General features: G+C 60.8%; 49 protein-coding genes, 3 tRNA genes and 1 pseudogene (1 of these 53 running past the window's edge). 36 read left to right on the top strand and 17 right to left on the bottom strand.

Annotated features, from left to right (window positions below; translation table 11 throughout):
- From hisH to NR126_RS21775, 3 genes are all read right to left on the bottom strand, one after another.
- Positions 1-506, bottom strand: partial view of an imidazole glycerol phosphate synthase subunit HisH gene (gene hisH / locus NR126_RS21785; RefSeq protein WP_027617354.1) — the 5' portion only. Its footprint begins 133 nt before the window's first position; only the first 506 of its 639 coding nucleotides appear in the window; its start codon is at positions 504-506; its stop codon lies beyond the left edge, outside the window.
- Positions 506-1,099 carry an imidazoleglycerol-phosphate dehydratase HisB gene (gene hisB / locus NR126_RS21780; RefSeq protein WP_027617353.1) on the bottom strand — a complete coding sequence of 198 codons (594 nt, stop codon included), beginning with the start codon at positions 1,097-1,099 and terminating at the stop codon, positions 506-508. Before hisB ends, hisH begins: the two co-directional genes overlap by 1 nt.
- A 275-nt stretch (positions 1,100-1,374) precedes the next feature.
- Entirely contained in the window at positions 1,375-3,036 is a 1,662-nt protein-coding gene (locus tag NR126_RS21775; protein ID WP_105754078.1) for an OFA family MFS transporter, read from the bottom strand.
- A 274-nt stretch (positions 3,037-3,310) separates the two neighbouring features.
- On the opposite strand from NR126_RS21775, the gene NR126_RS21770 reads away from it, so the two are divergent.
- The 6 genes from NR126_RS21770 to NR126_RS21745 all read left to right on the top strand — a co-directional run bounded on the left by NR126_RS21770 (position 3,311) and on the right by NR126_RS21745 (position 7,695).
- Positions 3,311-3,709: an acetyl-CoA sensor PanZ family protein gene (locus NR126_RS21770; RefSeq protein ID WP_105754079.1), complete on the top strand. Its 399-nt coding sequence runs from the start codon at positions 3,311-3,313 to the stop codon at positions 3,707-3,709.
- Positions 3,710-3,793: 84 nt separating this feature from the next.
- A complete protein-coding gene (locus NR126_RS21765) occupies positions 3,794-6,031 on the top strand; it encodes an AsmA family protein (RefSeq protein WP_256831308.1) in 2,238 nt (745 codons plus the stop codon).
- On the top strand, positions 6,028-7,095 hold the full coding sequence (gene mutY / locus NR126_RS21760) for an A/G-specific adenine glycosylase (RefSeq protein ID WP_256831306.1): 1,068 nt from the start codon (positions 6,028-6,030) through the stop codon (positions 7,093-7,095). Before NR126_RS21765 ends, mutY begins: the two co-directional genes overlap by 4 nt.
- Complete coding sequence (locus NR126_RS21755; protein WP_027617348.1) at positions 7,092-7,364, top strand: oxidative damage protection protein; 273 nt, start codon at positions 7,092-7,094, stop codon at positions 7,362-7,364. The genes mutY and NR126_RS21755 overlap by 4 nt, the downstream gene beginning before the upstream one ends.
- A 103-nt stretch (positions 7,365-7,467) precedes the next feature.
- Positions 7,468-7,543 (top strand) — tRNA-Phe (locus tag NR126_RS21750).
- Positions 7,544-7,619: 76 nt separating this feature from the next.
- Positions 7,620-7,695 (top strand) — tRNA-Phe (locus tag NR126_RS21745).
- 77 nt (positions 7,696-7,772) lie between these two features.
- Here the strand turns inward: NR126_RS21745 and NR126_RS21740 are convergent.
- Positions 7,773-8,222: a carboxypeptidase regulatory-like domain-containing protein gene (locus NR126_RS21740; RefSeq protein WP_256831299.1), complete on the bottom strand. Its 450-nt coding sequence runs from the start codon at positions 8,220-8,222 to the stop codon at positions 7,773-7,775.
- A 173-nt stretch (positions 8,223-8,395) separates the two neighbouring features.
- Between NR126_RS21740 and NR126_RS21735 the strand changes: the two genes are divergently transcribed.
- The 13 genes and pseudogenes from NR126_RS21735 (at position 8,396) to NR126_RS21675 (ending at position 19,616) form a co-directional block, all read left to right on the top strand.
- Positions 8,396-9,376: an alpha/beta fold hydrolase gene (locus NR126_RS21735; protein WP_256831298.1), complete on the top strand. Its 981-nt coding sequence runs from the start codon at positions 8,396-8,398 to the stop codon at positions 9,374-9,376.
- Between the two features lie 36 nt (positions 9,377-9,412).
- Positions 9,413-9,829 (top strand): hypothetical protein, encoded by a 417-nt coding sequence (locus NR126_RS21730; RefSeq protein WP_027617345.1) that lies wholly within the window; start codon positions 9,413-9,415, stop codon positions 9,827-9,829.
- Between the two features lie 6 nt (positions 9,830-9,835).
- The gene (locus NR126_RS21725) at positions 9,836-10,288 is read left to right on the top strand and encodes a hypothetical protein (protein WP_027617344.1); all 453 of its coding nucleotides are present in this window, start codon (positions 9,836-9,838) and stop codon (positions 10,286-10,288) included.
- A 395-nt stretch (positions 10,289-10,683) separates the two neighbouring features.
- A complete protein-coding gene (locus NR126_RS21720; protein ID WP_027617343.1) occupies positions 10,684-11,457 on the top strand; it encodes an ABC transporter ATP-binding protein in 774 nt (257 codons plus the stop codon).
- A gap of 13 nt (positions 11,458-11,470) precedes the next feature.
- A complete protein-coding gene (locus tag NR126_RS21715) occupies positions 11,471-12,226 on the top strand; it encodes an ABC transporter substrate-binding protein (protein ID WP_256831291.1) in 756 nt (251 codons plus the stop codon).
- 77 nt (positions 12,227-12,303) lie between these two features.
- Positions 12,304-12,999 carry an ABC transporter permease gene (locus tag NR126_RS21710; protein ID WP_105754084.1) on the top strand — a complete coding sequence of 232 codons (696 nt, stop codon included), beginning with the start codon at positions 12,304-12,306 and terminating at the stop codon, positions 12,997-12,999.
- Positions 12,996-13,685, top strand: coding sequence for an ABC transporter permease (locus NR126_RS21705; protein WP_027617340.1), 690 nt, complete (start codon positions 12,996-12,998; stop codon positions 13,683-13,685). Before NR126_RS21710 ends, NR126_RS21705 begins: the two co-directional genes overlap by 4 nt.
- Positions 13,666-14,895: a methyltransferase gene (locus tag NR126_RS21700; protein WP_256831276.1), complete on the top strand. Its 1,230-nt coding sequence runs from the start codon at positions 13,666-13,668 to the stop codon at positions 14,893-14,895. The genes NR126_RS21705 and NR126_RS21700 overlap by 20 nt, the downstream gene beginning before the upstream one ends.
- Before the next feature lie 328 nt (positions 14,896-15,223).
- On the top strand, positions 15,224-16,045 hold the full coding sequence (locus tag NR126_RS21695; RefSeq protein ID WP_027617338.1) for an FkbM family methyltransferase: 822 nt from the start codon (positions 15,224-15,226) through the stop codon (positions 16,043-16,045).
- A gap of 78 nt (positions 16,046-16,123) precedes the next feature.
- A tRNA-Thr gene (locus tag NR126_RS21690) sits at positions 16,124-16,199 on the top strand.
- A gap of 164 nt (positions 16,200-16,363) precedes the next feature.
- Positions 16,364-17,692 (top strand): integrase arm-type DNA-binding domain-containing protein, encoded by a 1,329-nt coding sequence (locus tag NR126_RS21685; protein WP_256831268.1) that lies wholly within the window; start codon positions 16,364-16,366, stop codon positions 17,690-17,692.
- Between the two features lie 900 nt (positions 17,693-18,592).
- Positions 18,593-18,693: pseudogene (locus NR126_RS21680) on the top strand (integrase); the annotation flags it as partial.
- 269 nt (positions 18,694-18,962) lie between these two features.
- Positions 18,963-19,616, top strand: a complete 654-nt coding sequence (locus NR126_RS21675) for an RES family NAD+ phosphorylase (RefSeq protein WP_256831262.1) — start codon at positions 18,963-18,965, stop codon at positions 19,614-19,616.
- A 35-nt stretch (positions 19,617-19,651) separates the two neighbouring features.
- Here the strand turns inward: NR126_RS21675 and NR126_RS21670 are convergent, their stop codons facing one another.
- Entirely contained in the window at positions 19,652-20,260 is a 609-nt protein-coding gene (locus NR126_RS21670; protein WP_256831258.1) for a helix-turn-helix domain-containing protein, read from the bottom strand.
- A 217-nt stretch (positions 20,261-20,477) separates the two neighbouring features.
- Between NR126_RS21670 and NR126_RS21665 the strand changes: the two genes are divergently transcribed.
- Entirely contained in the window at positions 20,478-21,281 is an 804-nt protein-coding gene (locus tag NR126_RS21665) for an N-acetyltransferase (RefSeq protein ID WP_256831256.1), read from the top strand.
- A gap of 641 nt (positions 21,282-21,922) precedes the next feature.
- Here NR126_RS21665 and NR126_RS21660 read toward each other — a convergent pair.
- Positions 21,923-22,831 (bottom strand): DMT family transporter, encoded by a 909-nt coding sequence (locus tag NR126_RS21660; protein WP_256831254.1) that lies wholly within the window; start codon positions 22,829-22,831, stop codon positions 21,923-21,925.
- Between the two features lie 100 nt (positions 22,832-22,931).
- Here NR126_RS21660 and NR126_RS21655 point away from each other — a divergent pair, with 100 nt between their 5' ends.
- From NR126_RS21655 to NR126_RS21625, 7 genes are all read left to right on the top strand, one after another.
- Positions 22,932-23,801 carry a LysR family transcriptional regulator gene (locus tag NR126_RS21655; protein WP_105754092.1) on the top strand — a complete coding sequence of 290 codons (870 nt, stop codon included), beginning with the start codon at positions 22,932-22,934 and terminating at the stop codon, positions 23,799-23,801.
- Positions 23,802-23,916: 115 nt separating this feature from the next.
- Entirely contained in the window at positions 23,917-24,417 is a 501-nt protein-coding gene (locus NR126_RS21650; protein WP_105754093.1) for a sigma-70 family RNA polymerase sigma factor, read from the top strand.
- A complete protein-coding gene (locus NR126_RS21645; RefSeq protein ID WP_256831248.1) occupies positions 24,417-25,364 on the top strand; it encodes a FecR domain-containing protein in 948 nt (315 codons plus the stop codon). Before NR126_RS21650 ends, NR126_RS21645 begins: the two co-directional genes overlap by 1 nt.
- Positions 25,365-25,475: 111 nt before the next feature.
- On the top strand, positions 25,476-27,887 hold the full coding sequence (locus tag NR126_RS21640; RefSeq protein ID WP_256831245.1) for a TonB-dependent siderophore receptor: 2,412 nt from the start codon (positions 25,476-25,478) through the stop codon (positions 27,885-27,887).
- A gap of 450 nt (positions 27,888-28,337) precedes the next feature.
- Entirely contained in the window at positions 28,338-29,855 is a 1,518-nt protein-coding gene (locus tag NR126_RS21635) for an OmpA family protein (protein WP_051550483.1), read from the top strand.
- 19 nt (positions 29,856-29,874) lie between these two features.
- Positions 29,875-31,713 carry a hypothetical protein gene (locus tag NR126_RS21630; protein WP_256831244.1) on the top strand — a complete coding sequence of 613 codons (1,839 nt, stop codon included), beginning with the start codon at positions 29,875-29,877 and terminating at the stop codon, positions 31,711-31,713.
- Positions 31,713-32,546, top strand: coding sequence for a hypothetical protein (locus NR126_RS21625; protein ID WP_027617292.1), 834 nt, complete (start codon positions 31,713-31,715; stop codon positions 32,544-32,546). Before NR126_RS21630 ends, NR126_RS21625 begins: the two co-directional genes overlap by 1 nt.
- Before the next feature lie 259 nt (positions 32,547-32,805).
- Here NR126_RS21625 and NR126_RS21620 read toward each other — a convergent pair whose 3' ends face one another.
- A complete protein-coding gene (locus tag NR126_RS21620; RefSeq protein WP_027617291.1) occupies positions 32,806-34,092 on the bottom strand; it encodes an OprD family porin in 1,287 nt (428 codons plus the stop codon).
- Positions 34,093-34,330: 238 nt separating this feature from the next.
- Entirely contained in the window at positions 34,331-35,032 is a 702-nt protein-coding gene (locus NR126_RS21615) for a DsbA family protein (protein ID WP_256831243.1), read from the bottom strand.
- Between the two features lie 224 nt (positions 35,033-35,256).
- Here NR126_RS21615 and NR126_RS21610 point away from each other — a divergent pair, with 224 nt between their 5' ends.
- Positions 35,257-37,350 (top strand): TonB-dependent siderophore receptor, encoded by a 2,094-nt coding sequence (locus tag NR126_RS21610; protein WP_256831242.1) that lies wholly within the window; start codon positions 35,257-35,259, stop codon positions 37,348-37,350.
- A 54-nt stretch (positions 37,351-37,404) separates the two neighbouring features.
- Here NR126_RS21610 and NR126_RS21605 read toward each other — a convergent pair whose 3' ends face one another.
- The 4 genes from NR126_RS21605 to NR126_RS21590 all read right to left on the bottom strand — a co-directional run bounded on the left by NR126_RS21605 (position 37,405) and on the right by NR126_RS21590 (position 42,955).
- Entirely contained in the window at positions 37,405-37,605 is a 201-nt protein-coding gene (locus NR126_RS21605; protein WP_027617288.1) for a hypothetical protein, read from the bottom strand.
- A gap of 238 nt (positions 37,606-37,843) precedes the next feature.
- Positions 37,844-38,950: an agmatine deiminase gene (gene aguA / locus NR126_RS21600; RefSeq protein ID WP_256831240.1), complete on the bottom strand. Its 1,107-nt coding sequence runs from the start codon at positions 38,948-38,950 to the stop codon at positions 37,844-37,846.
- Between the two features lie 5 nt (positions 38,951-38,955).
- Positions 38,956-39,834: an N-carbamoylputrescine amidase gene (gene aguB / locus NR126_RS21595; RefSeq protein WP_027617286.1), complete on the bottom strand. Its 879-nt coding sequence runs from the start codon at positions 39,832-39,834 to the stop codon at positions 38,956-38,958.
- A gap of 208 nt (positions 39,835-40,042) precedes the next feature.
- Positions 40,043-42,955, bottom strand: a complete 2,913-nt coding sequence (locus NR126_RS21590; protein WP_256831230.1) for an aminotransferase — start codon at positions 42,953-42,955, stop codon at positions 40,043-40,045.
- A gap of 219 nt (positions 42,956-43,174) precedes the next feature.
- Here NR126_RS21590 and NR126_RS21585 point away from each other — a divergent pair, with 219 nt between their 5' ends.
- From NR126_RS21585 to NR126_RS21575, 3 genes are read left to right on the top strand one after another with little or no spacing between them, the layout of a single operon-like run.
- Complete coding sequence (locus tag NR126_RS21585) at positions 43,175-44,983, top strand: ATP-binding protein (RefSeq protein ID WP_256831454.1); 1,809 nt, start codon at positions 43,175-43,177, stop codon at positions 44,981-44,983.
- Positions 44,980-46,371 carry a sigma-54 dependent transcriptional regulator gene (locus NR126_RS21580; RefSeq protein WP_027617283.1) on the top strand — a complete coding sequence of 464 codons (1,392 nt, stop codon included), beginning with the start codon at positions 44,980-44,982 and terminating at the stop codon, positions 46,369-46,371. Before NR126_RS21585 ends, NR126_RS21580 begins: the two co-directional genes overlap by 4 nt.
- 35 nt (positions 46,372-46,406) lie before the next feature.
- A complete protein-coding gene (locus tag NR126_RS21575; RefSeq protein WP_105754102.1) occupies positions 46,407-46,862 on the top strand; it encodes a YiiD C-terminal domain-containing protein in 456 nt (151 codons plus the stop codon).
- A 220-nt stretch (positions 46,863-47,082) separates the two neighbouring features.
- Here NR126_RS21575 and cysQ read toward each other — a convergent pair whose 3' ends face one another.
- Positions 47,083-47,910, bottom strand: a complete 828-nt coding sequence (cysQ, locus tag NR126_RS21570) for a 3'(2'),5'-bisphosphate nucleotidase CysQ (protein ID WP_256831227.1) — start codon at positions 47,908-47,910, stop codon at positions 47,083-47,085.
- Positions 47,907-48,473: an ADP compounds hydrolase NudE gene (gene nudE / locus NR126_RS21565; RefSeq protein WP_027617280.1), complete on the bottom strand. Its 567-nt coding sequence runs from the start codon at positions 48,471-48,473 to the stop codon at positions 47,907-47,909. The genes cysQ and nudE overlap by 4 nt, the downstream gene beginning before the upstream one ends.
- Before the next feature lie 88 nt (positions 48,474-48,561).
- Here nudE and yrfG point away from each other — a divergent pair, with 88 nt between their 5' ends.
- Positions 48,562-49,224 carry a GMP/IMP nucleotidase gene (gene yrfG / locus NR126_RS21560; protein ID WP_256831222.1) on the top strand — a complete coding sequence of 221 codons (663 nt, stop codon included), beginning with the start codon at positions 48,562-48,564 and terminating at the stop codon, positions 49,222-49,224.
- Between the two features lie 51 nt (positions 49,225-49,275).
- Here the strand turns inward: yrfG and lysM are convergent, their stop codons facing one another.
- A complete protein-coding gene (lysM, locus tag NR126_RS21555) occupies positions 49,276-49,716 on the bottom strand; it encodes a peptidoglycan-binding protein LysM (RefSeq protein WP_027617278.1) in 441 nt (146 codons plus the stop codon).
- Positions 49,717-49,852: 136 nt separating this feature from the next.
- Between lysM and NR126_RS21550 the strand changes: the two genes are divergently transcribed.
- The 4 genes from NR126_RS21550 (at position 49,853) to NR126_RS21535 (ending at position 54,716) form a co-directional block, all read left to right on the top strand.
- Positions 49,853-50,740, top strand: coding sequence for a LysR family transcriptional regulator (locus NR126_RS21550; protein WP_027617277.1), 888 nt, complete (start codon positions 49,853-49,855; stop codon positions 50,738-50,740).
- Between the two features lie 97 nt (positions 50,741-50,837).
- Positions 50,838-51,677: a formate dehydrogenase accessory sulfurtransferase FdhD gene (fdhD, locus tag NR126_RS21545; RefSeq protein WP_105754105.1), complete on the top strand. Its 840-nt coding sequence runs from the start codon at positions 50,838-50,840 to the stop codon at positions 51,675-51,677.
- Positions 51,674-54,022: an FdhF/YdeP family oxidoreductase gene (locus NR126_RS21540; protein WP_256831219.1), complete on the top strand. Its 2,349-nt coding sequence runs from the start codon at positions 51,674-51,676 to the stop codon at positions 54,020-54,022. The genes fdhD and NR126_RS21540 overlap by 4 nt, the downstream gene beginning before the upstream one ends.
- A 199-nt stretch (positions 54,023-54,221) precedes the next feature.
- Positions 54,222-54,716, top strand: coding sequence for a glycine zipper domain-containing protein (locus NR126_RS21535; RefSeq protein WP_105754106.1), 495 nt, complete (start codon positions 54,222-54,224; stop codon positions 54,714-54,716).
- Between the two features lie 53 nt (positions 54,717-54,769).
- On the opposite strand, the gene NR126_RS21530 is transcribed toward NR126_RS21535, so the two are convergent.
- Positions 54,770-55,198 carry a thioesterase family protein gene (locus NR126_RS21530; protein ID WP_027617273.1) on the bottom strand — a complete coding sequence of 143 codons (429 nt, stop codon included), beginning with the start codon at positions 55,196-55,198 and terminating at the stop codon, positions 54,770-54,772.
- 87 nt (positions 55,199-55,285) lie between these two features.
- Positions 55,286-57,235 (bottom strand): ATP-dependent DNA helicase RecQ, encoded by a 1,950-nt coding sequence (locus tag NR126_RS21525; protein WP_256831217.1) that lies wholly within the window; start codon positions 57,233-57,235, stop codon positions 55,286-55,288.
- Between the last annotated feature and the right edge of the window lie 301 nt (positions 57,236-57,536).

The raw sequence follows: 57,536 nt of genomic DNA, 5'->3' as shown, positions 1-57,536 counted from the left end.
CCGCCACCCACCACCTGGCGCGGATTACCGGCGGCGATGTAGTAGCTGTGCACGAAGTAAAAGCGCGCCAGGTCAGGAATGTTGTGCCACAGCGGGTGATCCACCGTCTGCTGCACTTCGTTCCAGCCCATGTGCGGGACTTTCAGGTGTTCACCGTCTTCGTGCAGGTCTTTGCCGAAAAACTTCACCTGACCCGGGAACAGGCCGATGCAGTCAACTCCGTCGTTCTCTTCACTGTGATCGAGCAAGGCTTGCATGCCCACACAGATGCCGAGGAACGGACGATCCTGGCTGACTTCACGGACCAGCGAGTCGAAGCCCAGGCGACGAATCTCAGCCATGCAGTCGCGAATCGCGCCGACACCGGGGAAGACCACCCGGTCGGCTTCGCGAATCACGCTGGCATCGCTGGTAATCAGCACCTTGCCGGCACCGACGTGTTCCAACGCCTTGGCCACCGAGTGCAGGTTACCCATGCCGTAATCGATTACCGCAACGGTCTGCATTACAGGACGCCCTTGGTCGAGGGCATTTGCCCGGCCATGCGGTCATCCAGCTCGACGGCCATGCGCAGGGCGCGGCCGAAAGCCTTGAACACGGTTTCGATCTGGTGGTGGGTGTTGTGCCCACGCAGATTGTCGATGTGCAGGGTGACGTTAGCGTGGTTGACGAAGCCCTGGAAGAACTCCTGGAACAAGTCCACGTCGAAGCCACCAACGGTCGCGCGAGTGTAGGGAACGTGCATCTGCAGGCCTGGCCGGCCGGAGAAGTCGATCACCACGCGTGACAGCGCTTCGTCGAGCGGCACATAGGCGTGGCCATAACGACGGATGCCTTTCTTGTCGCCAATGGCTTTGCTGAAGGCTTGGCCCAGGGTGATACCGACGTCTTCCACGGTGTGGTGATCGTCGATATGCAGGTCGCCCTTGCTCTCGATATCCAGGTCGATCAGCCCGTGACGGGCGATCTGGTCCAGCATGTGCTCAAGAAAAGGTACACCGATATCAAATCGGGCCTTTCCGGTGCCATCCAGGTTGATCGAGGCTTTGATCTGGGTTTCCAGAGTGTCGCGCTCGACGGAGGCAATACGTTCGGCCATCACCAGCTCCGCAAAATCATTGGGCGAAAAAGGCAGCCAGTATAGGCGTGCGGGCGGGAAACAGAAACATGCGAGGTGAGATGGCTGACGGATAGAAGCCCGTATTTGCGGGGATAGACATGTCCATACAAGACATGTCGGCCATGTTTTCAAACCACTGCACAAAACTACTGTGGGAGCGAGCCTGCTCGCGAAGGGGACCTCACATTCAACATCGCCGTCGATTGTCAGACCGCCTTCGCGAGCAGGCTCGCTCCTACACAAGGGAAGCGGTGTTAGTGGAACAACACTGCCGTCTTCTGCAACGTCACCCAGATCCCCCACGCCAGCGGAATCCCCACCGCCAGCCAGGCCGCCACCGCCAACGGCACGCTGCCCGAAGAGGCTTTCCACTCCAGCACGGTGCTGCTGTTGGCGCCCTTGTCGTGGCCCAGCGCCTGTTCGGCGGCGAGTTCGGCGTCGGTCATGAAGTACTTGTCGGCCACCGGCCGCACCAGCAGATTGCACAGGAACCCGAGCACCAGCAGGCCGGCGAGGATGTACAGAGTGATGTCATAGGCCGCCGCACGCTCAACGCCGATGCTCAACTGATACTCACGCAGGTAGTTCACCAGCACCGGGCCGAGTACACCGGCTGCGGCCCAGGCGGTAAGCAAACGACCGTGAATGGCACCGACCATTTGCGTACCGAACAGGTCGGCGAGGTAGGCCGGCACGGTGGCAAAACCGCCGCCGTACATCGAGAGGATGATGCAGAACGCCGCGACAAACAGTGAAACGTTACCCAGGTGCCCGAGATTCGGGATCAACGCATAGAGGGCAAAACCCAGGGCGAAGAACACGAAGTAGGTATTTTTTCGTCCCAGGTAGTCGGAAAACGACGCCCAGAAGAAGCGCCCGCCGATGTTGAACAGGCTCAGCAAGCCTGTGAAGCCCGCCGCGATCGCCGCAATCGACGCCAATTGTCCGGCATCCAGCGCACCGAAAGGCAAGTCATTGCCCAGCAGCTTGCCGCCGAACACCTCTTGCAGCAGCGGCGAAGCCATGCCGAGGATGCCGATACCGGCCGAAACGTTCAGGCACAACACCAGCCAGACCAGGCGGAACTGCGGGGTTTTCCATGCGACGTTCACGTGGACATGGCGATGAGTGATCATCGCGTTCGCGGTTTTTTTCTCCGGCGGCGTCCAGCCTTCAGGCTTCCAGCCGGTCGGCGGAACACGGTAGGACATCGCACCGCCAATCATGAACACCAGGTAGATCGCCGCCATTACCAGGAAGCTCTGCCAGACGCCGACACCGCTTGGCGAAGCAAAATGGCTCATCAAGGCAGCCGCCAACGGCGCGCCGACCATGGCCCCACCACCGAACCCCATGATCGCCATGCCGGTGGCCATGCCGCGCTTGTCCGGAAACCATTTGATCAAGGTCGAGACCGGGGAAATGTAGCCCAGGCCTAGGCCAATCCCGCCGATGACGCCGGAGCCGAGCCACATCAGCCAGATCTGGTGGGTATAGATACCCAGCGCGGAAATCAGCAGGCCGCCGCACCAGCACAGCGCCGACACCACACCCGCCTTGCGCGGTCCGGCGTGCTCCAGCCAGCCGCCCCAGATGGCTGCCGAGCAACCGAGGAAGATGAAGAACAGCGTGTAGATCCAGCCGAGCATCGAGATCGGCCAGTCGCACTGCGATGAGAAAACTTGCGCGATAAAGCTCATGTCCGGCGCGCACGCAATCGGCGCGGTCACGCCCAACGCCTTGGACAGCGGCAACCAGAAGACCGAGAAGCCATAGGCCATGCCGATGCACAGGTGGATGGCCAATGCGGCCGGTGGAACCAGCCAGCGGTTGAAACCGGGCTTGGCGATGATGCGCTCCTTGGACAGGAACGCCGGTTCGGCGGCACTATTGCCGGCCACGGTGCTCGTGCTCATTTGTGTTTCCCCCAATTATTAGTATGGTTCGCCGGATTGACCTCGTTCCCGGCCTTGTTGCACACCAGGCATGACCGTTTTTTCGAATGAAGCAACTCTCTGCGCGACAACAGGTCGCAGCGATACCGACGAACGGCCGCAGGGTAGCATTTGCCCGACCTGGAAAAACCTGACCGATCAGGCCTTTTTTCAGGTGATTTGCGTCGATCACCCGGCAAAAAACCGTTTTAACCCTGGAGCGAACAGTCAGGATCGCTCTCTGCAAGGAATTCCCATGCCCATCGTTGTCGAATCGCTGCACAGCCCCAGCTATCAGGATCAGCAGGATCTGCAGAAAATTTATCAGGACGCCCCGCAGTGGCTGTTCGCGCCCTACGCCGATGAACGTCAACTGATTGAAGATAGCTTGTCTGACGGCAGCCTGATCGCCGGGCGCTTCAACGACCGCCTGCTGGGCGCCGCGCGACTGGACCGCCAGGCGCCCGTGTGGCAGTTGTCGCATCTGTGCGTACGCAAAGTGACCCGACGCCGTGGGGTGGCCGAGCGCCTGATCTGCGAGGCCCGCAACATGGCCGAGCGCGCTGGCGCGACCTTGCATCTGCTGGCCCCTGGCGGCCACCTGGAGGCGCAGGCCCTGGCCGCCAAGCTCAAGTTGCCGCTGGACCTGCTGTAAATGTGATCGCTGACCAGTCGTCAGTTTCGGGGCGCTATACTCCCCGGCTAAATTTCGAATTCGACTCTCTACAAGGACTCGCCCATGAAAGCGTTCGGCAAAATCCTGGGTCTGGTACTTCTCGGGCTATTGCTGGTCATTGTGGCCCTGGGCTTTGCCCTGACCCACTTGTTCGACCCCAATGACTACAAAGACGAGATTCGCCAGATTGCCCGCGACAAGGCCCACATCGAGCTGACGCTCAATGGCGATATCGGCTGGAGCCTGTTCCCCTGGCTCGGTCTTGAACTGCACGAAGCCAGTGTCGCGACCCTGGCCAACCCCACTGCGCCCTTCGCCGACCTGCAAATGCTCGGCCTGTCGGTACGCGTATTGCCGCTGCTGCGCCGTGAAGTGCAGATGAGCGACGTGCGCGTCGAAGGCCTGAACCTGCGCCTGAATCGCGACAAAGATGGCCACGGCAACTGGGAAGACATCGGCAAAGCCGCTCCCGTAGCGAACAGCACCGGTACGCCCGCGAGCACCCCTGCACCAACCAGCGAGACCCCCGCCAGCACGGAAAAACCCGCGCAGCCGATGCGCCTCGACATCGACAGCCTGACCGTCAACAACGCTCGCGTGGAATACACCGACGAGCGCACCGGCAAGCAATTCAGCGCCGAAAGCATCCAGTTGAGCACCGGCCCGGTGCACGACTCGACCAATATCGACGTCAAGCTCACCGCCTTCCTCTCCAGCAACCAGCCGGCCCTGCGCGTACGCAGTGAACTGAACGGCGAGTTGCGTTTCGAGCGCGCCCTGCAGCGCTACAAATTCGAAGACATGAAACTCACCGGCGAACTGACCGGCGAGCCACTCGAAGGCAAGGCCGTGACCTTCTCCGCCCAAGGGCAAGTTGCCGTGGATAAAGTGGCGAACGTCGCTGAATGGACTGGCATCAAGCTGTCGATCAACCAGTTGCGCGCCCTCGGCGAGCTAAAGGCCAACGACCTCGACAAGACCCCGCAAATCAGCGGCGCGTTGTCGATTGCCCAGTTCGACCTGGCGAAATTCGTCGACAGCATCGGGCAGAAACTGCCGGCCATGGGCGAAGGCAGCCTGAGCAAAGTCGAACTGGTCAGCCGCATCGCTGCGACCCCAACCAGTGTGGCGCTGGACAATATCAACCTGAAGCTCGACGACAGCACCTTCAGCGGCCGCATCGCCGTCGAAGACTTCGCCAAGCAAGCGCTGCGCGTGCAGCTCAAGGGCGACACCTTCAATGCTGATCGCTACCTGCCACCGAAATCCGCCGAGGCCAACAGCGCTGCCGTGGCCCGCCAGGCGGAAGTCAGCAGCACCGAGGCCGACGCCATGGCCGGCGCTGGCAGCACCCCGCTGCCGAATGCGCCGACCAAAGGCGCCTGGAGCACCGACAAGCTGATCCCCACCGAGCGCCTGAGCAAGCTCGACCTGGATGCCGAGCTGACCTTCGGCCAACTGACCCTGGACAAACTGCCGATCCAGAACGCCGCGCTCAAGGCCACGGGTCAGGGCGGCCTGCTGACTCTGCAGAACCTCAGTGGAGAGCTGTACAACGGCACGTTCAACGCCAAGGGCACCCTCGACGTGCGTCAGACGGTGCCGGCGCTGAGCATGCAGACCGCGATCAGCCGGGTACCCGCGGAAAAAATCCTCGAAAGCCAGGGCAAGAATCCACCGGTCAAAGGGCTGGTAACGCTCAACAGCAACCTGACCGCCAACGGCAATAGCCAGAAAACCCTGATCGACAGCCTCAACGGCAACGCCAGCTTCGTGATCAACAACGGCGTGCTGCTCAACGCCAATCTTGAACAACAGTTGTGCAAAGGCATCGCCACCCTCAATCGCAAAACCCTGAGCGGCGAACCGCGCGGCAAGGACACGCCGTTCCAGGAGCTCAAGGGCAACCTGACCTTGCGTAACGGCGTGGCCAGTAACCCGGACCTGAAAGTGCGTATTCCCGGCATGACCGTCAACGGCAATGGCGACCTCGATCTGCGCGTGCTAGGCATGGATTACCGCGTCGGCATCATCGTCGAAGGCGACCAGCGCGAGATGCCTGATCCGGCCTGCCAGGTCGGTGATAAATTCGTCGGCATCGAATGGCCACTGCGCTGCCGTGGCCCGCTGGAGCTTGGCGCCAAAGCCTGCCGCCTGGACAACGAACGCCTCGGCCAGGTCGCCGCCAAAATGGCGGGCGACAAGCTTAACGATAAGCTCAGCGAGAAAATCGACGAGAAGCTTGGTGACAAGGTCAGCCCAGAACTCAAAGACGCACTCAAGGGGCTGTTCAAACGATGAGAGCCGAGCAATTTTCCACGGCGGTGCTTGATTGGTACGACCGCCACGGCCGCCATGATTTACCTTGGCAGCAGGGCATCACGCCCTACCGGGTGTGGGTCTCGGAGATCATGTTGCAGCAGACCCAGGTCAGCACCGTGCTGAACTACTTCGACCGTTTCATGGCCTCGCTGCCCACGGTCGAGGCTCTGGCGGCGGCGCCGGAAGATGAGGTGCTGCACCTGTGGACCGGGCTGGGATACTACACCCGCGCCCGCAACCTGCAGAAGACTGCAAAAATCGTGGTCGCCGAGTACGGTGGCGAGTTTCCCCGCGATGTGGAAAAACTCACCGAGCTGCCGGGCATCGGCCTGTCTACCGCCGGCGCCATCGCCAGCCTGAGCATGGGCCTGCGCGCACCGATCCTCGACGGCAACGTCAAACGGGTGCTGGCGCGCTACACCGCACAGGAGGGCTACCCGGGCGAGCCGAAGGTCGCCAAACAGCTATGGGCCACGGCAGAGCGCTTTACTCCCCAAGACCGCGTCAACGCCTACACCCAGGCGATGATGGACATGGGCGCAACCCTCTGCACCCGCAGCAAACCCAGTTGCCTGCTGTGCCCGCTGAAAAAGGGCTGTGAGGCGCACCTGCTGGGCCTGGAAACCCGCTACCCGATTCCCAAACCGCGCAAGACTGTGCCGCAAAAGCGCACCCTCATGCCGTTGCTGGCCAACCGCGACGGCGCCATTCTGCTTTACCGGCGCCCGTCCACCGGTCTCTGGGGCGGCCTATGGAGCCTGCCGGAACTGGACGACCTCGGCGACCTCGAGCACTTGGCCCTGCAACATTCGCTGCAACTGGGCAGGCAAACCGAACTGCCGAACCTGGTCCACACCTTCAGCCATTTCCAGTTGGCTATCGAACCCTGGCTGGTTCAGGTCCACGAGGCCGGCCAGCACGTGGCCGAGGCCGACTGGCTCTGGTATAACCTCGCCACCCCGCCGCGCCTGGGCCTCGCCGCCCCGGTGAAGAAACTGCTGAAGCGCGCGGCCGACGTATTGAACGCAGGAGAGTCGTCATGACCCGCACCATCATGTGCCGCAAGTACCAAGAAGAACTGCCGGGCCTGGAGCGCGCTCCCTTCCCGGGCGCCAAAGGCCAGGACATTTTCGATCACGTCTCGCAGAAAGCTTGGGCCGACTGGCAGAAACACCAGACCCTGCTGATCAACGAGAAGCGTTTGAACATGATGAACGCTGAAGACCGCAAATACCTGCAGGGCGAGATGGACAAGTTCTTCTCGGGCGAAGATTACGCCAAGGCCGAAGGCTACGTTCCACCAGTGGAATAACCCCGCAAAATCGGGGGTCGGATCGTAAGCGACGGAATAAATTAAAATTTTTCTGAAAACCCGCTTGACGACCCCCTGAAAAAGCCGTTTAATGCGCCCCGTTGCCCAGATAGCTCAGTCGGTAGAGCAGGGGATTGAAAATCCCCGTGTCGGCGGTTCGATTCCGTCTCTGGGCACCACTTATTCATTTCAGGTGGTGTCAAAATCACCCGAAAGCTACAAAAAGCCCGCCTAGCGCGGGTTTTTTGTTATCTCGCCCAGATAGCTCAGTCGGTAGAGCAGGGGATTGAAAATCCCCGTGTCGGCGGTTCGATTCCGTCTCTGGGCACCAATACAAAAACCCTGAATCGCAAGATTCAGGGTTTTTTTATGCTTGCAGGAAAGCCAGGAAGCCTTCCACCCTCCCCGTCATTGCGCGTCGTTCCAGTGGAACACCAGGTTTCGCGCCGCTCCATTACCAATATCCGCCACGTCATGCCGCACTTCGCCATTGCGCGTAGCAACCACCGAGTACTTGCCCGCCGGCAATCGCACGTAGACCAGCGGTCCGACGTTATCCAGATTCAACACGGTCTGCCCTGACGCCTTTTCCACCGATACATCCACGTCAGAGGTGTACTGGTTTTGCGCACCCACGGCGAATGTCATGTGCAAGTTGTAGCCCTGGCTTTGCTGGATGCTGCGCGATTCGTCCTCGCCGATCCCACCCGTCAGGTAGGTGATGCCGTTTTGCTGCTCTGGTTGCGCCCGCACCCCGGCGCTGTCAATTGCCTCATAACTGACGGCCTGCACTATCAGAGGAAATATCAGCAAGCCGAGCGCAGCAACAGGCACGATGAATGAATGGACGTGTTTCATGATGACAACTCCCGGGCTCATCAGAACCCATTCGTAACCTACTTTGGAGGTCATCGAGCCAGACGACGTTTCAGATTGATTGGCACTTGAGCCCACTGCAAAACGCACTAGCCGATTGTTGATCACCGATTGCCGGACTATGGTTGGCAGCTAGCCGCCGAGGTTCGAAGCCGATGAATGTGCAGGACGCCCCTACTCCGACTCCCTCCCAGATGGCCTTGCCGCTGACCGCCGCCGCCCTGCGCGCCGAGCCGTTCCAGGAATGCGCCGCCGATGGCTTCCCCCTTGGCGGCTTCACCTGGCGCCAGGGCGCTACGACCACCTCCCGCGCCGTGGTGATCATCAATGCCGCCACCTCGGTGCGCTGCCGGCATTACTCGCGCTTCGCCGACTACCTGTTCGCCAACGGCTTCGACGTCATCACCTACGACTACCGGGGCATCGGCGAGTCACGTCCGGCATCGATGAAGACCTTGCAGGCAAGCTGGTCGGATTGGGGCGCGCTGGACTTCGAGGCCATGCTCATGCGCGCCCAGCGTGAGTTTCCCGGCCAGCCGATCGATGTCGTTGGCCATAGCTTTGGCGGCTGCGCGGCGGGGCTGGCAAATTCCGGACACCTGATTCGCCGCCTGGTAACGGTCGGCGCGCAGTTCGCCTACTGGCGCGACTACACACCCGCCCAGCGCTGGCAGATGCTCGGCAAGTGGCATGTGCTGATGCCGCTGGTCACCCTGGTGTGCGGCTACTTCCCCGGTAAGCGCCTGGGCTGGTTGGAGGACACACCGGCCGGCGTGGTTCGCGACTGGGCCTTTTCCACCGCCCGCTACGAGCAGCGCCCCAGCGGCCGTCGACTGGCCACCAAGGGCGCAAGCCTGCCGTTCTCCGGGGTAACCGCAAACACCCTGGCCATCAGCCTCAGCGACGATCCCTACGGCACCGTGCCGGCTATCGAACGCCTGCTGGGTTACTTCAGCGGCAGCTCGAACACCCACTTGCGAATCGCCCCACAGGACATCGGCGAACAACAAGTCGGACATTTCGGCTTTTTTCGCAGCCCATACCAAGCCACACTATGGCCCATTGCATTGTCCTGGCTGCAACACGGCGAGCTGGCCCCCGATCACCCCGGACGGCGAGTACCGCGCAGTCGCTAGACCTGTACCCTCTCGACGAAATACGGAACGACGCCCATGGCATCCGCGAACAAGCAGCAAAAACGCGCCTCCCGCGCCAAAGCCAAGGCCAAGCAAAACCGCACCCAGCGCGCAGCGCCGCAAGTGGAGCTGGACCCGAACGATGACCGCATCGACTTCGAGTCAGTCGACCTGACCGAGCTGTTCAAAAAGATGATCGACGCCGAAAAAACCAGCCAGCAGGCCATGTGCCAAGCCTTCCTCGAAGACCCGCTGCTGGAGCTGGTGTTCGAGCAGGAAGGCGAAGAAGGCGCGATGGACTTCATCCTCGCGGCCCTGATCGAATATCGCCAATGGTCCACCGAGACCGACGAAGCCGGCGCCCTGGCGTGGATCGAATCCCCGGCATTCCAGGCCGACTACGTGGCGGCCTCCGACGCTATCGCGGCCAACTCTCAACACACAGCGAACTGACATTACATGGCATCCCCGAACAAGCAGCAAAAACGCGCCAAACGCGCCAAGGCCAAAGCCAAGCAAATCCGCATGGTCGGCCGCAAGCCGCTGGCGCTGGACGACGACACCGGCCACCTGGCCGAACCGATCCCCGAATACACCTTGGCCATGTTCAGCAAGATGCATGCAGCCGAAGCCACCAGCCGCGACGAAATGCTGTTGATCCTGCTGAACGACCTCAGCGGCATCATCAATGAACGTCCAGAATTGCTGGACCTGGAAAATGCAGAGAACGAATCGATGGCTGCCACCCACCTGGCTGCCGACATGTTGATCGACTACCGCATGTGGGCCGACGGCATGGACCGCGAGACCGCCCAGGCCTGGTTGACCGAGCCACAATTCATCAGCGATTTCGGCAAAGCCCTGGACAGCTACCGTGCGTCCCTGGAAGCGCCAGAAGACAAGGCTGAATAACCAGGTCAGCAGTGATGATCGACCCGTGGCCTGGCCGCCACGGGCCGGCAAATTATTTCAAGGCATGACGCAGTTATCGCCCCGCCGCACCAAAATCCTCGTGCACAATAATTGTGCAGATCTAGACCGAATGTCCGCTCAAGCCTTCCAACCCCCGGCCAAAGCTGGCACCATCGCGCCTTTTTTTACGCTCCCCCCACGCACACATGGCATCAGGCAGATGCTCGGTTGTTGATGGCGCGACAGTCTGCTGCGTCGATGCGACACCTGCTCACCACATCCCGTGTACGCCCCGTGGGGCTGTTGGCCGCCATTCCATCGCTATGCTAGCTTGGCGCCTCGCCAGGAAGGCTGCCCAACAGCACAAGCACCAATGAACACAATGAGGACCGCACATGGCCGAGGCCACGCCCGCGCTTGAAATCCGCAACCTGCACAAACGCTACGGACAGCTCGAGGTGCTCAAGGGTGTCTCGCTGACCGCACGCGACGGCGATGTGATCTCGATCCTGGGTTCCTCCGGCTCCGGCAAATCGACGTTCCTGCGTTGCATCAACCTGCTGGAAAACCCCAACCAGGGGCAGATCCTGGTGGCCGGCGAAGAGCTCAAGCTCAAGGCCGCGAAAAACGGCGAACTGGTGGCCGCCGATGGCAAACAGATCAATCGCCTGCGCAGCGAAATCGGTTTTGTGTTTCAAAATTTCAATTTGTGGCCGCACATGAGCGTGCTCGATAACATCATCGAGGCGCCGCGCCGGGTGCTGGGGCAGAGCAAGGCCGAGGCCACCGAAGTCGCCGAAGCCCTGCTGGCCAAGGTTGGCATCAGCGACAAGCGCCATGCCTATCCCGCACAACTGTCCGGCGGTCAGCAGCAACGCGCAGCCATTGCCCGCACCCTGGCGATGCAGCCGAAAGTGATTCTGTTCGACGAGCCGACTTCCGCACTTGACCCGGAAATGGTTCAGGAAGTACTTAATGTGATCCGCGCCCTGGCCGAAGAAGGCCGCACCATGCTGCTGGTCACCCATGAAATGGGCTTTGCCCGCCAGGTTTCCAGTGAAGTGGTGTTCCTGCACCAGGGCCTGGTCGAAGAGCAAGGATCGCCACAGCAGGTGTTTGAAAACCCGCTTTCGGCGCGCTGCAAACAATTCATGTCCAGCAACCGCTAACGGAGCTACCCGCATGCAGACCTACAAGAAATTCATCCTGGCCGCGGCCGCCACTCTGGTGTTCTCGGCCAACGCCATGGCCGCGGAAAAACTGCGGATGGGTATCGAGGCGGCCTACCCGCCATTCAACAACAAGGATGCCAGCGGCCAGGTCGTCGGCTTCGACAAAGACATCGGCGACGCCCTGTGCGCCAAGATGAAGGTCGAGTGCGAAGTCGTCACGTCCGACTGGGACGGCATCATCCCGGCCCTCAACGCCAAGAAGTTCGACTTCCTGGTGTCCTCGCTGTCGATCACCGACGAACGCAAGCAGGCGGTTGATTTCACCGACCCCTACTACTCGAACAAACTGCAATTCATCGCGCCGAAAAACGTCGATTTCAAGACCGACAAGGACTCCCTCAAGGGCAAGGCCATCGGCACCCAGCGCGCCACCCTGGCTGGCACCTGGCTGGAAGACACCTACGGTGACGAGATCAAGGTCAGCCTGTACGACACCCAGGAAAACGCCTACCTGGACCTGACTTCCGGTCGCGTTGACGCGATCCTGGCCGACAAGTACGCCAACTACGACTGGCTGAAAAGCGACGCTGGCAAGAACTACGAGTTCAAGGGCGACCCTGTAATGGAAAGCGACAAGATCGGCATCGCCGTGCGCAAGGGTGACAACGATCTGCGTAACAAGCTCAACAGCGCGCTGAAAGAAATCGTCGCTGATGGCACCTACAAGAAGATCAACGACAAGTACTTCCCGTTCAGCATCTACTGATCCTGACGTGCCTGACCGGCGCAGCCCCTGGCTGCGCCGGTCTTTTGCAAAGCCTGCTGCAACCTGAATAGACCTCCATGATTATCGATCTCCAAGGATTCGGCCCGGCGCTCGCCGCTGGCGCGCTGATGACCGTCAAACTGGCTCTCACGGCACTCTGCCTGGGGCTGGTGCTCGGCCTGCTCGGCGCCTTGGCCAAGACTTCTCCGTACAAGTCACTGCAGTGGCTTGGCGGCACCTACTCGACCCTGGTTCGCGGCATTCCCGAACTGCTGTGGGTCCTGCTGATCTACTTCGGCACCGTCAACCTGATGCGCGCCATCGGCGAGTTCTTCGGCACCCCCGACCTGGCCCTCAACGCCTTCGCCGCCGGCGTCATCGCCCTCGGCCTGTGCTTCGGCGCCTATGCCACGGAAGTGTTCCGTGGGGCGATCCTGGCCATCCCCAAAGGCCACCGCGAAGCCGGTGTGGCCCTCGGCCTGTCGAAATGGCGAATCTTCACCAAGCTGATCTTGCCGCAGATGTGGCGCATCGCCCTGCCGGGGCTGGGCAACCTGTTCATGATCCTGATGAAGGACACTGCACTGGTGTCGGTCATCGGTCTTGAAGAAATCATGCGCCACGCGCAGAACGGCGTGACCATGACCAAGCAGCCCTTCACCTTCTACATGGTCGCCGCCTTCATGTACCTGGGCCTGACCGTCATTGCCATGACCGGCATGCACCTGCTGGAAAAACGCGCCGCTCGCGGCTTCGCCCGGAGCACCCAATGAACTGGGAAGTGATCATCAAGTGGCTGCCGAAACTGGCCCAGGGCGCCACCCTGACCCTGGAGCTGGTGGCCATCGCCGTCATCCTCGGCCTGCTGCTGGCCATTCCGCTGGGCATCGCCCGCTCGTCCAAGCTCTGGTACGTGCGCGCCCTGCCCTACGCCTACATCTTTTTCTTCCGCGGCACGCCGCTGCTGGTGCAGTTGTTCCTGGTCTACTACGGCCTGGCGCAGTTCGATGCAGTGCGCAACAGCGCGATGTGGCCGTACCTGCGCGATCCGTTCTGGTGCGCCACCGCCACCATGACCCTGCACACCGCCGCCTACATCGCCGAGATCCTGCGTGGCGCGATCCAGGCCATCCCGCCGGGTGAAATCGAAGCCGCCCGGGCACTCGGCATGTCGCGACCGAAGGCGCTGTTCTACATCATCCTGCCGCGTGCCGCGCGGATCGGCCTGCCGGCCTACAGCAACGAAGTGATCCTGATGCTCAAGGCCAGCGCCCTGGCCAGCACCGTGACCTTGCTGGAACTGACCGGCATGGCCCGCACCATCATTGCCCGGACCTACCTGCCGGTGGAGATCTTCTTCGCCGCCGGAATGTTCTACCTGCTGATGGCCTACATCCTGGTGCGCGGCTTCAAGCTGCTGGAGCGCTGGTTGCGCGTCGATGCCTGCCAGGGACGCTGACACTCCGGTGCTGACGGGCGAGCACCTGCTCGCCCGCTTCAACGCCCTCGACACCTTCCTTTGCGAGCACCAGGCACTCTGGCGCCCGCGTCCGTTTACCCAGCGCCAACTGCCCTGGGAAACTGCGCACCCTCGGCTGGCCGCTTGGCTGCGCCAACGCACGCTGGAAGACGCAGAAAACAGTCACAACCACCCTGAACAACTCGATGCACCGGCGCCCTTTCCAGCATTGGCGGCCGAAGCCACGACTCTTGGCGCCGTCGGTGAACTTCCGATTCAAGCCATCACGCCCGCCGCTCATCGCCTGAACGTCGACGTGCCGGGGCGCAAGTGGCAGCAAATCGAAGCCTTCGCCGCCTGCCTGCGATTCACCGACACCCCCCGACACTGGCTCGACTGGTGTTCCGGCAAGGGTCATCTGGGCCGCCGCCTGCTGCAAGCCGATCAGCAACTGACCTGCCTGGAATACGACCCGGCGCTGGTCAGTAGCGGCCAGGCACTGAGCCAGCACCACCATCTGCCGGCCTTGCACCGCCAGCAGGACGTGCTGGCAGACGATGCCGCCCAGCACCTGGGCGCCGACCTGACCCCGGTCGCTCTGCACGCCTGCGGCGACCTGCATGTGCGCCTGCTGCAATTGGCCAGCGCTGCCGGCTGCCGACAACTGGCGGTCGCTCCCTGCTGCTATAACCGCATTCATGCCAGCCACTATCAGGCGCTGTCCGTTGCCGGGCAGAACTCCACATTGCGCCTGTCACTCGATGATCTGGCCCTGCCCCTCAGCGAAACCGTGACGGCCGGCGCCCGGGTCCGCCGCCAGCGCGACAGCTCCATGGCCCGGCGCCTGGGATTCGACCTGCTGCAACGGCAACTGCGCGGCCGTGACGACTACCTGCCAACCCCGTCGCTGCCCAGCGCCTGGCTGGAAAAACCATTCGCCGACTACTGCCGCGACCTGGCCGCACTGAAAAACTTATCCACAGTCGGCGCGCAGGACTGGCCGGCACTGGAGGCCGCGGGCTGGCAACGTTTGGCCGAGGTGCGCAACCTCGAACTGCTGCGCGGGTTGTTTCGCCGCCCCCTCGAACTCTGGCTACTGCTCGACCGGGCTTTATTCCTTGAATCCCAAGGCTACGTCGTTCGTCTCGGCACCTTCTGCAAAGCCACCCTGACACCGCGCAATTTGCTGTTACTGGCGGAACGTCACTGAGCCCATCCAGCCTGTGGATAACTCTGTTGATGAATTTTCCAAAAACCCTTGGATCCAAGGGCCATGTAATAAAAGTGCAACTGTATAATTTTTGTTCAAACGAAAAAACAAACCGAATAACAGCCAGTTGCGCATTGATGAGAATCAAGGCTGGAACACTTGAGGCGCAGCGCTGAAACAACTGCCGATTGTGCATAAGCATTAAAACCAAAGGACATAAACGCCGAATTCCGGACCTCACGCACCAGCATTTGCGCCGGTCGAAAGCTGTTGCTATACAAAGCGCTCGGGCGCCAAGCGTGTGCCCTGTGACCGACAGGAACCGCCCGTGACGTTCATTTCCTACGCACAGAATTTCGAAGACATTCGCCTATGGCGCGTACTCAAATACTTCGAAAACGGTTTTTACATTGACGTTGGCGCCAACGACCCCAGCGCCGATTCCGTGACCAAAGCGTTCTACGAGCGCGGCTGGAACGGTATTAACATTGAGCCGGTGCAGGCCTATCACGACGCCCTGTGCGCAGAGCGGCCCCGGGACATCAACCTGCAATGCGTGGCCGGCGAAAACGCGGCCGATGTGACCTTCTACGCCATCGCCGACACCGGCCTGTCCACCGTCGAACCTGCTGTCGCCCAGCAACATCAGGATGCCGGCATGGACGTACGCAGCCACACCGTCACCTCGCGCACCCTGACCTCGATCTGCGAAGAACACGTCAAGGGCCCGATCCACTTCCTCAAGATCGACGTCGAAGGCCACGAAGAAACCGTCCTGCGCGGCATGGACTTCAGCCGCTGGCGCCCATTGATCATCCTGATCGAAACCCCGTGGTCCCGCGACCAGACCTGGGAACACCTGCTGACCGACGCCGGCTATCAACCCGTCCTGTTCGACGGCCTCAACACCTTCTACCTGGCCGAAGAACACCTGCAGTTCAAAGGCGCTTTCGAACTCGCCCCGTGCAACCTCGACGAGTTCCAGTTCTGCTACGGCCACAAATTCAGCCACCCCATCGCCGACCTGGAAAACGCCCTGCACACCCAACGCCAACGCGCCGAAACTGCCGAAGCCGAACTCCACGCCCTGCGCAACAGCCGCACCTGGCGCACCCTGGAAAAGCTCAAGAAAGTCCTGCGCCGAGCCTGACCCAAAGCCCCACGCAAAAATAGTCAGAATTCAGGGGTTTACAGACGCCAAGCAATCGCTATAATCGTCGCCCAACACGCCGGTATAGCTCAGTTGGTAGAGCAACTGACTTGTAATCAGTAGGTCCCGGGTTCGACTCCTGGTGCCGGCACCACATTAGGCTCCATTGCATTCCACCGAATGCTCTGGAAGCCCCGAAAACCCGCCCTTTGGCGGGTTTTTTCGTTCCAGGACCCTCTGTCGGGATCCAACAAAATCCCCCATCGCCGGGGGTATTTTTAGGGTACAGCGTCTTGCCTGCATGGAGAACGTACCCTTATGCCACGTCTAGCCGTTCCTCTCAGCGACCTCAAATGCCGTACGGCGAAACCTCGCGAACGTGCCTACAAGCTATTCGACGGTGGCGGCATGTACCTCTTCGTGAAACCCAACGGCGTGAAAACGTGGCGATTGCGCTACTTCAAGCCCAGCGGCAAGGAAGGCACGCTGACCATCGGCAACTACCCCATCATCTCGCTGGCCGTCGCGAGGACCAAGCGCGATGAAGCCAAGGCCCTGTTGATCGACAACATCGACCCGATGGAAGAGAAGAAGAAAGCGAAGCTAGCGGCTCAACGAGCTTCCCTGCTTTTTGAAACCGTCGCCCTGGAGTGGCACGCCGAAATGTCGCGGCGCTGGACGGAGGGACACGCCAAGACCGTCATGAGCCGGTTGCGCACCCACGTCTTCCCCCTGATCGGCCAACGCCCCATCGCTGAGCTTGATACCCATGATCTGCTTGAGATCACTCTGCGCATCAAAGAGCGCGGCACCATGGACGTTGCTCTGCGCGTGCAAAATTATCTCTCCACGATCATGCGGGGCGCGAAGCGGGCAAGGCAGATCAGCCAGAATCCGGCGCTCGATCTGGCAGGGTCGATTCATGCCCCGCGTACAGTGCACCGCCCTGCACTCTCACTCAACCGCCTCCCCGAACTACTGAACCGGATCGACAACTACAACGGCCGTGAGCTAACCAAGCTGGCTGTACTGCTGACACTGCACGTGTTCGTGCGCTCCAGCGAGCTGCGCTTTGCGCGCTGGGATGAGTTCGACCTGCAAAGGGCAATGTGGGAGATCCCGGACACCCGTAAGCCAATCGACGGCGTCCGCAATTCCACTCGTGGGACAAAGATGAGCGGTGACATACAGATAGTGCCGCTCTCTCCCCAAGTCATCGCGATCCTTGAACGGCTACGCGGCTTGAGTCGCTTTTCCGAACTAGTGTTGCCCGGCGACCACAAGTACTGGAAGCCGATGTCAGAGAACACGGTTAACCAGGTGCTGCGCAACGTTGGCTACGACACATCCAAGGAGGTATGCGGGCATGGATTCAGGACCATGGCCTGTAGCGCCTTGCTGGAGTCAGGGCTGTGGACGGACGCGGCGATTGAGCGGCAGATGAGCCACAAGGAACGCAATCGCGTGCGCGCCGCCTATATCCATAAGGCTGAATTTCTGGAGCAACGTCGGCTGATCATGGCGTGGTGGAGTAATTACATCGATGCCAACAGATCAGGGCATGTGACTCCGCATGAGTTCGCCCATCCAGTTGGTGACAACATCACACCCTTGCCCAGTGGGCGTGGCACATTCAATCGTCGGTGAACCCTCCAGAACGCCATTAGCCGCTCTTTAATTCGGGTCCATCCAAACAGGGCTGCAAAGCCGCCCTGTTTGGATGGACCTCGCTTTGCAAAGCTAAAAGCCGACACGAATCCTTTGGATACCACTGATTTCCACCGGTGGATAATTTCATGCACAAGCCCAGAGGCCCCGTAAAATTTGGCTTTGACCAAATTTATCCACAGGCGTAGAACTGAGGGTGCAAACGCTGTCTTGGACAGCACCCAGGTGACCCGAGCCTTCAAGGTCACGCCGCTCATCCGGTGGTTCTCCCCCCAAAATGGCGATTCGCGTCCGGCAGCTCGCCCGGTCACCTCCCCGGTGATGGATGCCTACTTCAGATCATGGCCATCGTGCGCCAGACGACCCTTCCTAATTCGCTACCCTGCAGCAACCTATCCGCTTGGCCGAATCTTGCGCCAACCTGCACCCGTCTCTTTCTCCTGGAAAGAGACGGGCGCTTCTAACACTGCTGCAGCCCCGATCGCATAGGGCTTTGCGGCAACTCCCCTCGTGACAATCGGCGTGACAAACGCGATGTCACCGGCAACAGCGATGCAGATGATGGTGCCGCAGACCAAGGAATGGACTGCACCTGACTGACAGTCAGGCATGCCCCGGTCATCGCATTGCTGCTTTCACCCGGCTCAGGATCTCGCGGCACTGGTCTCGTCAGCCAATGCAGTCTCCACCCGCCCACCGGTAACGGTGCTCAGGAGGCCAGATCATGAGATGCCCTGGCTCCCGGTCGTAAGGAGCCGCCAGTCCGGCGTTAGAGGACATCCCCACAGGTCGCAGGGGCCTTGATCCCTGATAACACTCAGCATTCTTGGCGGGATGACGTGGGGCGAGGACTGGAGAACGGAAGATGAGGTGACTGACATGGCATTGGTGGGTAGGCGCGATGGCCGTAATTCTGGTTACGACGGGCAATTGAGCTGCGCAGGACCGCGGCGCTGAAAGACATGTTCGACGGCGGTCATCACGACTTCCATAGGGAAGCTAGGTTTTTTAGCGCGGAGCTTTCTCGAATAGCGGCCCAGGCATCCGGCTGACATCTCAAAAAAAGAAAAATCGGATACGTGTCCAAGCCTTCCGGGCGATGGCCCTTTGCCTTATATTCCGTCTCGGCCCGCTTGGGCCACACATGTCTCGCGCAGGAGTTCCAGCGCGGGCAAACCCAATCAGCAAGGGAAGTAACCCATGCGTACTCAAATCCCCCGACTCATTTTCTATCTGGAGAAACACAACGGTGATCATCGATGTTAACGAAAAAGAAGTAGAACTGGCCCTGGAACGCGCCCCGCGCACGCGCCTGAGCCTCGCTGTACACACCGCACTTTACCGGGTCCAGTCGTCGAAACACGACGCCAACCCCATCAACTATCGGCTTAACGCGGGTGGTCGCTTTCAGCACCCGGAAGAGCTGGTACCTGTTGCTTATTACGGCCTTAGCCAAGAGGCAGCGATCGCAGAATCGATCCAGCCCAATTATGGCGAGCCGGAACGGAAGGTGGTGAAATACTCGACGCTTTGCAAAACGTCCTTGCACACCCTGCGGACGGATCGGGTATTGCACTTGGTGGATGCAGCGGAATTAGTAACGCTGTTCGGTTTCATGCCCTACGAGCTTATGCTGCCGAAAGGCGACAAGCTGCAGGGTTACCAGCTTCCACGGTTGCTGACGAAGGTAGTCTCGGCATTGGGGTACGATGGCATCATGTACAACTCCGCCATGTACTGCCCAGCTGGCAGCCAGAACGGTCGGAACGTGGCACTCTTCGGAGGGCGGGACAAGCAACTCTCGCCAGTCAGCTATCACACGCTGCTGGAGTATGTGCTGCCTACCAAAGAAACCGTTCTCGAATTCCTCGATAGTCGGGGCGTGATCGTAGAGGCAGGGTGATCCATGACCGGACCTTTCGTGAGAGAGGTCCGGTTTTAAAGGCCCGTTTCGATCTCTGAATCCCAATCGTTTTTAAGCAACGCATCTGCAGCAGGATCCTCAAGCAGCGTAAAGCGCCTGACGACGTCACTGGATTCCCCAGCGCTTGAACAATCGACATCGTCGACCAAATGCTGAACCAGCATGTTCATGGCCTCAATATCTTGCGGATCTACCCCCAGCTCGGAAATCAGACGTGGGATCGCAGGGAGCACCTTATTTTTTCTGAACTGGAACGCTGGATAATGCTTTCGTCCATTGTTGGTGTAGGCAACGATTCGTCCAGCCTTCACCCACTGACTAAGCGTCTCCCGACTGATGCCCAGCAGCTCGATGGCTTGGCTGCTCTTGAGCAGGTCACATCTACCCTGGACGCGTTCAAATGCCTTGACTCTCATCCGAGCCATAACCAGCTGATTTCGAGTTTCGATGCTTAGAGGTTCTTCCTTGCCCGCTTTAGCTACCTCGATAAGGCCATCCGGATGAGCAAGAACGAGGGCCTTTTCCAACGCCGGCATTGGGACTCTATTCAGGAACACCCGGTAGCGCCGGACAAGCTCCTCCACAAGAGTCTCTCGGGAAATTTCGGTAGTGTTAGCGGACATGGAACCTCCTAACGGGTTCAGACGACGGGTAACCTTCGGACATCAATATGAAGGCAGCTTAACAAAACGTCAAGATGTCAGACTGTCAGTTCGTCAGGTTTTCCTTGTCGAAATTGCGTTCAAGAGTGGGAACAAGACGGAGCGCATAGGTGAAAATTTTGTCAAGACGGGCCAATATCCGTGAGGATTTGCTCTCGTCCTCGGCCCTAGGAACGCTATGACCAACTCGACCAATCGACCGATAGAGAAACGACCATCTCAGCGCCAAGGGGTGCGCAAGGGCCGAAAGATCGACTTGCCATTCATCAAGGAATGGCTTGCAGCCGAAGTCCAGGGGGGCCGGGGATTCATCCATAATTGGCGTATGATTGAGGAGGCTTGCGCCGAAGGACAAATGTTGGTCTGGGTTGATCAGCAAGGTCCGGTCGGCTTCCTCACCCATGGGATATCGCCAAGCTCCATTCTACAGGTCAAGACCGATCGGAAGCGGCGTGGGATAGGCCGTGCATTAGTCGAGCGGGCGATCAGGGCCGAAGAAGCCCGTGATAATGCCGTCCTGGTTGTCCAATGCGAACCGACAACCTCGATTGAATTCTGGAAAAGCATGGGCTTTGAAACACAGCGGAATAACCCGCATGATCGAATTGTGTATATGCAACGGCTTTCGACCAAGCGCCATTCACAAGTCACCGGGGATGAGATGGTCTTGATTACAATCCAGGTATTCGCTGAGTCTGTCCTCTACAACGAGGGCGCACCGCACACAGCCATCCCTGACCGCGTCTATCATGTGCATGGACGATACGATGATAAAACGCACGACATCGCGCTGGTCCACCGCGTTTCCATCAGCCATGAGCCAGCTTTAAAAGATCCGGTCATCGAAATAAACATGGGCAGTTTTGAGATCATGCCCAGGATGAAGGCCAAGCGAGAAGCGGCCAGAGCGGCGGGGGTTGTCGAGACTGACTATGGTTGGTACATCGACGTGATCAAGAGAAGCGCAGAGCCAAAGACGTAGAACACCCCATCGGGGGAGGGAAGCGGGGCGTCTGCACACACCCTGAATGGTTCCTTATTTCGTAGTCGGTTCCGAACGCCTATTTTCTGCCTTTTTCTGCCGTTTCTCAGCCAGCATTTTTAGCGGGTGGTCGCAGCTCCCACTAAAGCCCCTTCAAGATCTCATATCGACAGCAGCAGACATCCGCTCGCAGTGCATCAATCAAAAGAGCCCAAAAAATTCCCGATTCGATTCCACGGAAAGCCATAACTAGCTGATTTATTTATAGATACCTTTTGAGGTACGTCAAAAAATCCACCAAATTCCAGCCCCGCGAAAACCGGGCCCTAACGGCCAGCAACCGTCCGTCTGGTGCCGCACCATACAAGGTTCCAGAGAAGGCTTTCAAAATCTCTGAAACCCCCGAAAAACCCGCCTTCTGGCGGGTTTTTTCGTTTTGGCGTTCCGTCGGTTTCCGCCAAAATCTTATGGATACCATCCGTTTTTAAGGATAAAGCCAAGGGTAAGGTCATTCGATAACGGGAGGATGAAGATGAAGCGGATCATTGATTGAATCCACCTGTCTATCTGCTAACCGACAGATCGCCAGCCTCAGTTCGAGCCCGAGAAGCGCCGTCCACAATAGACTGCTCCCAACGCCCTCAAACCTTCTCCAAAGCAGCTTCCTTCAACGGCTCCAACCTAACCCCCACCACACTCCCCAACACTATCACTCCCCCCACAACCACCATCATCGAAGGCCGCTCCGCCAGCACCACCGAAGCCAGCCCCATAGCCGTCGGCGGTATCAAGTACAGCGCCATCGACGCCCGGCTGACCACGCTGTGTTTGAGCACATAGGCCCAGGCCAGGTACGCCAGGGCGCTGGGGAAGATGCCGAGGGTGAGGACGGCGAGGTTAACCGGGATGGGGGTATTTTGCGCCTGGTGCCACAGGCCTGGCGCGTAGACCAGCAGCAACGCGGTGCCGGACCAGATGGTGTAGCAGACCATGGTCAGTGGGTCGTAGCGGTGGCAGTGGTGTTTCTGCAGGGCGAAGTACAGGCTCCAGGACAGCGCGGCCAGCAGGATCAGCAAACCGTGGGCGTCCAGTTGGCCGATGCCTCGATCGCCACTGATGACCACTGCGGCGCCGAACAGGCCGCAGAGCAGGCAGAGCCATTGCCAGGTGTTGACCCGATCCTTGAACACGAAGTGCGCCAGCAGTGTGCTGAACAGCGGTGTCGATTGCGCCAGGACACTGGCGGCGCCGGCGCTGACGTTACGTTGGCCGAAGTTGAGCGCGATGTGGTGCAGGCTGACGGCGAAGAAACCGAGCAGCATCAGCAGTGGTAGATCCTTCAAGCGCGGCAGGGAAATACCCATCACGGCGGCAACAACTGCCATGAATACCGAGGCGATGATGAATCGCATCAAAGCCAACTGGCCCGGCTCGTAGCCTTGCAATCCGATGCGGATGCCGATCGGCGAATAGGCCCAGCACAGGATGACAAAGACCGTTGCCATGCTGATTTTCAGACCGGGTTTGATGGTGAACAAACTGCACTGCATGACAACTCCCCTGATATGTAAAACCCACAGGAAGTATCAAAACCCTCATGCATCACTACAAGTGACTTAAACTGCTACGAGAATTCACTTTGGGTGATCCATGGAACTGTCCCAACTGCGCATGTTCAAGACGGTGGCCGATATCGGCAGCATTGCTCGCGCCGCCGAGTTGCTGCACTGCGTGCCGTCGAATGTCACGGCACGCATCAAGTCTCTCGAGCGCGAACTCGGCACCGCGTTGTTTTTCCGTGATGGCCGAGGGCTGCGGATTACGCCCGCTGGAGAGGTATTCCTTGATTACGCTTCGCGCATTCTCAATCTGGCGGTGGAAGCGCAGCGTGCTGTATCCCCGACCCACGAGCCGAGCGGTCCGCTGCGCATTGGCGCGATTGAGTCCAGTGCATCAGGGCGCCTGCCGCCCTTGCTGGCCAAATACCACGCGCTCTATCCGAAGGTGTCGCTGGAGCTGAGTACCGGGACCTGGTCGCAGTTGCTCGACGATGTTCAGCATCACCGGCTGGATGGCGCGATAGTGGCTGTCGACGTGGAGCGCCCCGGGCTCAAGCGCACGCTGATGTATCGCGAGGACTTGATCCTGATCGCCGCCCAATCCCATGGACCTTTGCAAACCGCCGCGGATCTGCATGGCAAGGACCTGTTCATGTGGCCCCCGGGTTGCCCCTACCGCCTGGCGCTGGAGCAGTGGTTGTTGCGCCATGAGCTGACGCAGAAGATCGTCAGCATCGCCAGCTACGGGACCATCGTCGGCTGTGTCAGCGCCGGGGCCGGTGTCGCCCTGGTACCACGTGGGATCTACGAACAGTACCGCGACAACGCAGGCTGGCTGGGCTACGAGTTCGACGACCTGACATGCATCGACAACCTGTTCTATTCCCATGCACACGCGGCACGCCATCCGGCGCGGGAGGCCTTTGTGGCATTGCTGCAGGCTGAGTTCGAAACGCCCTGATGAGTCAACAACTGAGGATTGGCGGCACTCACCGAGGGTAGCGCCGCCCCTTGCATAAAATCCCTGCCATCACGACAATGCGAGCGATTACCATTTACGCATTGGTGGCTCCCCCATGTCGGCGCTCGATCATTCAGCCCTGCAGCAGTTGTACAGCGACCACAACAGTTGGCTCAAAGGCTGGTTGCGCGTGCGCTTGGGAAATGCGGCGGATGCTTCGGATCTGGCCCAGGACACCTTTATTCGGGTCATGACCGCGCGCAATGCCGCGCCGATCCGCGAGCCACGGGGTTACCTGAGTGCGATTGCGCGCTCGCTGTTGATCGACAGATCGCGCCGCCGCACCATCGAACAAGCCTATCTGTACGCGTTGGCACAACGGCCCGAGCCGGTGGAGGTTTCACCGGAAGTCAGGCTGTCGATCATCGAGATGCTGGTGATGATCGATAGCCTACTCGATGAATTAGGCAGCAGGACCCGGGAGATTTTCCTCGCCGTCCAGCTCGAAGGCTTGAGTTATGTGGCTGCCGCCGAGCGTTTCGGGGTGTCGGTCACCACCGTGAAGAATCATTTGATCCGCGCCATGACCCGCTGCCTGCTGCTGGTCGAGCCCTGATGCCCGCCTCCCCGGATTTCAAGACACTGGAAGCCGCCGCCAGTTGGTACGTGCAACTCAACGATGGCACGTCCAACGAGGCTCGCACCCTGGCCTGGCAGACCTGGCTGCACGCGAGCCCGGCACACGCGGCGGCCTGGGCAAGGGTCGAGGCGCTGCAACATCAGTTCGCCCGGGTGCCTCGCCAGGCCGCCCTGTCCAGCCTGGGCGCCGCGCAGGCGCAACGCCGCGAGGTGCTGAAAATTCTCGGCCTGTTGCTGGCCGTGGGTGGCAGTGGTTGGCTGGCCGTGGAGCAGGTGCCCTACCGCGCGATGCTCGCCGATCAACGCACCGGCAGGCGGGAGCGGCGCTCGATGCACCTGGAAGACGGCTCGCAACTGCAACTGAATGTCGACACCGCGTTGGATATTCGCTTCGACGCCACCCAGCGGCTGATTCAGTTGCAGCAGGGCGAAATTCTGCTGCAGACCGCCAAGGATCCCGCTCAGCGCCCTTTCATCGTGCAAACCGCCGAAGGCAGCGTACGAGCGCTTGGCACCCGATTCAGCGTCAGACAACTGCCCGGGCACACCAGGGTCGGTGTGCTGCAGGATGCCGTTGAGGTCTGCCCGAGTCGACAGGTCGAGCAGCGTTTGCGCCTTGGAGCCGGGCAGCAGGTCGATTTCGATCGCGACGCAGTGGCGAGGATTCAACCCCTACCCTCCGGCTCGACGGCTTGGGTTAAGGGCATGCTGAGCGTGAACGACTGGCGCCTGGGCGACTTTGCCGAGGAACTGGAACGTTATCGCCCGGGCGTACTGCGCTGTGCCGCGGCGGTCCGAGACTTGCGCATTTCCGGGACGTTTCGCCTCGATGACACCGAAACGGTGCTGGAGAACCTGAGTAAATCCCTGCCGGTGAAGGTGAATTTTCTGACCCGCTTCTGGGCCAGTATCGAACCGGCATGAGCCTATTTGCAGTTTTTTCAGCGGCAACCTTGCTGATTTCGATTCTCATCCGTCAATGACACAAGCCGCGATCACAGCGACTTTCTGCCAGCACAACGGAAGGATCACCTAATGCCCCCGCTTTCCCTCAACGCCAGGATTTCGATGACGCGCGCCGTGCGTCTGGCAATCGTTGGCCTGACCCTTGCCAGCCTGACAGGCCTGGCGCTCGTACCCAGCCCTGCCTTGGCGCAAAACCAGACCGCGTACCAGATCACCGCCGGTCCGCTGGGCAGTGCATTAACGCAGTTCGCGCTACAGGCGGGGGTCACGCTGTCGTTCGACACCGAGCAGGCCCGCCACCTGAACACCGACGGGCTCAGCGGCTCGTATGACACCGAAGAGGGCCTGGCGCGCTTGCTGGCCCACAGCGGGCTGCACGCCGAACGCCAGAGCAATGGCGGTTACGTGCTGGTGGCGAACAACAGCGAGGCCGCGCTGGAGCTGGGGTCCACCGAGGTCGTCGCCAACCAGTTGGGGACCGTAACCGAAGGCACCGGCTCTTACACCCCGGGCACCATCGCCACCGCGACGCGCCTGGTGCTGACGCCACGGGAAACCCCGCAATCGATTTCCGTAGTGACCCGCCAGGTCATGGATGACTTCAGTCTCACCGCCATCGATGACGTGATGCGCCATACGCCGGGCATCACCGTGTCGACCTACGACACGGAACGGACCAACTACTATTCCCGTGGTTTTTCCATCGTCAACTTTCAGTACGATGGCATCCCGACTCTTCGCGACGCCCAGTACTCGGCCGGCCAGACCCTGACCGACATGGCCCTGTACGACCGCGTCGAAGTGCTCAAGGGCGCCACCGGCCTGCTCACCGGCGCCGGCGGCCCGGGTGGCACCATCAACCTGATTCGCAAGAAACCGACGTCCGACTTTCACGGCAGTCTCGAACTGGGTGCCGGCTCCTGGGATAACTACCGCACGCAAGTTGATGTCAGCGGCCCGCTGACCGAAACCGGCAACGTACGCGGCCGGGCCGTGGCGGCCTATCAGGATAAAAAGTCGTTCCTCGATCACTACTCGCGCAAGACCGATGTTTACTACGGCATTCTTGAAGTCGACCTGACGCCCGACACCCTGCTGACCCTCGGTGCCGACTATCAGGACAGCGATCCACAAGGTTCCAGCTGGACCGGTACCCGCACCATCTTCGACCCGGCCGGCAACAAACTGGACCTGCCCCGCGCCTTCAACAATGGGCCAAAATGGAGCAGTTGGGAGCAATACAGCCGCACCCTGTTCACGACGCTGGAGCACAGCTTCGACAACGGCTGGGTCACCAAGGGCCAGTACAACCATCAGATCAACGGCTACGACGCGCCCTTGGGTTTCATCTCCCAGGACAGCATGACCGCCAGCTCGATCTTCGCCCGCAAATACACGGGCGAGACCACCAGCGACAGCCTGGACGTCTACGCGTCCGGCCCGTTCGAGTGGCTGGGCCGGGAGCATGAAATGGTGATCGGCCAGTCGTTGTCGATTTCCAAGTGGAAAGCCAAGGACTACTCCAACGCCACCTACTTCGACAATTCCTACGACTTCTACCAATGGCGCGGCGAAGCCATTGAACCCCTGTGGAATCAGCCGACCAGGATCAGTAACGAGACCACTCGCCAGACCGGTACTTACATCACCGGACGCTTCAGCCTGATGGATGAGCTGCACCTGATGCTCGGCTCGCGAATCGCCAATTACCAGGTCACCGGTACCAGCGACACCCAGGAAAGCGGCAAGGTGGTGCCCTATGCCGGCCTGACGTACGACCTCAACGACAACTTCACGGCCTACACCAGTTACACCGAAATCTTCCAGCCGCAAACCCAATACCGCGACCGCACCAACAAGATGCTCGAACCCAACGAAGGCAAGAACTACGAAGTGGGCATCAAGGGTGAGTTCTTCGACGGCCGCCTGAACTCCAGCCTCGCCTATTTCGAAGTGCACGAAGAAAACCGTCCGATCGCCGACACCGTTTTCAACTCAACCCCCGGCGCGGATTACTCCTACATCGGCACCCGGACCAAGACCAAAGGCTACGAGGCGGAAGTTTCCGGAGAGCTCAGCCCAGGCTGGCAGTTGCAGGCCGGCTACACCCACAAAATCAGCCGCAATGCTGACGATGACAAAGTCGCCACCTGGGAGCCGGAAGACCAGTTGAGCTTCTATACCAGCTACAAGCTCAAGGGCAATCTGGACAAACTCACCGTCGGCGGTGGCGCACGCTGGCAGAGTGCGGGCTGGCAAACCGTGTACAACGCCGGCAAACGCGACTACGAGAAATTCACCCAGGACCCTTACTGGCTGGTGGATTTGATGGCGCGTTACCAACTCACGGAAAACCTGTCGGCGACCCTCAACGTCAACAACCTGTTCGACAAGGTCTACTTCACCAATATCGGCTTCTATGACTCGGCCTACTACGGCGACCCGCGCAACGTGATGGTCACCACCCGCTGGGACTTCTGACGGCCCTGCCGGAGCCGCAGTGAATCACTCACTGCGGCTCCGTTCTTCCCCCCTTGATGGCCAATACGAGCTGTCAAAAGTCACATTTACCGTTTTTCCGCATATCACATTGCCACTATTCTGCCATTTGGCACTATCATGTGCCCATCACCCTCGATCGAATTGCTGACGCGATGTTGTGCTAGATTTGCTGCCTTCTGAGCAGTCGCTGCAAACATGGACGTCCCGGCCTTTTATGGCTGGCACTTATACGGATATTTCCTTTCATGGGCTTTTGCCTGGGTCATGACATCACTCGTCCGTCCAGAGTCCGGCGTAATGCACGCAGTTCGGGCTTTTGCTCGCCTGCGATTTGCCGTGGGCGGGTTTTGGGCATTGGAAATTCAACGGCTGGGCTGGCAAGCATCCCCGTCTGATGGCGGGTTAAGGAATGGGGAAAAGGACATTGGCATGCGTGTGAAAACAATAGTGAAGCCGACGGCACTTGCCGTGGCCGTGGCGATGGGCCTGGGGGGTTGCGCGCAGGTCGACGGCTACCTGGGCCAGTCTTCCGGGACCAGCGCCTGTCTGGCCGGCGGTGCAGTGGGAGCGGTGCTGGGCGTGGCCGTCGTGGCGCTGACCAAAGGTGACGGCAAGGCCATGGTTGCGGGCGCGACCGTGGGTGCCGGTGCTGGTTGCGGCGTGGCCCTGCTGTATCAGGATCGAGTGAAGAAGCTGCAGGCCGTGGCCAAGCAGGAAGGCCTGGTGATGCAGGTCAACGAGATCAAGGCCAACGTCGCCGCGACCCCGAGCGCCGCGCCGAGCGTGCAGCCAGTGGGTGTGGAAGCCCAGGTGCAATCCTCCGAGATGTTTGCGGTGGGCTCGGCGCAATTGACCCCGGCAGGTCGTCGGCAACTGACGCTGCTGGCCGCCGCGCTCACCGACAAGCAACCGGCCAAGGGCCAGGTGGCGAAAAAGGTCCTGGTGGTCGGTCATACCGATGCCACCGGCGCCGCAGAATTCAACCAGCAACTCTCGGAACAGCGCGCCCGTGCTGTAGGCGGAATCCTCGCCGATGCCGGCATCCCGCGTCAGGACATCTACTACCAGGGCGCCGGCGCTTCCCGCCCACTGGCCGATAACACCTCCGAACAGGGACGCGCAGCGAACCGTCGAGTGGAGTTTGTCGAAGTCGAGAACGAGCAGTTGCTGGTCGAGCGCGTGCGCAGCGAACGCAGCAACGCCAAGTACCTCGCCCACGGCACTGCACCGGCGGCGGCGACCAAGCCTGCTGCCGCCAAACCGGTAAGCAAACCTGCGGCGGTGGCCAGCAAGCCCGCCAGCAAAACTCCGGCCCCTGAAGTGCCAGCACCGGTAGTGGTCGACAGCTCGCCGACCGTGCCGTTGAGCGGCAAGGGCGGTGTCGATTTCGGCGGCCACGCGGTCACCGATACCCGTTCGCTGCTGGCCATGGGCATCACCCCGAAAAGCTCGCCCTTCGCCCTGATTGCCAGTGCCAACGCAGCGGCACCGCTCAGCTCCTGCGTCGCCGACCTGCCGCGCATCGAGGGCCAGGTGAAGAGCCTGGCGGACGACAAGCCGCTGCAGGAATTTGCCACCAACGAGTTCTTCCCCGGCCTCAACGGCAAGCCGTGGGCCACTGCGGTCAACGGCCATTCGGTGGCGGTTGGTCCGGTCGCAGTGCTGCGTGACGGGGCCAAGGTGGCCCAGGCGCCGAAGCTGCAATTCATCACCGACTACGCCAGCGCTCAGAAAAAACAGAGCCCGGGCTACGCCTCGGTCGCCAACACCTACGAAGGCGAAAGCCAGATTCTGTATCGGGTGTTCGCGCTCGATCAGCAGAAGTCGCCGGTGAGTTGCATCGACATCGTCTTCGACAAACGTGCCGGCAGCGCAGTCGCCGGTGAAATCTTTTACCCGAAACAGGGTGACGCTTACGTCGCTCAGTTCACGCCCAAGCGCCGTTAAGTAGAGAGAGGCCCTCATCATGCTCGAGATTTTTCGTACGTTTTTTGCGGCGTACTGGTATGTGATCATTCCAGTCGTCTTCACCATCCTGTTGGCGATTCCGGTGATCGTCTACTGGTCGTCCTTCTGCTATTGGTGGATGAACCTGCGCATTCGCACGCCGTTTTTTGGCCGGATTCGCCATTGGGTCAAACATCCAGGCACAAAGGAAAAACCAAGCCCGGAGAACCCCAAAGCCTTGGGTTTTCTTTCCTCTGAAAGCGAGTTGTGCCATTTCTACGAGGCCTACTATCGAGATCACCAACCTTCCGAAGCCGCCTTCCATCGCAACCAGGATTACCTGGGCAAAATTCATGAGGATGGTCGCCACGAGAAAGGTCTTGGCCTGTGGAGCCTGATCATCATCCTGATGCTGATCGAGGCCACCGCCTTTGGTTTTGCCCTGGCGCCTTTCGCTCTGACTTTGGCCACGCCAAATACCGCGATGGCAGGTGCGTTCGCCATCGGCCTGGTGATCTCGATTATTGGCTTGTTCCTCTCGGAATTCGCGGGTCGGGTGATGTACAAAAACAGCGTCATCGACCACATCATGTCCTACCAAAGCCTGCGTCGCAGTGGCAGCGAAGGCGACTTCACCGGTAAAGGTGTCATTACCCTTGATAACACCAAGAGCGATGACGCGTTACCCGAGTATCAAAAGATGCTCAACCGGGTGAAAGTTGACAAGAAAGACGGCATGCCAAAGAAGAGCTTCGGTGTTCTCATCGGCTATGGCGTATTTATTATCGGGCTGGCGGCAGCAGCTTTCTGGGTTCGTACTGAAACGCTCAACGCTCAGGAAACCGACCTGATTGCCAATCCTCCTGCAATCAGCCAATCCGCTGACGACTTCCCGAGTAACGATGGCGTGCCGCTTGCGGACGACATGCAGGCACTCTCGGATAGCGCCGCAGGTAAATCGGCGCAGGACCAGATCGACGCCCTGCACCGTGCGTCCCTGGTGACCTTTGCGGTCTTGAGCGGCCTGTTTATCTTCATCCAGGCAACCTCGACTTACCTGGCATACATTTACGGCTTTGCCGGTATTCACTCGCGCAAGGCATGGGAGTTGGTCCACAAGTTTTCCAGCGCCGACGACTACATGCGCTATCACGCCAGAAAGGCCCGCAGCGTGGGCAACGATGCTCAGGCTTCTTTGGGCACCCTTCAAGGCCTGCAGATGAAAGTGTTCCGCGTCGGTGGCGATGACCTGGAAAAATTGCGCGCAGACTTGCCGAATCGCACCTTCAAGGCCTTCATTAACGAGGAAGATGACAAGGCAGCGCTCAAACGCCACAAGGAAGGCGAAGCGAACACCAAGACTAAAGCGCGCGACGTTGTCGTGAATTATCTCAATCAGATCATTGCTGATCTGAATGCTGCGATTACGACAAGCGACGAGCCGAAAATAAACCAAATCATTGCCCAGGCCATTCCACGTCTTGAGCAGATCGACGACAACGATCAAGAATTGTTTGGTTTGAAGCAGAGCTTCAACGCCCTGAAAATCTTCTACGTTGCTCCAGCCCCTGCTCCCACCGCGGTTCCGGCTCCAGCTCCGACACCGGTAGTCGCTCAGGTCGTGGCCGTCACCGTGGAGGCAGTTCCAGCCCCGGCACCCGCGCCTGCGCCTGCGCCCGTGGCCGCACCAGCACCAGCACCAGCACCGTCGACTGGCGCCTTCGATCACAACGCCTACGGCGACCTGACCGCCTACGCTGACGACGACATGGACTACGTGGCCGGCAAGAAGGGCGTGGATGTGGCCACCATCCGTCGCGCGCGCCACTTGCAAAAGCTCGACAAGTCGGAGGCCTGATGAAGTTCAAGAGCCTGATCCTGGCTCTGGCATTGGCGCCCGCTGCCCTGGTGGCAGCGGAGCGCAATGATGTCCCGAGCTGCTACGCCCAAGCGAAGATCGAACAGTTCCGCAGCGCGCCGTCCGGGCGCATGCTGACGGTGGTGGTCGACCAAACCACGCCGCTGACCCCAGACCTGCAGAAAACCGCCTGGGGCCACATCAAGCGGTTCCTGCAACCGGGTGACAAGCTGCGCCTGTACTCGTTCAGCGCCTACCTCGAAGGTCACTACACTCGCCTGCAGTTTGCCGGCGAGCTGGAGAAACCCATCGATGCTGCCGTGCTCGGTGACGTACCAATGATGGCCACCCGCAAGTTCGACGCCTGCCTCAAAGGCCAGTCGACGGCGTTCTACCAACGCTTCGGCAAGGCTTTCGCCGGCACCATGGGCAAGTCCAGCTCGGACATCCCGCGTAGCGAAATCCTCTTCAGCCTGAAGTCCATCGGCGACGACATCAAGACCGCCGAAGGGGTGGACGACAACGTCATCCTGCTGATGTCCGACATGCTCGAGTACAGCGACTTCGGCAGCTTCTACACCAACAACGGGATCCGCGAGATCAACCCGGGAGTGGAACTGGCGAAGGTCGAAAAGCAGAACCTGCTGGCTGACTTTGGCGGGGCCCGGGTCTATGTGCATGGGGCGGCCTTTGTGCCCACCCAGATCAAGAACGGCTACCGCAGCGGCAAGATGATCCAGAACCTCGAAGGCTTCTGGAGCCAGTACTTCGCCAAGTCCAATGCCACGCTCAAAGGCTTTGGTAACCCTGAGCTGACTAGCGCGGTGGAGTGATTGAGTCACAATCCCTGTGGCCGGCCTGCTTCCCCAGGGATTTGGACCTGTGGGAGCTAGCCTGCTAGCGATTGGGCCGGCACATTCAACATCTTTGCTGACTGACCCACCGACATCGCCAGCAGGCTGGCTCCCACAAGTCCGAGCTCACATCAGGCCGGTGAACAGTTTCAAAATCAGCACCCATAAAAAAGCCCCAACTCTCGCGAGTCGGGGCTTTTTTTCAGCCTGAAATCAGGCCGCGATCACGCACGCTGTATCAGAACACGTTGATCGGGTAGTCGACGAACACCCGCAGCTCGTTGCCGCTGACGTTGTACTCGCTGGATTTCTGCGACACGCGCAGAACCGAGCTGCGCAGCTTCACGCTCAGGTCTTTGGCCGGGCCGCTCTGGACCACGTACTTGAACTGGTTGAAGATTTCGCGCTCGGTGCCACCGGTGCTGGTGGAGGTGGTGATGTTGTCGCCACGCACGTAAGCCACGTTGTAGGTCAGGCCAGGCACGCCGAACGCGCCAAAGTCCAGGCCGTAGCCCAACTGCCAGCTACGCTCGTCTTCAGCGTTGAAGTCGGACCAGTAGGAGTTGGCCAGGTAGATGGTGTTACCACCGTCACCGACGCGACCCTGATCTTTCTGGTAGCCGCCGTAGGCGTAGCCCAGGTTGCTGTCACCGGTGCTGCGCTGGTGCGCCAGGGTGAACGAGTGCGGACCGGTGGCGTAAGTGGCGGCCAGGCTCCAGATCTTGTTGTCGTCGCCAGTGGCGCCGCTGTCACGAACGTAGGAGTCTTCCAGCTTGGTGCGGTAGCCGTTCAGGTCCAGGGTCAGGGACTGATCGGAAGCCAGCGGGAACACGTAGTTCAGGTTGATGTACTGCTTCTTCAGCACGTCTTCGACGTCGGAAGCGTACAGCGCGCCCTTGAACTGTTCGGTGAACTGGTAGCTGCCGCCCAACACGTTGATCGACTTCAGGCCACCGCTGTCACGGCCTTCCGCGCTCTTGCGCGATTCGGCAGTGAAACGACCGGCGTTCAGTTCCAGGCCTTCGATTTCTTTCGAAGTGATCAAGGTACCGGTGTAGCTTTCCGGCAGCAGACGCGAGTTGTCATAGTTCAGTACCGGCAGGGCCGGCATCTGGTCACCGTAGGTCAGTACGGTGCTCGACAGACGGAATTTAACCGCCGCGCCGCCCTTGGACAGGTCGTTGGCTGCAGCGCCGCTGTCGCCTTGTTTGAAGAAGTCGATACCACCGGCACCGCTACGACCCTTGCCGCCGTCCAGGCGCAGAGCATACAGACCGAACGCGTCCACGCCGACACCGACGGTGCCCTGAGTGAAGCCCGAGGAGAAGGTGCCGATTACACCTTGGCCCCACTCGGCCTTGTCTTCGTTACCATCCTTGTAATCGCGATTGATGTAGGCATTGCGCAGCAGCACTTTCAGGCTGCTGTCTTCAACGAAACCCTTGGACTCAGCCTGGTCATTGGCCATTGCTTGAGTCGCGCTCAACATCCCCAGAGCGATCAGACTAATACGCTTATTCAACATGTTATTTTCCTTATTACGGGTTGAGACGCGCTGTGACCGCTGGCTGAAATGGCTGCTTTTGCGCTCTTTTTTCATCCGTCAAACAAAAGGGCCCGCCCACGCGAAAGCGTGGCGGGCCCTTTTTATTGTTTTGAGGTCGTGGCTACGTGCCACAGGCGTGGGGCGGATCCTAGCCGCGCATGTAACTGTGTGTCAATTTCGTGAATCGTCTGTAATAAGTCAAAAAACGTCTAAGAAATCAGTTGCCTGGCCCGCAGCCGTGGAGGCCGCAGCTCGGATTGACTGAAGAACTCTGCGCCGCCGACTGCCCAATAGACTGTTTGAGCCAATCGGCGAACGCGTCCGGTTTGCCCAGCCAAGGACCAATGTCGATCAGCGAAAACCGCCCCTCCTGCTCCAACGCCAGGGTCGGAAAACCCTGCCCGCCGACCTGCGCCAGCAAGGCTCGGCTTTGCTTGAAATGCGCGGGCAGTTCGTTGGCCAAAACCTGCTTGAAGGTATGAGTGAAGGCCGTGGATTCGAAACCCAACGCGGCAGCCAACTCAGTTAACACCGACTCATCCGCGATCCGCCGGCCCTCGACATAGTGCGCACTTTGCAGACGACCAAGCAGTTCCAGGCCGCGCCCCGCCAGTTGCTCGGCCGCCAGCACCGCCGCCGTCGGCGGCGCGGAATCGAACAACGCCGTGTGATCGCGCAGCAAACCTTCGAAATAGGCCTCGCCAAACGGCTGGCCGGTGTACTCGGCAATCCGCCGGTCATGGGGCATGACGTAGTCGCGCAGTTGCGCCGAGACCGGCTGGCGATTGGCCCCGGTCATCATCCCGCCGCCGTGGGCGATCACCGGCAGCACCTCCTGTGCCGCCGCAATCAACGGCTTGGCGCCATAGCACCAGCCGCACAGGGGATCGTAGAGGTAATGCAGGGTCGCGGCAGACATAGACAGCTCCGAGAGGATTGAATGCCGACAGCCTATCTCTGTCACTGCCCTCGAAAAACGTCGTAAAGGCACTTAGTTTGTTGCGCCAAGCGGTCGAATTGACTCAGACACAACTGGAAACAAAGAAACATCAGCGCAATACAAGAATAATTAACGCACGTAAATAGCAAGCATTACCATTCGCACCCTTAAATTTCTTCCCCCTTTTCGGATGCGTTGTCTCCATGCCTGCCCCCTTCCGTCTTACGTCCGTCACCCTGGGCCTCTGCGCCTCGTTGAGCGGCGGTTTCACCTACGCTGCCACCACCGAACTACCCGCGACTTCCATTAGCGCTGACGCCGACGTCGACGACCCACGGATCAAGGAAACCAGCACCGCTACGCGCACGGCCACCCCTGTGCGTTACGTTCCCCAGGCTATCGACTCGATCAAAACCGCCAACGTTTCCGACTACGGCACCAACGATTTGGGCACCGCCCTCAGCGGTATTCCCAACGTCAGCAGCGGTGCCGACACGCGCTTCGACAGCCTGCGCATCCGTGGCTTCGACGCCAGCAACGACTTCTACCTCGACGGCATCCGCGACGACAGCCAGTACGTGCGCGACCTGCACAACATCGAGCGCATCGAAGTGCTCAAGGGCCCGGCCGCCGTGCTGTATGGCCGTGGCAGCCAGGGCGGGATCGTCAACCGAGTAAGCAAGTTGCCGGAGTTCGGCCGCCGCTCGACCCTCGAGGCCCAGGGCGGCAGCGAAGACCTGCGCAGTCTGTACGCAGACCTCAGCACCGACCCCAGCGACAACCTGAGCCTGCGCCTGAACATGGGCAACATGGATGAAAACAGCTTCCGCGACGGCGTCAGCGGCAGTCGCCAATTGTTCGCGCCATCGATGAGTTGGCAACTGACGCCCGACCTGAACTGGCTGGTGCAGTACGAATACAGCCGTTACAACCGTACGCCCGATCGCGGCATTCCGGCGATCAATGGGCGCCCTGCCGACGTCGGCCGCGATACCACCTACGGCACCGATAACGATTTCATCGACGACAAATCGCAATCCCTGCGCTCCAAACTCAGCTATGACATCGCCGACAACTGGCAACTGCGCCAGACCCTTGGTGTGTTCAAGCTCAACAGCGATTTCGACAACACCTACGTCACCAACGTGAACACCGCGACTAACCAAGTGGTGCGCCAGCACTGGCAGCAGGACCTGACCACTCGCAACATCTACAACAACCTCGAACTCGAAGGCAGCTTCGACACCTACGGGTTCGAGCATCGCCTGCTCACCGGGCTGGAACTGGGCAGCCAGCGTCGCGACCCAAAACTCTACAACGCCGCCACCACGCCACCGGGCAACAGCGCCGTGCCTGGGCTGGACCTATACAACCCCAATCGCGACCTGGTGCACACCGGGCGCATGCAGGTGTTCAGCGACTCGCACACCGAGGTCGAAAGCCGCGCCATTTATGTCCAGGATCAACTGCGCCTGAATGATCAGTGGCAATTGCTCGGCGGCTTGCGTTACGACACCTTCGAGGTGGATTCGACCAATCAGCTCAAGGACATCTCCGAAAACCGCGACAGCCACAGCACCAGCCCACGGGTCGGCGTGGTCTGGACGCCGCTGCGCAACCACTCGTTCTATGCCTCCTGGAGCAAGACCTTCTCCCCGGTCGGCGGCGGGCTGATCGGCATCACCCCGGGGGTCACCACCAACGTCAACGACCTCAGTCCCGAGCTGACCAAACAGAAAGAAATCGGCGTCAAAAGCGACTGGCTCGACGACCGCTTGAGCACCACCCTGGCGGTCTACGAACTTGAGTTGTACAACCGCCGCACCAGCGATCCAAACGATCCGACCGTGACCCTGCTGACCGGCATGCAGCGCTCGCGCGGCATTGAATTGACGGCAGCCGGCAAGATCACCGGCAACTGGTACCTGCGCGGTGGCGCCGGGTTCCAGGACGCGACCGTGGAGAAAGACAACAACGGCTTTGAAGGCAAGCGCATCAGCAACGTCGCCAAACGCAACGGCAGCCTGTTCATCACCTGGAAACCGGAAATGGGCTGGTACGCCGAGACCGGCCTGACCCTGGTCGGCGACCGCTACGCCGACAACCTCAACACCACAGTACTTCCGGGTTATGGCCGCTGGGATGCGCTGGCCGGCTTCCGCCAGAAAGACTGGGACCTGCGCGCGGCGCTGAACAATATCAGCGACAAGCACTACTACGAGTCGTCGACCAGCGCCTTCCAGATCCAGCCGGGCGCGCCACGCAGCCTGGTGGTCACCGGCACCTACAGTTTCTGACCGGCGAAAAAAAAGCGCTGCCATCCGGGCAGCGCTTTACCAATCCGTTGTTGTCTATCCTTCCATCACATCCCACAGCGCCTCAAGTTCTGCCTCGCTGAACAAACCAGCGGGATAGCGCTCGATCATCATCCTGCGCGGGTCGGGTTCCCTGACCTGTCGCGTTCCGTTGGATTTCAACCACTGCGCCAGCACTTGCAGGGATTCGCTATTGATTACAAAGGGATGCGGCGTCTGCTCGCTGACCCTGTTCATGTGCAGCGCTCTCTCCCGGTTTGTGAGCGGCCTAACTTATCCAAGGTTTATGACAGAACAACGCCGTTCTACATTCCCGAGAATCACTCTCAAAAAGATACAAGAGCTATGCCAATCTCCCCAGCGGGCCGACGCGCGGCGACAAAAAAGCCCGCAACCGGTCAAGGCTGCGGGCTTGCGTGCTAGCGGGCGCTTCAGACGGGTGGAGCACCCGGCTAAACGCTTGTTACAACTCCACTCAAACGGTGTGCGGCGCTGGCTGCTGTTGGGTAAGGCAATGGATGTTACCGCCACCCAGTAACAGTTCACGGCCCGGCACCATCACCACTTCGTGCTGCGGGAACAGGTTCTGCAGGATTTCCCTGGCGGGTGCATCCATTGGATCATCGAAGCTCGGCGCGATGATGCCGCCGTTGACGATCAGGAAGTTGACGTAGGAACCGGCCAGGCGCACCGACGGATTGCGCTCCTGGGTGCCGTCCACCGGATCGACACCGGCGCACTCCTCTTCGGTGGCAAACAACGGCCCCGGAATCGGCATCTTGTGCACAATAAATGGGCGACCCTTGGCGTCGGTGCTGTTTTGCAGCACATTCATCGCCGCCTGGCAGCGCGGGTAGTTGGGGTTCTGCGGGTCATCGGTCCAGGCCAGCAGCACTTCGCCCGGGCGCACGTAGCAGCAGAAGTTATCCACATGACCGTCGGTTTCGTCGTTGAACAATCCGTCCGGCAGCCAGATGATTTTATCCACAGCCAATTGCGCGCTGAGCACTGCTTCGATTTGCGCGCGGTCCATGTGCGGATTGCGATTGCGGTTGAGCAGGCATTCTTCGGTGGTGATCAGCGTACCTTCGCCGTCGACGTGAATCGAACCACCTTCGAGCACAAAGCCCTCGGTGCGGTAGCGTGGCGCGCGTTCGATTTCGAGAATCTTGCCGGCCACCTGCGAGTCACGGTTCCACGGCGAATACAGGCCACCGTCAAAACCGCCCCAGGCGTTGAAGTCCCAATCGACACCCCGGACTTCGCCGCTGTCGTTGATGACGAAGGTCGGCCCGGTATCGCGGACCCAAGCGTCGTCGCTGGACATTTCCACCAGGCGGATATTCGGTACGTCGAGGCGGGCGCGTGCATTTTCGTACTGGCCAGCGGACACGGCAACCGTCACCGGCTCGAAACGCGCAATAGCCTTGGCCACTGCGACGTGGGCCGCTTGTGCCGGCTTGCCACCCAGACGCCAGTTGTCCGGACGCTCTGGCCAGACCATCCAGGCCTGGGTTTGCGGGGCCCACTCGGCGGGCATGTGAAAGCCGTCTTCGCGCGGGGTGCTGTGTAAAGTGGTCATTGCAATCAGGACTCCAGGGAACCGTCGAGGGTTTTCAGCGGGCCGTAGAGGTTCGGGCGACGATCGCGGAACGAACCCCAGGCGCTGCGGATGTGCTCCAGCTCATCCAAATCAAAACTGTGCACCAGTATGCCTTCTTCGGTCTGATTGAGCTCTTCAACCTTCTCGCCGAACGGGTTGGCGATGAACGAGGAGCCGTAGAACGTGATGTCGTAGCCGTCCTGCTCTTCGTTGCCGATACGGTTACTGGCGATCAGCGGCATCAGGTTGGCGCCGGCATGGCCCTGCTGCACGCGCTGCCAGTGGTCACGGGAGGAGATGGTCTGGTCATGGGGCTCGCTGCCGATGGCGGTCGGGTAGAACAGGATTTCCGCGCCGAGCAGCGCCATGCTGCGGGCGCATTCGGGGAACCACTGATCCCAGCAGATACCGACGCCGATCTTCGCGTATCGGGTGTTCCAGACCTTGAAGCCGGTATCACCCGGATTGAAGTAGTACTTTTCGTGGTAGCCAGGGCCATCCGGAATATGGCTTTTCCGATAAATCCCGAGGTTGCTGCCATCGGCATCGATGATCGCGATGCTGTTGAAACGGGCGCGGCCAGCCAGCTCGTAGAAGCTGATGGGCAGTACCACCTGCAGTTCTTTGGCAACTTTCTGGAAGTGCTTGATCGCCACGTTGTCTTCGACCGAGGTCGCCAGCTGCAGGTAATCCGGGTTCGGCTTCTGGCAGAAGTACGGGCTCTCGAACAATTCCTGGATCAGGATGATCTGCGCGCCCTTGCCTGCGGCCTCGCGGACCAGCTTCTCGGCGGTCTCGATGTTGGCTTCAAGGTCCCAGGAACAGGCCATCTGGGTAGCAGCGACAGTAACGATACGACTCATGAATCATCTCCCGGGCGGGTGCAGAGGATCGAGTATGGCCTCGACCGATGACAGAAATGGGGACGTCCGGGCGTGGCAGTCCACAGCCCGGCGTCAGGCGACTTTATAACCGATAAAAATCGGCTTTAGAAGCTTCCAATATTCATTTCGTCAGAAATACACAGATTTAAGCCGATATTAATCGGCTTAAATTGCCCGTGAAAAACGCCTACAACCCCTCATCCAGCACTTTGGACAGCATGTCGACGAAGAAATCCACGCTTTGGCGCGAGGTCACCATCGGCGGCTTGATCTTCAGGATGTTGAGGTAATCGCCGGTGGGCTGCATGAAAATCCCCAACTCGCGCAGGCGGTCGCAAAGCAATGTGGTTTCCTCGGTGGCCGGCTCCAACGTCTCGCGATTGCGGATCAACTCCACCCCCAGGTAAAAGCCCGAACCGTGCACCGCACCGACCAGCGGATGGCGTTCGATCAAGGCTTCCAGGCGCTCCTTGAAATAGCCACCGACGACCTGGGCGTTTTCCCACAGTTTTTCTTCGTGCATCACGTCGAGCACCGCCATACCGATCCGGCAACTGACCGGGCTGCCGCCAGCCGAGGAGAAGAAATAGCCTTCGGCTTCCAGCGCTTCGGCAATTTCCCGGCGGGTGATCACCGCGCCCAATGGCTGGCCGTTACCCATGCCCTTGGCCATGGTGATGATGTCCGGCACCACGCCCTGCTCTTCGAAGCCCCAGAAGAACTTGCCCATGCGCCCGTAGCCAACCTGCACCTCGTCGGCGATGCAAACGCCGCCCTGGGCGCGCACCAGCCCATAGACCTGCTGCAGATAACCCGGCGGCAGTGAGATCCCGCCGGCATTGCCGTACACCGGCTCGCAGATGAACCCGGCCAACTGGCGCTTCTGCTCGGCAATTTTCGCCAGGTTGTGCTCGACGCTGCGCACGTAATCAGGCGCGCTGTCCGGGCCTCGGAATTCGCCACGATAGCTGTTGGGCGCGGTGACCGGATGCACCCAGTCCGGACGGCTGCTGAGTGCTTGCGGGTTGTCGGCAATCGAGGTCGACACCGCGTCCGCCGCCACCGACCAGCCATGGTAGGCCTCGAGCACGCTGAGCATGTCGCGGCCGCCGCTGTAGGCCCAGGCCAGGCGAATAGCCAGGTCGTTGGCCTCGGTGCCGCTGTTGACCAGGAATACTCGGTCCATCGAGTCCGGTGCCAGCGCCAGCAGACGCTCGGAGAATTCGGCAATCGCCGCGTAGTGAAACCGCGAGTTGGTGTTGAGCAGCGACCACTGGCGGCTGGCTTCAGCGGCCATGCGCGGATGACCATGACCCAGCACGGCGACGTTGTTGAGCATGTCCAGGTAGGAGCGGCCTTGCATGTCGATCAGGTGGTTGCGCCAGCCGCGTTCGATGCGCGGCGGGTCGACGTAATAGTGTTTTTGCGAACGGGCAAAACTGGCATCGCGGCGGGCCAGCAAGGTGTGCGGATCGAGCTCGGCCTCGGCATCGCAGGCCAGCCCCAACAGCGCCGCCGGTGACGGGCACAGGGCTTGCCAGGCAGGCGCTCGCGAGGGACTGCAGAACAGCGGCGGATCCAGTTCGGCGCCACGGCTCAACTGCACCCGCAGCGCACCGCGGACCTCACCCAGCACCTGGCCCTTGATCACCGCGGCACCGGCGTGCAGCGACGGATTGACGCCCCACAGGCGCACGCTCAACTGCGCGCTGTCCAGCTGCAGATGACCATCGCGGCCCAGGTGCACGATCCCGGCAAACGGCGCCTCGACCGTGGTCCCGTCGGGAACCTGCAGGTCGACATGCAGTGGGCAAGTGTCCGGCTCGACGGCGCTGTCCGGCTGCGTGCGCGACAGGCGGAACTGGCCATAGCGACTGGCCGCCAGGCCATGGACCGCCGCCGCTTCCTGCAGCAGGCGCTGATCGATCCCCTCCTGCTCCCAGTTGCCGGCTTCGAAATGCGCACTCAAGACTCCGAGGTCGATCAGTGCGAACTCACGCCCCACCAGGCTCGGCAGCAAAGGTGCGAAACCCTGGCTGGCGATCACCGGCAGCGACTCACCGACGGCCGTCAGAATGGCGGCTTCCATCAATTCGAACGGCACCGAGGTGGCGACGTGGAAAATCTCCCACTCGTGATTCAGGTTGTCGCGGCTGTACTGGTTCTGCGGATCGATGCTGACCTGCTGCTCACCGCTGAGCACCAGCACCACCGCTCGCGCCACGATCATCGGCCACAGTGCCTGCAACTCTTCGCGGCGCAAGGGATTGACCGCGTGATAGGCGCGCACGGCCGGCAGGATGACCATCGGATCGCCATCAGCATGGTGCAGCAGCGCGGCGCAGGTCACTGACAGATCGGTGATGCGCCAGGTGCGGATCAGGTCGCCAAAATCGATCACCCCCTGTACCTGCCAGTGGCGCTGCTGATCACGCTTCCAGACCACGTTGTCGTCGGTGATGTCCATGTGGATCGCCTGCACCGGCAGCTTCGCCTGTAATGGCTGCAAGCGTCGCTCGGCACGCTGGGCGGCATCGGCCAGGCGGGCGCGCTGCGCTTCGTCGGCGATCACCGGCAGCAGGTGCTCGGTCAGGGCGCTGGCGTGGCGGGCGTCCCACTGCAGGGTGCGCTCGAGGCCAGGATGATCGAAGCCCGCCAAGGCGAGGTCCATTTCCCCACAGAGTTGGCCGAACCCGGCGACCACTTCGTGGCCAAGGTGGTCGAGGTGGGTCAGCGACTGGCCTTCGATGTAGTCGAGCAAACGCACATGCAGGGATTGCCCGGCCAGTTCGAGGGTCAGCAGGTCCTGGCCGTTCTTCGCGGCAATCACTCGTGGTACGTGCAGGCCGGGGTGTGCGCCGAGGTGCTTGAGTGCCGCGTGCTGGGCCTCGAGCTCCAGCGCCGCGTAGTCGCCCCGGCAGACTTTCAGGACGAAACGGCCCTGGTCGCTGTCGAGCCGATAGTTGAGATCCTGCTGGCTGCCCAACGATTTCAGCGTTCCGCTCAGGCCGTAGTGCTCTTGCAGCAGCTCCAGCGCCTGCTCGGCGGTGACTTGCGGACTGGCCAGACTGGCGCGATGAATCAACGTGGCGAGCAACATGACGACCCCTGGATTTTTTGTAAGGCGCCTATATCGCCACTGCTCGGGGCGATACGCAACCCCCGGCAGCGGTCAGTGATCGGGCGCCCGGCACGCCGGTGACGCGCCTGGACCTCGCGACACGCTATGATTTACAGGCTCAGACGTCCGTTGCGCGCGTGTTTCGCCGAACCAGCCTAGGCATAATGCACCCGTACCCTCAGGCGACACCCGATGCCCATGACCCCAGCCCTCCCCCGCAGACCCCGTTGGCGCAGCCTGGCGTTGCTCGCCCTGTGCCTGGCACCCTTGCTCTGGCCGCTGGAGCAACTGGCCGAGCGTTACTACCGCAGTGAACTGGCCGGGCAGAACCGCCAGACCCTGGATCTCTACGTCGCCAACCTGCTGGGCACCCTGCATCGCTATGAGGTGCTGCCACAGATCCTCGGCGACCTGCCGGCCCTGCGCGCCGTGCTCGGTGCGCCGGATGACGGCGTCACCCAGGGCAACGCCAACCGCTTCCTGAAGAACATCAGCGCCCAGACCGGCGCCGAGGTGATGTACCTGATGGACACCCGGGGCAATACCCTGGCCGCCTCCAACTGGGACAAAGCCGACAGTTTCATCGGGCGCAATTTTTCCTTCCGACCCTATTTCAGTGAAGCCATGCAAGGCCGCCTTGGGCGCTTCTTCGGTCTCGGCACCACCTCGACCAAACGCGGCTACTACTTCGCTGCTGCGGTGCGCGATGGCGAGGACATTCTTGGCGTGCTGGTGATCAAGGTCGACCTCGACCACACCGAAAGCCTGTGGGGCAAGACCCCGGAACAACTGCTGGTGACCGACCACAACGGCGTGGTCATCCTCACCTCGCGGCCCGACTGGCGTTTCCGCGCCACCCGCGAGCTGACCGCCGAAGAACGCGAGGCCATCGCCGGCGTACAGCCTTACCCGACCCTCGATCCGCGCCCGCTGCTGATCAACCGCGACGCCTGGCTGACCCAGACCCAGCAGATCGATGAGACCGGCTGGAGCGTCAGCATCCTCGCGCCACGCACGCTGATCGATCGCCCGGTGCGCAACGTCGTGGTGATCGGCGGCGCGACCTTACTGGTGCTGATGTTGCTGCTCGGGCTGCTGATGCAGCGCCGCCGGCATTACTTGCAGCGCATCGACTTTGAAGCCCGGACCCGACGCGAACTCGAAGCACGAGTGGCCGAACGCACCAGCGACCTTGAAGGCCTCAACCGCCGCCTCAAGGAAGAAGTGCTGGAACGTGAGCAGGCGCAGCAGGAGCTGGTGCGCGCCCAGGACGATCTGGTGCAGGCCGGCAAACTCTCGGCGCTGGGTACCATGTCAGCGAGCATCAGTCACGAACTGAATCAGCCACTGGCAGCGATTCGCAGCTATGCCGAGAACGCGGAAATCCTCCTCGACCATCAACGTACCGACGATGCCCGTGGCAACCTCAAGCTGATCAGCGAACTGACCGGGCGCATGGCCTCGATCATCGCCCACCTGCGCGCCTTTGCCCGGCGCGACCGCCACGCCCCGGAAAGTGTCGCCCTGCAACCGGCCCTGGACGATGCCCTGGCGCTGTTGGCCAAGCGCCGCCGGAGCATGGAAGTGGAGCTGATCCGCGACCTGCCGGCGGCCGCGTTGTGGGTCGAGGCTGGCGAAACACGCCTGCGCCAGGTGTTGGGCAATCTGCTGGCAAATGCCCTCGACGCCCTCACCGAAAAAGGTCCGCCGCGCAAACTCTGGCTGAGTGCCGAAACCACCGATGAGGGCGTCAATCTGTACATCCGCGATAACGGCCCGGGCTTCTGCATGGAAGCCCTGGGCCGCGCCAGCGAGCCGTTTTATACCACCAAGACCCGCACCCAGGGCCTTGGCCTCGGGCTGGCCATCTGCGAAACCCTGATGCGCGCCTTCGGTGGTGAACTGTCGTTCGCCAACCACAAGGAAGGCGGCGCCTTGATTACCCTGCGGCTACGCGCTGGTGCACCCGGTGTCAGCCTGCAACCCTCCGAGGACCGCAGTGAATGAGTATCGACGAGCGGATTGAAGTCATCCTGATCGACGACGATCCCCATCTGCGCCAGGCGCTGAGCCAGACGCTCGACCTGGCCGGCTTGAAAATTCTGCCGCTGGCTCAGGCTCAGGGCCTGGCTGTGCAACTGGGTCGTGACTGGCCGGGGGTGGTGGTCAGCGACATCCGCATGCCGGGCATGGATGGCCTGGAACTGCTGGCCGAGCTGCACGCCCAGGACCCGGAATTGCCGGTGCTGCTGATCACCGGACACGGTGATGTACCGCTGGCGGTACAGGCGATGCGCGCCGGTGCCTATGACTTCCTGGAAAAACCCTTCGCCAGCGATGCCTTGCTCGACAGCGTGCGCCGCGCCCTGGCCCTGCGCCGCCTGGTCCTGGAAAACCGCAGCCTGCGCCTGGCCCTGAGCGATCGCAATGAGCTGAGCACGCGACTGATCGGCCAATCGTCGGCGATGCAGCGCCTGCGTGAGCAGATCGGCGCACTGGCCCCCACCAAGGCCGATGTGCTGATCCTCGGCGAAACCGGGGCTGGCAAGGAGGTGGTGGCCCGCGCCCTGCATGATCTCTCGGGCCGACGCAACGGCCCATTCGTCGCGATCAATGCCGGTGCGCTGGCCGAGTCAGTGGTCGAGAGTGAGCTGTTCGGCCATGAGCCGGGCGCCTTCACCGGCGCGCAAAAGCGCCGCATCGGCAAGTTCGAATTCGCCAATGGCGGCACGCTATTTCTCGATGAAATCGAAAGCATGAGCCTGGATGTGCAGGTCAAGCTGCTGCGCTTGCTGCAGGAGCGGGTGGTCGAACGCCTGGGGGGCAATCAACTGATCCCGCTGGATATCCGCATCATCGCCGCGACCAAGGAAGACCTGCGCCAATCCGCCGATCAGGGACGTTTTCGCGCCGACTTGTACTACCGCCTGAACGTCGCGCCATTGCGCATTCCCCCTCTGCGTGAGCGCGGTGAGGATGCACTGGTGATGTTCCAGCACTTTGCCAATGAAGCCAGTGAACGCCACGGCCTGGCGCCCCACGAACTGCTGCCGGGACAGCGTGCCTTGTTGTTGCGCCACCCATGGCCGGGCAACGTGCGCGAACTGCAAAACGCCGCCGAGCGCTTTGCTCTGGGCCTGGAACTGGCGCTGGATTCGAATGCCGTCGATGGCAGCCCGGCGCCGCAACAGCAGGTAACGAGCGGCAACCTCAGCGAACAGGTGGAAAGTTTCGAGAGGAACCTGATCGCCGCCGAACTGGCGCGCTCCCACAGTTCACTGCGCAGCGTCGCGGAGGCCCTGGGGGTGCCGCGCAAGACCCTGCATGACAAACTGCGCAAGCACGGCCTGAACTTTGCCGATGCCGCCCAGCACCACGCCGACGAACTCGACTGAGCCGTGCCGATCAATCTTTTGCTTGAGGCCCCTGCATGAACCGCGACAGCCGTTACCTGGAATCGATCCTGCACCACGACATCCCCCTGACCCGGGAGATGGGCCTCACGGTGCTCGACTGGCAGGACCAGCAACTGCGCCTGCACCTGCCGCTGGCGGCCAACGTCAATCACAAGAGCACCATGTTCGGCGGCAGCCTGTATTGCGGCGCGGTATTGGCGGGCTGGGGCTGGCTGCATCTGCGCCTGCGTGAAGCCGGCATCGAGGACGGCCATATCGTGATTCAGGAAGGCCAGATCAACTACCCGCTGCCGGTCACCGGCGACGCGATTGCCCTGTGCGATGCACCCGATGCGACGGTCTGGAAGAAATTTCTGACGATGTACCAACGCTACGGCCGGGCCCGCCTGACCCTGCAGACGCGGATCGTCAACGCTGGCAGCGATGAATCAGCAGTAACCTTCAGCGGGCAGTATGTGTTGCACCGCTGATAGCCAACCTTCTCTCCTCTGGAAACTGGCTGCCAGCCATGAGATGCGGTGTGGCTGATTGCCTCATCGCGAGCAGCGGAACGCCGCCCGGGCTGCTCCTGGTAGGCTTTGTGGAATGCCGTACACGACGCAGACCTGGAGCTGGCTTGCCAGCGAATCGCCACACCAGGGCGCATCAGGCAAGCCGGCTCCTACAGGTTTGATGAGCGACTTTGAAATCTCAGGCCCGCGCCAGTTCCAGCAGCTTTTCGCGCCACACCGCCTGCGCCGGCAAGGCCAGGAAAAAGGCATTGAGCAACGACTCTCGCGGTGGATAGCTGAACGGAGCGCCGCTCAACTCCAGCACCTCGCCACCCGCGCCTTCGAGCACGCCTTGGGCTGCGGCGGTGTCCCACTGGGACGTCGGCGCCAACCGCGGATAACAATCCGCAGCACCTTCGGCCAGCAGGCAGAACTTCAACGAACTGCCGATGTTCGCCAGCTGCAATTCACCCAGGCTGGCACTCAAGCCCGCCAGCAATCGCTCTTGTTCCGGGCTGGAATGGCGGCGGCTGGCAACCACGGTGAATGCCTCTCCTGCCGGCGGTGTTTCGCGGACCTGGATCGGCAACGGTACAGCGTCTTTGTCTGCGCGCCAGGCGCCGAGCCCGGCACCGCCGAAATAGCAGCGACCGTTGGTGGGCATCGACACCACGCCGAACACCACTCGCCCGTTTTCGATCAGGGCGATGTTGACGGTGAACTCTTCACTGCCGGCGATGAATTCCTTGGTGCCGTCCAGCGGGTCCACCAGCCACCAACGCTGCCAGCCGGCGCGCACGGCTTGGGGAATGTTGGCGTCCTCTTCCGAGAGCACCGGGATACCCGGATCCAGCGCCGTCAAACCGGCGACAATCAGGTGGTGCGCCGCCAGGTCCGCAGCGGTCACTGGAGAATCGTCGGCCTTGGTCAGCACATCGGTACCGCTGCGCCAGAACGGCAGGATTGCCTCACCCGCCTGCAGGGCCAACTCGATCACCGGCGCCATCAATGGATGGGGAAAATTCATGGCTGGAAGGCTCCACGCTGGGTCAGCAGGTCACGGGCCAGATAGAGTGCCGCCAGGGCGCGCCCTTCGGTGAATTGCGGGTTCTGCGCCAGCGCCGCCAGCTCGCGCAGATTGACCCGATCAACGCGCATCGGCTCCGGCTCGTCGCCTTCGAGGCGTTCTTCGTAAAGATCGGTGGCCAGCACCACCTGGATCTTCTGGCTCATATAGCCCGGCGACAGCGACAACTCGGTCAAGTGCTCAAGTTGCCGGGCGCCAAACCCGGCTTCTTCCTTGAGCTCGCGCTCGGCGGCGGCCAACACGTCTTCGCCGGGCTCGATCAAGCCCTTGGGCAATGACATTTCATAGGCATCAGTGCCGCCGCAATACTCCTCGACCAGCACCGCGTGGTCTGCATCGAGCATTGCTACGATCATCACCGCGCCATAGCCTGCGCCCTTGCCAACCAAACGCTCATAGGTACGCTCGACGCCATTGGAGAAACGCAGCTGGACCGCTTCAACGCAAAACAGACGGCTGGTGGCGACGATTTCGCGGGCGAGGACTTCGGGTTTCTGGCGCATGGCGGCTCCTTGACGTGAACGGGTTACTATACCCGGCCTGTCCTGATTGTTTATGTCGGATATTTGTTTACCGCTGGAGAAGTCCGCGATGCCCACACTGCCCTGGCGCGACATCGATACCGTTCTGCTGGATATGGACGGCACCCTGCTTGATCTGCACTACGACAACCATTTCTGGATGGAACACCTGCCCCAGCGCTACGCCGAACTGCATGGCATCAGCCGGGCGATGGCCGAGCTGGAAATGCAGCCGCTGTTCGAGCGCAACGCTGGCCAATTGAAATGGTATTGCCTGGATTTCTGGAGCAGCGAACTGAAACTGCCGGTGCGCGAGCTGAAGCTGGAAACCGCGCACCTGATCGCCATGCGCCCGGACGCCGATACCTTTCTGGCGGCGATCAAACAGGCTGGCAAGCGGGTGATCCTGATCACCAACGCGCACCGCGATTCGCTGTCGCTGAAACTGAAAAGAATTGAACTGGCACCGTACTTCGAGCGGCTGATCAGCTCCCACGACTACGGTTTCCCCAAGGAAAACCGGCAATTCTGGGACGCACTGCAGGCTGATATCGGCTTTGACCCGAGCCGCAGCCTATTCATCGACGACACCCTGCCGATTCTGCGCAGTGCGCGGGATTTTGGTGTTGGGCACTTACTCGCGGTCAGCGTGCCGGACAGCCGCAAGGCACCCAAGGACACGGCCGAGTTTGCGGCGGTGGGGGATTATCGGCAGTTGATCGAAGGGCTCTAGCGACAGCACTCCCACAGAGCGATGGGCACTCTGTGGGAGACGCTGGATGGGTTAGTCAGGAATACGCAGAGTCTGTCCTGGATAGATCTTGTTCACGTCCTTGAGCATGGGTTTGTTGGCTTCAAAAATCTTGTTGTAGTGGTTGGCGTTGCCATACACCGCCAGGGAAATCGCGCTCAGGGTATCGCCCTTCTTCACCACCACAAATCGCGCCGCGGCAACCACCGGCCCGGTCACGGTGATCTGATCGTCGACACTGCCCACACCCTCGATATTGCCCACCGCCAGGAGGATTTTCTCTTTCTCTTCCTGACTGGCGACTTCGCCGGTCACAGTGACCTTGTCACCCTCTACCGTGGCCTGCACGTTGGGATTGCCCAGGCCGACCTTGCTGATGTGTTCCTTCAACTGCTCGCTCGCATTGGCGTTACCCGGTGTCAGCAGATCCAGCAGTTTTTCGCCTGCTTCTTTGACAAAGCTCAAAAGACTCATGGTGCACTCTCCTTGGGTTTCATTGGTCCGGTCGCGAAAGCCTAGACCAACTCTACGTCGTGCGGCTGCCAACCGACCAATGACGCAGGTCAAGCCAGCCGCTAGAATCCGCTCTCCAGCGCGCCGAGGACCGAAGATGGACATCAAACAACTGAAATTCCTCATCGCCCTCGACGAGACCCGGCATTTCGGCCAGGCCGCCGCGCGCTGCCACATCACTCAGCCGACTCTGTCGATGCGCTTGCGCAACCTCGAAGAAGAACTCGACCTGCCGCTGGTCAATCGCGGCCAGCGCTTCGAGGGCTTTACCGCCCCGGGCGAACGGGTTCTGGCGTGGGCGCGCACGGTACTGGCGGCGTGTGATGGCTTGCAGGCCGAAGCCGCCGCCTGTCGCGGCAACCTGGTCGGCACCCTGCGCCTGGGCGTGGTGCCGCTGTCGAGCTTCGACCCTGTGCCGCTGATGCAACAGCTGCATGCCGAGCACCCCAACCTGCGCTTTGAATTGTCGGCACTGAGCTCCGAGCAGATCCTCGAACAACTGGCGAACAACCGCCTCGATCTCGGGGTGTCCTACCTGGAGCGCCTGGACGGTGAACGCTTCGACTCTCTGGCCTTCAGCGAAACCCATATGGGCTTGCTCTATGACCAGCGTTTTTTCAGCTTCGGCGACACCCCCTTGAGCTGGGAGGCACTGATCGAATTGCCACTGGGCATGCTCACCAGCGGCATGCACTTTCGCCAGTCCATTGACCACAATTTCCACAGTCGCGGTTTGAGTCCGCAACCGCTGCTGCAAACCGACGCGGTCCATCAACTGTTGCAGGCGGTGCACGGCGGCCTCTGCTGCGCCGTCATGCCGCTGACCGGCGGCCTGGAGTCCTTGACCGAGCACCTGCGCCTGCAACCCATCGAAAACGCACAAACCCTTAGCCGACTGGGCCTGATCATGCGGCGCAGCGCCCCTCGCTCGGCATTGGCCGAGGCCTGTTTCGCCTTTTACCAACGATCAATGGCAAGCTCTTGATCGACGCCATCTATCGGTAGATCAGTAATAGCAATTAGACGCGACACTTTGTCGCGCATAGGCTGGAAGCTGGATAAACCGCCGCCGGTAACGCCCCATGAATACCAAGCGCCCGACCTGCGCGGCGCCCGCCGCCGAAACGGCCGCGCCCGCCGCCAGTCAGAACTACCAGTACTGCAACCTGGATCGCGACGAATCCGCCGACACCGCGCTGGCGGAGGAAGTGGCGCTGGCCATCGCCTACAACGGCATCAGCCAGGCGGTGATGCTGGTGACCCCCAGCGATCTGCAGGACTTCATTGTCGGCTTCAGTCTGGGCAGCGGTATTGTCAGTGAGCTGGCGGACATCTACGACATTCAGCTCAGCGGCAGTGGCTCGGCGCAATACGCTCAGGTCAATATCGCCAGCCGCGCGTTCTGGCAGCTCAAGCGCCAGCGTCGGCAATTGGCCGGGACCAGCGGTTGCGGACTGTGTGGGGTCGAGGCGGTGGAACAGGCCCTGCCCCAACTCGAAGTATTACCCGGCGCGCCCTTGCCGCCCGCGCAGTGGCTCGACGGCCTGCGCCAGCGCATCAGCGCCTTCCAACCTTTGGGCCAGCACTGCGGCGCCGTGCATGCGGCGGTGTTCATGAACGAACGTGGCGAGTTGCTGCTGGGCCGTGAAGACATCGGCCGACACAACGCCCTCGACAAGCTGATCGGCGCCCTGGCCCGGCAGAACATCCCGACCGCCGGCGGGCTGGCGATCGTCACCAGCCGCTGCAGCCTGGAATTGATCCAGAAAGCGCTGCGCGCCGGCATCCAGACCCTGGTCAGCCTGTCGGCGCCCACCGGCCTGGCCGTGCAATGGGCGCGTCGACACAACCTCAATCTCATCCATTTGCCACAGAAAAACGCCCCACGGGTCTACAGCCCGGCGTCGGAGAATCAAGCGTGAGCCAACACCGTCAAGCCGACCAGACACCCGTTCCGCGTTACAAACCCTACAAAGGTCCGGCCGGTGGCTGGGGCGCGCTGAAAAGCGTTGCCCAGGCCTGGTTGACCAGCGACAACGCGCTGAAAAACCTGCGGATGATGCTCAAGACCAACAAGAACGGCGGATTCGACTGTCCGGGTTGCGCCTGGGGCGACTCGCTGGAAGGCGGCATGGTGATGTTCTGCGAAAACGGCGCCAAGGCCGTCAACTGGGAAGCCACCAAGCGTCGGGTTGATCCGGCGTTCTTCGCCAAACACAGCGTCACCTCGCTGCTGGCGCAGAGCGACTACTGGCTTGAATACCAGGGCCGCATCACCGAACCCATGCGTTACGACGCCGAGACCGACCGCTACCAGCCAATCAGCTGGGACGCTGCCTTTGCTCTGATCGCCAAACACTTGCGCGGTCTGTCGAGCCCCAATCAGGCCGAGTTCTACACCTCGGGCCGGGCGAGCAACGAAGCGGCGTTCCTCTATCAATTGTTTGTGCGCGCCTATGGCACCAACAACTTCCCCGACTGTTCGAACATGTGCCATGAGGCCAGTGGTGTGGCGCTGTCGCAGAGTGTGGGCGTCGGCAAAGGCACCGTGACCTACGCCGACTTCGAGCATGCCGATGCGATTTTCGTCTGGGGCCAGAACCCCGGCACCAACCACCCACGCATGCTTGAACCGCTGCGCGAAGCAGTGAAGCGCGGCGCGCAAGTGGTGTGCATCAACCCGCTCAAGGAACGTGGTCTGGAACGCTTCCAGAATCCGCAGAAGCCAATCGAAATGCTCACCAACGGCGACAAGCCGACCAACACCGCGTACCTGCGCCCGGCACTGGGCGGCGACATGGCGCTGATGCGCGGCATGGCCAAGTTCCTTCTGCAATGGGAACGCGATGCGCAAAAGGCTGGCGCGCCGGCAGTGTTCGATCACGCCTTTCTCAATGAGCACAGCGTCAATCTGCTGGACTACCTGGCCGTCGTCGATGACACCCCGTGGGAGCAGATCGTCCAGCAATCCGGCCTGAGCCTGGTGGAAGTCGAGCAAGCAGCACGCATGTATGTCACCGGCAAGAAGGTGATCATGTGCTGGGCGATGGGCATCACCCAACATCGTCATTCAGTGGCGACCATCCAGGAAATCGCCAACCTGATGCTGCTGCGCGGCAACATCGGCCGCCCCGGCGCCGGCCTGTGCCCGGTGCGCGGCCACAGTAACGTGCAGGGCGACCGCACCATGGGCATCAACGAGCGGCCACCGGCGGCGTTTCTCGATGCGCTGGAGAAACGCTTCCAGTTCAAGGTGCCACGGGACAACGGCCACAACGTGGTCGAAGCCATTCACGCGATGCTCGAAAAGCGTTCGAAAGTGTTCATCGCCCTCGGCGGCAATTTCGCCCAGGCCACACCGGACAGCCCGCGCACCTTCCAGGCCTTGAGCAACTGCGAGCTGACGGTACAAATCAGCACCAAGCTCAACCGCAGCCACCTGGCCCACGGCAAGGATGCGTTGATCCTGCCGTGCCTCGGGCGCACGGACATCGACCTGCAAACCGAAGGCGCACAAGCGGTGACGGTAGAAGACTCGTTCAGCATGGTGCATGCCTCTAATGGCCAGTTGGACGCGCTGTCCCGGCAAATGCGCTCGGAACCTGCCATCATCGCGGGTATCGCCGCCGCTACTCTGGGCGACACGCCGGTGGACTGGAATTGGCTGGTGGGCGATTACCGACGCATCCGCGAGTTGATCGCCGAGACCATTCCGGCCTTCAAGGACTTCAACCAGAAGATCCAGCATCCGGGTGGCTTCTACCTGGGCAACAGCGCCGGTGAGCGACGCTGGAACACCGCTTCCGGCCGCGCCAATTTCCGCCCCAATAGCCTGCCCCTCGACCTGATCCACGAACGTACCCGCGCAACAGGACAGTCGCCGGACCTGATCATGCAATCAATGCGTTCCCACGATCAGTACAACACCACCATCTATGGCCTCAATGATCGTTACCGCGGGGTCAAGGGTCAGCGCGATGTGCTGTTCGTCAACGAAGCCGACATCATTCGCCTGGGCTTCAAGCCAGGACAGAAGGCCGATATCGTATCGCTGTGGGACGATGGCGTGGAGCGGCGAGTGAAGGGCTTCACGCTGCTGGCGTTCGACATTCCGGCAGGACAGGCAGCCGCCTATTACCCGGAAGTGAACCCGCTGGTGCCACTGGAAAGCATCGGCGATGGCAGCCATACGCCGACCTCGAAATTCGTCGCGATCCGCCTGGAAGCGGCCAGCGACAATGGCTTGATCCTCAGCAAATCGGCGTAAACATCGCCCACAAAAAAGGCCGCTTTATGGGGAAAGCGGCCTGTCTCAAGTAACCATAGACCTGCGAAAATCCATTAAGTTCCCTCTATAAAACAATAACTTAGCTAATTGTGCACAAGTCGTGTTACTCGTCGGATTCCGATTGTAACGATGCTGTCACAGCCTCAGGATCGCCTCGTCATCCCTTTGAGGCTCCTCTATGAAGTTCTCCTCGATTCTCTTGTTGTCCCTTGGCCTGATCAGTGGCGTCGCGTCAGCTGGAGGCACCACTGAAGCAGGTGTGGGCGGCGCATTGGGCGGGGTTCTCGGCTCAGTCGTCGGTCAGTCGCTGGGCGGCAATACCGGCTCGACCATTGGTGCCGCACTGGGCGGTGCGGGTGGTAGTGCGGTGGGTGCCAACAAACACAGCCGTGGCGAAGCAGCCATCGGCGGCGCGCTCGGCGCGGCAGGCGGCAACGTGGTGGGCCGCAGTGTCGGTGGCAGCACCGGCAGCCTGATCGGCGCCGCTGCCGGTGGTGGTGCCGGTGGTGCACTGGGTAACTACATGGGTAACAAGTACGACGACGAAGACCGTGATGACGGCCGTCGCTACCGCGGTGGTCGTGACGACCGTCGCTACTACCGTGACGGCCACCCGGGCCGCGGTCATGCCTACGGGCATCGCAAGCACAAGCATCGCCACTATCGCGACTGATGAATCAGTGAATTGCCAAACGAAAATCGCAGCCCTCGGGCTGCGATTTTTCGTTACACCAGCCGCTGCAACGCCTCGCGCAACTGGTCAGGAATCGGCACTGGCTGATTCGACGACCGATCGACAAACACGTGAACAAAGCGCCCTGCCGCGCAGGCGTCCTCCTCTCCCGCCTTGAACACCGCCAATTCGTACTGCACCGAACTGTTGCCCAGCTTGCCGACGCGCAAGCCGATCTCGATGCGCTCGGGAAAGGCAATCGAGGCAAAGTAATCGCAGGCCGAACTGACCACGAAGCCGACCACCTCACCGTCATGGATATCCAGGCCACCGACTTCGATCAGGTAGGTGTTCACCGCCGTGTCAAAGAAGCTGTAGTAGGTCACGTTGTTCACATGTCCGTAGACATCGTTGTCGTGCCAACGCGTGATGATCGGCTGGAAGTGTTGGTAGTCGGAGCGTTGCGGCATGCGGTCGGTCATAGGGTTTCCTGGCAATGAATGGGCATCCAGCGATCACCATAGTCAGGCCGCCACGCTTTTTGAAGGGATAACCCTGATGGCCGCCATTCAGCCGCTGGATGCACTGGCCGCCAGATGGCTCTGGGCCCAGGCCCGCACTTCGGCATAGGGATAGTCCTCCAGCGCCGCGAACCCCGGAATTGCCCTGGCCTTGAGCCGGGTAAACAGCGGCACGCTGATTCCGCAGAGGAAGCGCGTCAGTCGCTCCGCGCCAGGTGCCTGGCCGCAGTGGCTTTGGTGCTTGTGGATAAAATCGCCACATAAGGCATCAAAGTTTTTATCCACAAGCGCCGGCAATTTGGGCGGCGGTGGCAAATGAGCGACCTGCCCCAGGCACACCGAACAATGTCCGCACTGTTCGGGAGCCTTGTCGTCGCCGAAGTAGTGCGCCAGGCGCTGGCCGAGGCAGCGCTCGGTCGCGAACAGATCGAGCATCGCGTGGATGCGGGCAATTTCCGTGCATTCGTGTCGGGTGAAGTAGGCAAACAACTCCAGACTCACTGCTCGCGCATCGAAGTCACCCTGCAGCAGGCTGTAGACCTCGGTCATCTGTTTGCTTTCCAGTTCTACCCACCCCTTTTCCTGAAAGTAATCCAGAGCCTTGACCACCCGGCTGCGCTCCGCCTGATGCTGCAAGTACAGCGCGTCGAAATTCACCGTGGCCCAGGTTCGCTTACGATCGGAAGTCTGGATGATGGCCCGGACAAATTCCCGGCGCTCGCCCTCGAACCGCGCGAGCAAATCCTCCGGCTCCAGCAGGTATTTGAACCGGTACTCGGCAAAGTAGGCATAACGCGGCGCAATCAAGCGCTTCAATTCAAGCTGCACCAGCAAGGTCTTGAGCGGCAACTGACGGATATTGCTGTGATCGGCCAGCGGCCCCAGCAAAAATTCCCACTGCGCGTCCGGCGCGGCCGCCAGTAACTCATCCAGCACATGGCGGATGCCATCCAGTTCCGGTGTGTCGCCATACACAAAGTTTTCCAGGACATTCAGGCTGTCGCGATTGGCCAGCACCAGGCAATCGGAGGGGAGTCCGTCACGTCCGGCGCGGCCGATTTCCTGGCTGTAGTTTTCGATCGATTTCGGCAGGTCGAAATGCACCACGTTACGGATATCGCTCTTGTCGATCCCCATGCCGAAGGCGATGGTGGCGACGATGCAATTGGACTCCCCGGCCATGAATCGACGCTGGATCGCCTCGCGCTGCTCGTGGGGCAATCCAGCGTGATAAGCCTGCGCCTCGAGCCCGTTGCGGGTCAGGTGCTCGGCAATCTGCTCGGCGGTTTTCTGCAAGGTGACATAGACGATGCTCGGTTGCCCGGCACGCGGGCTCATCCACTCCAACAGACGGCGACGCTTGTCCTGGCCGCGCACGGGTTCAACCAGCAAGTTGAGGTTGGGTCGGTAGAAACCGGTGGTCACCACATCGCCAGCGTCAATGGCGAATTTTTCCTGCATGTCGGCAATCACCTGCGGCGTGGCGGTGGCGGTCAACAGCAAGGTTTGAGGAATGTTGAACTGGCGCTGGTAGTCCGGCAGCTTCAGGTAATCCGGACGAAAATTATGCCCCCATTCTGAGATGCAGTGCGCCTCGTCCACCACCAGCAAAGAAATAGGTACTTGCTGAAGGAAGTGCCGGAAGCGCTCGTTCTTCAGGCGCTCCACGGAAATCATCAGGATCTTCAGCTCACCGCTGCGCGCCCGTGCCATCACCTCATTGGCGTCGTCACGGCTCTGCGCCGAATCGATACTGCCGGCGGTAATCCCGTGGCGCTGCAGAAACGCCAGTTGATCCTGCATCAACGCCAGCAACGGCGAGACCACCAGCGTCAGATGCGGCAACAGCAGAGCCGACAATTGATAACACAAGGATTTGCCAGAGCCGGTGGGGAAAATCGCCGCCGCCGAACGCCCGGCCAGAACTGCACTGATCGCTGCCTCCTGGCCGGGACGAAACTGTGGATAACCAAAGACCTGTTGGAGGGTGTGGTGCATATGCGGTCACTCCGTTGACGGCTGCGGTGTCGAAAGCCTAGCGGGCGAACGCAACACGTCGAGAAAAGCTCGGGGTCAAAAAGATTCCGGATGATACAGGGAGAAAGTCCCACCGCCCGCGTTGCATGGGCCTTGAATAATCTGGCACATCACCAAGAAATGCCTGACTCAACCTGACTGGATTAGCGCAGCGTATTGCGCACAGTAACCCACATGAACGTGGGAAACCCGAGTGGTTGCCGCCCGGGGACTGTCAGATTTTTTGTGTGCGGGCCGGTAATGGCCTGCCGTCAGGCAGGCC

It is taken from the genome of Pseudomonas sp. Pse1 (assembly GCF_024519635.1).
In the GTDB taxonomy this organism is placed as follows: Bacteria; Pseudomonadota; Gammaproteobacteria; order Pseudomonadales; family Pseudomonadaceae; genus Aquipseudomonas.
The sequence above is the reverse complement of the archived record's forward strand: the minus strand, read 5'-3'. Positions and strand labels throughout refer to the sequence as shown.

Bases quoted from the DNA above. Each gene is read 5' to 3' on its own strand.
- NR126_RS21665 (WP_256831256.1), top strand. From the start codon at position 20,478: ATGACCAACTCGACCAATCGACCGATAGAGAAACGACCATCTCAGCGC.
- NR126_RS21610 (WP_256831242.1), top strand. From the start codon at position 35,257: ATGCCTGCCCCCTTCCGTCTTACGTCCGTCACCCTGGGCCTCTGCGCC.
- NR126_RS21525 (WP_256831217.1), bottom strand. From the start codon at position 57,235: ATGCACCACACCCTCCAACAGGTCTTTGGTTATCCACAGTTTCGTCCC.
- NR126_RS21635 (WP_051550483.1), top strand. From the start codon at position 28,338: ATGCGTGTGAAAACAATAGTGAAGCCGACGGCACTTGCCGTGGCCGTG.
- NR126_RS21700 (WP_256831276.1), top strand. From the start codon at position 13,666: ATGCCTGCCAGGGACGCTGACACTCCGGTGCTGACGGGCGAGCACCTG.
- NR126_RS21605 (WP_027617288.1), bottom strand. From the start codon at position 37,605: ATGAACAGGGTCAGCGAGCAGACGCCGCATCCCTTTGTAATCAATAGC.
- NR126_RS21655 (WP_105754092.1), top strand. From the start codon at position 22,932: ATGGAACTGTCCCAACTGCGCATGTTCAAGACGGTGGCCGATATCGGC.
- mutY (WP_256831306.1), top strand. From the start codon at position 6,028: ATGAGAGCCGAGCAATTTTCCACGGCGGTGCTTGATTGGTACGACCGC.
- NR126_RS21720 (WP_027617343.1), top strand. From the start codon at position 10,684: ATGGCCGAGGCCACGCCCGCGCTTGAAATCCGCAACCTGCACAAACGC.
- yrfG (WP_256831222.1), top strand. From the start codon at position 48,562: ATGCCCACACTGCCCTGGCGCGACATCGATACCGTTCTGCTGGATATG.
- NR126_RS21685 (WP_256831268.1), top strand. From the start codon at position 16,364: ATGCCACGTCTAGCCGTTCCTCTCAGCGACCTCAAATGCCGTACGGCG.
- NR126_RS21625 (WP_027617292.1), top strand. From the start codon at position 31,713: ATGAAGTTCAAGAGCCTGATCCTGGCTCTGGCATTGGCGCCCGCTGCC.
- NR126_RS21650 (WP_105754093.1), top strand. From the start codon at position 23,917: ATGTCGGCGCTCGATCATTCAGCCCTGCAGCAGTTGTACAGCGACCAC.
- NR126_RS21765 (WP_256831308.1), top strand. From the start codon at position 3,794: ATGAAAGCGTTCGGCAAAATCCTGGGTCTGGTACTTCTCGGGCTATTG.
- NR126_RS21620 (WP_027617291.1), bottom strand. From the start codon at position 34,092: ATGTTGAATAAGCGTATTAGTCTGATCGCTCTGGGGATGTTGAGCGCG.
- NR126_RS21645 (WP_256831248.1), top strand. From the start codon at position 24,417: ATGCCCGCCTCCCCGGATTTCAAGACACTGGAAGCCGCCGCCAGTTGG.
- NR126_RS21705 (WP_027617340.1), top strand. From the start codon at position 12,996: ATGAACTGGGAAGTGATCATCAAGTGGCTGCCGAAACTGGCCCAGGGC.
- NR126_RS21575 (WP_105754102.1), top strand. From the start codon at position 46,407: ATGAACCGCGACAGCCGTTACCTGGAATCGATCCTGCACCACGACATC.
- NR126_RS21630 (WP_256831244.1), top strand. From the start codon at position 29,875: ATGCTCGAGATTTTTCGTACGTTTTTTGCGGCGTACTGGTATGTGATC.
- NR126_RS21530 (WP_027617273.1), bottom strand. From the start codon at position 55,198: ATGACCGACCGCATGCCGCAACGCTCCGACTACCAACACTTCCAGCCG.
- NR126_RS21770 (WP_105754079.1), top strand. From the start codon at position 3,311: ATGCCCATCGTTGTCGAATCGCTGCACAGCCCCAGCTATCAGGATCAG.
- nudE (WP_027617280.1), bottom strand. From the start codon at position 48,473: ATGCGCCAGAAACCCGAAGTCCTCGCCCGCGAAATCGTCGCCACCAGC.
- NR126_RS21725 (WP_027617344.1), top strand. From the start codon at position 9,836: ATGGCATCCCCGAACAAGCAGCAAAAACGCGCCAAACGCGCCAAGGCC.
- aguB (WP_027617286.1), bottom strand. From the start codon at position 39,834: ATGAGTCGTATCGTTACTGTCGCTGCTACCCAGATGGCCTGTTCCTGG.
- NR126_RS21550 (WP_027617277.1), top strand. From the start codon at position 49,853: ATGGACATCAAACAACTGAAATTCCTCATCGCCCTCGACGAGACCCGG.
- NR126_RS21590 (WP_256831230.1), bottom strand. From the start codon at position 42,955: ATGTTGCTCGCCACGTTGATTCATCGCGCCAGTCTGGCCAGTCCGCAA.
- NR126_RS21670 (WP_256831258.1), bottom strand. From the start codon at position 20,260: ATGTCCGCTAACACTACCGAAATTTCCCGAGAGACTCTTGTGGAGGAG.
- NR126_RS21640 (WP_256831245.1), top strand. From the start codon at position 25,476: ATGCCCCCGCTTTCCCTCAACGCCAGGATTTCGATGACGCGCGCCGTG.
- NR126_RS21535 (WP_105754106.1), top strand. From the start codon at position 54,222: ATGAAGTTCTCCTCGATTCTCTTGTTGTCCCTTGGCCTGATCAGTGGC.
- NR126_RS21715 (WP_256831291.1), top strand. From the start codon at position 11,471: ATGCAGACCTACAAGAAATTCATCCTGGCCGCGGCCGCCACTCTGGTG.
- NR126_RS21755 (WP_027617348.1), top strand. From the start codon at position 7,092: ATGACCCGCACCATCATGTGCCGCAAGTACCAAGAAGAACTGCCGGGC.
- NR126_RS21580 (WP_027617283.1), top strand. From the start codon at position 44,980: ATGAGTATCGACGAGCGGATTGAAGTCATCCTGATCGACGACGATCCC.
- lysM (WP_027617278.1), bottom strand. From the start codon at position 49,716: ATGAGTCTTTTGAGCTTTGTCAAAGAAGCAGGCGAAAAACTGCTGGAT.
- hisB (WP_027617353.1), bottom strand. From the start codon at position 1,099: ATGGCCGAACGTATTGCCTCCGTCGAGCGCGACACTCTGGAAACCCAG.
- NR126_RS21740 (WP_256831299.1), bottom strand. From the start codon at position 8,222: ATGAAACACGTCCATTCATTCATCGTGCCTGTTGCTGCGCTCGGCTTG.
- NR126_RS21735 (WP_256831298.1), top strand. From the start codon at position 8,396: ATGAATGTGCAGGACGCCCCTACTCCGACTCCCTCCCAGATGGCCTTG.
- cysQ (WP_256831227.1), bottom strand. From the start codon at position 47,910: ATGAATTTTCCCCATCCATTGATGGCGCCGGTGATCGAGTTGGCCCTG.
- NR126_RS21775 (WP_105754078.1), bottom strand. From the start codon at position 3,036: ATGAGCACGAGCACCGTGGCCGGCAATAGTGCCGCCGAACCGGCGTTC.
- NR126_RS21730 (WP_027617345.1), top strand. From the start codon at position 9,413: ATGGCATCCGCGAACAAGCAGCAAAAACGCGCCTCCCGCGCCAAAGCC.
- aguA (WP_256831240.1), bottom strand. From the start codon at position 38,950: ATGACCACTTTACACAGCACCCCGCGCGAAGACGGCTTTCACATGCCC.
- fdhD (WP_105754105.1), top strand. From the start codon at position 50,838: ATGAATACCAAGCGCCCGACCTGCGCGGCGCCCGCCGCCGAAACGGCC.
- NR126_RS21710 (WP_105754084.1), top strand. From the start codon at position 12,304: ATGATTATCGATCTCCAAGGATTCGGCCCGGCGCTCGCCGCTGGCGCG.
- NR126_RS21615 (WP_256831243.1), bottom strand. From the start codon at position 35,032: ATGTCTGCCGCGACCCTGCATTACCTCTACGATCCCCTGTGCGGCTGG.
- NR126_RS21660 (WP_256831254.1), bottom strand. From the start codon at position 22,831: ATGCAGTGCAGTTTGTTCACCATCAAACCCGGTCTGAAAATCAGCATG.
- NR126_RS21585 (WP_256831454.1), top strand. From the start codon at position 43,175: ATGACCCCAGCCCTCCCCCGCAGACCCCGTTGGCGCAGCCTGGCGTTG.